Below are 57671 nucleotides of genomic sequence, written 5' to 3' on the forward strand. Positions count from 1 at the left end.
ACCCAGAAAGAGATCGCTGCGATCATCACCCATGTGGCATTCTACGTCGGCTGGCCGAAGGGCTGGGCCGTCTTCAACCTTGCAAAAGAAGTATGGCAGATGAATGAAGGCGATCTTCCTTACAAGGACGAGGCCATGAGAGCCCATGCAAAGTCCATGATCTTCCCGATCGGCGCCCCGAATGACGCCTTCGCAAAATACTTCGTCGGTCAGAGCTATCTCGCACCGGTATCCACCAAACAGGTCGGTGTGTTCAATGTGACCTTCGAACCCGGCTGCCGCAACAACTGGCATATCCACCACGCAAAGAGCGGCGGCGGACAGATCCTTGTATGCGTGGCCGGACGCGGCTACTATCAGGAGGAAGGCAAAGAAGCCATCGAGATGAAGCCGGGCGACTGCATCAATATTCCGGCGGAAGTCAAACACTGGCACGGTGCCGCTCCGGATTCCTGGTTCTCCCATCTCGCCATCGAAGTTCCGGGCGAAGAGAACTCCAACGAATGGTGTGAGACCGTTTCTGATGAGGAGTACGGGAAACTGAAATAGGATGATCCCGCACTTTGCCGCATACAAGCGCTCACACTGCAAAGCGCCTGTTTGACAATCCGCTCTTTTTTCTCTATGATTTACACGCAGACAGTGTCTCCTGTTTTTGGAAACTCTGCAAAAATCTGACAGAAAAAGGACGTACAGTATGTTCGAAAAACTAAAATATTTCTCCACGATCTTCTTCGGTACTTTCATCATCGCCGTGGGAGTCTATTTTTTCATGAATCCGAACCACATTATCAGCGGGAGCATCACCGGACTCGCAGTAGTCCTCGTAAATTTCATTCCGCTGTCGCTCTCCGTCATGACTCTGATCTTAAACATCATCTGCATCATCCTGGCGTTTCTCTTTATCGATAAGACTTTCGGGACAAAGATCATCTTTATCTCCATCCTGCTCCCGGTACTTCTCTTCGTATTTGAAACCGCCTTCCCGGATCCGGGATCTCCGACGGGGAACATCGCCCTGGATGTAGTTGGTATGATCGTTGTGATCTGTTTCGGACAGGCGATCCTCTTCAACGCCAACGCGGCATCCGGCGGTCTCGATATTATCGCGAAGATCATGAACAAATATCTCCATCTGGATCTCGGACAGGCGATCATCATCGCCGGCATGGTGACGGTCGCGAGCTCCTATTTCGCCTACGATCTTCAGACCGTGATCATCGGTGCTCTGGCGACCTACTTCAGCGGTCTCGTGCTGGACTACTTTATCGATGAGTTCACCGGAAAGATCCGGGTGTGCGTGATCTCCGAACACAACGATGAATTCCGCCGCTATGTGATCGAGAATCTCCAGCGCGGCATCACTGTCTACACGGCCACCGGCGGCTACAGCGATGCCCAGAAGAGCGAGATCCTGGCGATCCTCACAAAGAAGGAATATGGTCAGTTTATGGACTATGTCCAGTCGAAAGATCCTAACGCGTTTGTCACGATCTCCAACGTAAAGCGCGTTGTCGGAAGCTGGAATACGCCGAAGAGACGGACGTACTTCTAAAAAAACCAATATTTCCCTTATTATCACGACAGTCGCCAAGTTCTCGCGCAAGCGCAGACTTTGGCTCGTTGTTCGCGTAAATCAAACAGGTCCGCACCGGTGATCTTCACCTGCGGACCTGTTTTTTATCAATCTGGATTTGTACGAAATCTTTCTATATAAAATTCCCGTCTTCAGCTTCCCGTTTAATTCAGGAAATTCTCGATGATCACGTTCTCCGCTTCTTCCTCGGTAAGTCCCAGAGTCCGGAGCTTTAATAACTGCTCATCGTTGATCCTTCCGATCGCCGCCTCATGGATGATTGCCGCGTTGAGATCACGCGCGCGGATCTCCGGGATCGAGCCGATCTCCGCATGGTCCATGATGATCGAGTCACACTGGATATGCGCCTGGCACTTGTTGTTGCCGACCGCCTTCGGGTGGAACGTCTGGACGGAATTTCCCTTTCCGACGGATCTGGAGATGATCTGTGCGGAGCTCTCCTCCCCGTTTAAGCGGACCTCGATGTTGGACTCCGCCGTCTGCTCTCCCTCGGTCATCAGGCGTTCAGTCACATACAGTCTGGAGTTTTTCTCCATCTCGACAAGCGTCTCGCGGACTGTGGAGTCAACGCCCTTGATCTGCGCCGTATCCAGCGTAAATACGGAGTTTTCTCCCACATAGATATTCGTCACCGGATTCAGCACACGACCGCCGGTCCCGTTTCCCTCTCCGTAATGCTTTTCCTGATAACAGACATTCGCGTTCTTTCCGACATGGAAGGTATGGATCCCGTCATGACGGCTCTCATTGCAGCCGCTATTGTGGATCCCGCATCCCGCAACGATCGTCACGTCCGCGCCATCTGCGATGTAAAAATCATTATATACAAGATCCGTCATGCCGGAAACGCTGACAACGACCGGAATATAGACCTTCTCGCCCTTTGTCTCGCCGTCGATATAGATATCGATCCCCGGCTTGTCCGTCTTCTTTTTGATCTTGATGTGCTCACTGTCCCCGTGGCAGATGGAAGTTCCGTTCTGACGCAGGTTGAAAGCGCCTTTCTGGGAAAATCCATTGTCATTGATGACTTTCAATACTTCTTCTACTACATGATCCAGCTCTACCATTACGCTCTCACCCCCGCTTTTCCTGCACATGTATGACATTTATCGAGACCGTTCAGGCACGGAAGGACATCTTCTCTGAGACCTTCCGCCTTGATCTTTCCATCATCGATCACCATGATCCGGTCCGCCATGCTGATGATCTTCTCCTGGTGGGAGATCACGATCAGACTCTGTTTTTTCTCTTTGTGGATCTCCTCGAATTTATGGATCAGCATGGAAAAGCTCCAGAGGTCGATCCCGGCTTCCGGCTCATCAAAAATACATAAGGTATGTTCCTTCGCAAGAACTGTCGCGATCTCGATCCGTTTCATCTCGCCGCCGGAGAGCGTTCCATCGATCTGGCGGTTTAAATATTCCTCCGCGCAGAGTCCGACATCCGATAATAACTTACAGCACTCGACGTCTGACATTTCTCTTCCTGCTGCCAGTGCGAGAAGTCTCTGCACCGTCATTCCCTTAAATCTCGGCGGCTGCTGGAACGCGTAGCCGATCCCGGCATTCGCACGGTGGTTGATATCGTAATCCGTGATATCCTCCCCGTTTAAAAAGATCTTTCCGCTCTCCGCCTTCTCGATCCCGATCAGGACCTTCGCCAGCGTAGACTTACCGCCGCCGTTCGGTCCCGTGATCACCAGCATTTCTCCATCGTCCACCTGGAAAGAAATATGATCCAGGAGACATTTTTTCGTCCCGTTATCCTCCACATGGAGGACTAAATTTTCTGCTTTTAACACAATTTCACCTCTCTGTATCTATGCCCCCGTACTCTGACAATCTCTCATTTTTCTCCAGTCACGAATACCGCTGAGTTTTGTTAAATTCTATTTTCCGGTAGGTATGAGTGTATTATAGCGCAAAATTATCAATTTCGCCATCAAATTATAGGATTCTCCGGATGTTCCTCTTTTTATACATGTTCTGTTTCACGGAATTTTTTCATTCCAGATTCCAAAATTTGTTATCCCGACCTTCCTCTGATATTTGCCACATCCGCTGTCATTCCATGTGCTGAAACTATGACAGGCGGCCTCTCTATTCCATTTTCACCCTCTCCCGCAGATCAAATTGCTTTTTCGCATGTTCTATGATAGACTGTCTCTTACACGCACAAATGTATTTGTGAAAAAAACACGAGGAGACTATATTATGAATCATAAACGCAGTTCGTTCTCCGGAAAACTCGGTTTCGTCTTATCGGCGGCGGGCGCATCCGTGGGACTGGGAAACATCTGGCGTTTCCCGTATCTCGCCGCGAAATACGGAGGCGGGATCTTCTTACTGATCTATATCATCCTGGCGCTGACCTTCGGCTACACGATGATCATGGCGGAGACCTCCTTAGGGCGCATGACGAAAAAAAGCCCGGTCGGAGCCTACGAATCCTTTGGAAAGTCAAAACTCCTGTCCGCCGGCGGCTGGATCAACGCCGTGATCCCGATCCTGATCGTGCCGTACTATTCCGTGATCGGCGGCTGGGTCATCAAATACCTGTTTGAGTATCTTCTGGGACACGGACAGGCACTCGCGGCTGACGACTATTTCTCCGGCTTTATCTCCAACGGATTTTCCGCGGAGATCTGCTTCCTGATCTTCACCATGTTCACAGTTGTGATCATCTACATGGGTGTCCGGAACGGGATCGAGCGAGTCTCAAAATTTATGATGCCGATCCTCGTGATCCTCTCCGTGATCATCGCGGTCTACTCCGTGACAAGACCGGGCGCGATGGCAGGCGTGAAATATTTCCTGGTTCCAAACCTCGAAAACTTCTCCTGGATGACCGTCGTCTCCGCGATGGGGCAGATGTTCTACTCCCTGTCGATCGCGATGGGAATCCTCGTCACGTTCGGCTCCTATATGAAAAAGGACACCTCGATCGAGGATTCGACGAAAAATGTTGAGATCTTTGACACTGCGATCGCGATCATGGCCGGACTCATGATCATTCCGGCCGTCTTTGCCTTCTCCGGCGGCGACCCGGATACTCTCCAGGCTGGACCTTCCCTCATGTTCATCACACTTCCGAAGGTATTTGCGGGCATGGGATTCGGAACAGGCACAGGGATCCTGTTCTTTCTCCTCGTCCTGTTTGCGGCGGTCACAAGCTCCATCGCCCTGACCGAGAGCGCCGTATCCACCTTCGAGGATGAGCTGCACTGGAGCCGGAAAAAAGCGACCGTCTTTATGACCGTTGTCATGATCTTTCTCGGAACACTCTCCTGCCTCGGATATGGTCCGCTGGCGGACATTACCGTGATCGGAATGCAGTTCCTTGATTTCTTCGATTTTCTGACCAACTCCGTCATGATGCCGATCGCGGCGATCGCGACCTGCCTGCTCGTATCGAGAGTCATCGGTGTGGAAAAAATCGAGAACGAAGTTACCGAGGGCGGCCACCCGTTCAAGCGGAAAGCCATCTTCCAGTTCATGATCAAATACCTCTGCCCGATCTTTGCCGCGATCATTCTTGTGAGCTCCGTGGCGAATGCGTTTGGGTGGATCTCGATGTAACCGTAAAAAGAAAGAGCCGTGCCATTCTCGTCGGATGACATGACTCTTTCTTTTTCTATATTTTTCTGACATTCCGCGAAATTCTTTTTCCGTGAATTTTTTGCGAAACTGCATTTCATCGCCTTCCAATGAATTTCCTGAACATGATGTACAGATTTCCGGACTATCCGTTTTCCCTACTCTTCCGGCTCCTTACATACATCCACCCAGCCTTTCGCACCGGCGACTTTCTCCAGCTCCGGGATCGTGAGTTTTACCGCGCTGTGGTCGTTTCCGGCTGCCGGGTAAACGGTCGTAAACTGCTTTAAGCTCTCGTCCAGATACACCGCGATCCCGTCATTGATCCCGAACGGGCACACGCCGCCCGGCGCATGGCCGATCTTTTCTTCCACTTCATCAAACGGGATCATCTTCGCCTTTACATGAAAGGTTTCTTTGTATTTATGGTTATCAATCTTTGCGGTTCCTTCCGTCAGGATCAGGACCGGCGCGTCTCCCTGTAAAAATGACATCGTCTTCGCGATCATTCCCGGTTCTACGCCAAGCGCCTCCGCCGCCTCTGCGACCGTTGCTGTCGAATCTGCAAGTTCGATCACATGATCCAGAAAACCTTTTTTATCAAGATCTGCTTTTGCTTTTTCTAATGACATGATGTGTTTCCTCCTTTGCAAGCTGTCCCTATTCTACCACGTTTCACCGAAAATGGTGAAAAAAAACTGCCGTCGATGGCAGCATATGATCTGTCACCAACAGCAGTCTTTCTTACATACACATCGATCAGATATCAAACACCCCGAGCATCACGATCCCGACCACAACCAGTGCGATCATCGCATAGTGTTTCCAGGAAAGCTTCTCTTTCAGGAAGATCCGGCTCCATACGACTGACGCGACGCAATATGCGGAGATGATCGGCGCGGAGATCGCTGCGTGGACCGTGTCGGAGAGTGCGAAGATATACGCGAACTGACCGGCTGTCTCGCAGAGAGCTCCGAGATATTTCGGACCTTCCTGGGCAGCTGTGAACTTCTGTTTCTTAATGAAACCGACGTAGATGATGCAGCAGAAAGCCGCAAACAGGAATGTCAGCTCGTAGGCGCTGTTTGCCGCGGACGCAGCGTAGGAAGAGCATTCCTCTGCCGTTGCGAACATTCCGGCCGCCTCCGCCTCTCCTGCGAGCTTGTCGAGCACCATGGTGTCCGCGAAGGTACCGGCCGCATCGAGCAGACAGTACGCCACCGGCAGAAACAGCGCCAGCCAGGACTTCGCATACTTATAATTGGACGCAGCCTGGCGCTCCCGGCGCAGTTCATCATCTTCCCTCGACTCAACAATACCAAGCCCGATCACGCCGATGCACACGAGAGCCACCGCTCCGATCACCGCAAGACGCATGTTCCCCTCGATCGCATCGTCCAGGGTACCCGTTAAGAAGCAGAGCACCGCAACGAGAGCGCCTGAGGAGTTGCAGATCGGTGAGGAGATCGAAAGCTCAATGTACCTCAGACCGATGTAACCAAGCGTCATAGACGAGATATAGAGCAGGGATACCGGCAGATACACCATGGCGATATGCCATGTTACCACCGTACCTCCTACAAAGATCGTATAAAGTGCATGTACTCCCATCACAATTCCGACGGCAATAACCATCTTTAAGTGGGCGTACTTATCATTTCCGCGGCAACCGATCTTTGAAAACAGATCCGAGCCACTCCAGCACAACAGTGCTGTCAGTGCAAGCCAAAACCACATATGCTTTTTCTTCCCTCTTTTCGTATTTGCCCGAAATGGACCTGCTTATTATATATCCGATTCCCGGTTCGCGCAAGGGAATTACCTGAGAGGTTTTGTCAACACTTAACACCCAAATAACTTCGCAGTCTTCTCCATCCGCTCCGCGATCGGAACTCCGAACGGACAGCGGGATTCGCAGGCATGACAGCCGATGCACTCAGATGCCTTATGGTCCAGGAGTTCATAGTGGGACTGGATCGTCGCCGGGACCTCCGGCTGCATGGTCGCCAGATCATAAAATTTGTTGATCATGGCAATGTCCAGATTTGCGACACACGGCTTGCAGTGTCCGCAGTAGGTGCACTCCCCGCGGTAGGAGTGAAACGGCGCGTTCGCAAGCACGGACGCATAGTCTTTCTCTTCCTCAGAAGCCGTCTCGTATCCTGCTGCCGCATCCACCTGTTCCTTCGTGTCATACCCGCACATGATGGAACAGACACCCGGTCTTGTGAGCGCATAGTGAACACACTGCACCGGAGTCAGACAGACGCCGAACGGGGAACGTTTCGCATCGAAGAGTCTTCCGCCCGCAAATCCTTTCATGACCGTGATCCCTACATCGTGCTCCTCACATGTCTTGTAGAGTTTTGCACGGTCCGGATCTGTCCCTTTCAGCCCTGCATCAAACTCATCCGCGAACATTGTGTCGATATTTTCACTCGCCGGCAGCATGTCAAACGCCGGATTGATGCTGAAGAGAATCATCTCCACATAGCCGGATTCCGCCGCTTTCATCGCAACCTTCGGGTTGTGGGAGCTCATTCCGATATGGCGGATGATGCCTTTTTCCTTTAATTCCATCACATAGTCCAGGTAGTCAGAATGCTGGATCTTCTCCCATTCTTCCTCAGAGTCCACGTAGTGGATCATGCCGAGATCGATGTAATCGGTCTGCAGTCTCTTTAAAAGGTCCTCAAAAGCCGGGCGAACGTATTTCATGTCTCTCGTGCGGAAATACTGGTTGTCCTTCCAGGTTGATCCGATATGTCCCTGAATGAACCACTGGCTGCGGTTCTCTTTAATCCCTTCACCGATGATATTTCTTGATTTCGGGTCCGCCATCCAGCAGTCCAGGATGTTGATCCCCTTTTTCGATGCATATTTGATCAGCTCGATGCTCTCTTCCTCCGGATGGCGCTCAAGCCACTCGCCGCCAAAGCCGATCTCGCTCACCATCAGACCTGTTTTCCCCAATCTCCTTGTTCTCATCTGTCTCTCTCCTTTTTCATATCCCATAATTTTTTTCTGACTCATTTCCTTCGTTTTCACATTCCTGTCCGGCAAAATTTCCTGCAATAACGCAGTGGGATTTGCAGATATTCCCCCACAGGATCTTACCTGCATCCTTGTATGGCGAGTTTTATTGAAACGCCCCCGGCCCATCGCTCTCCGACACGAATCTGGCGAGTTTTACGGCTCCGTTTCCTTTTTTGTCGACCGCATAAAAGGTATAAGTTCCTTTTTCCGTGATCTGAAATGCCGCGGTATCTTTGTCATTCACCGTAAACGGCGTTCCTTCCACCGTCCCGTTCGCAAATTCCTCCGCCGTGTGCTCTCCCTTTGCATAGAGAAGTTTGTCGAGATCCCCATCGATGTCGATAACGCGCACGGTCAGATAATTTCCTCCATTCCTGCTCGAGGTCTGCATCTCGATATGAGGTGCCGTCCCATTTTCCGGTCTCGTTCCGCCGTTCTGGAATCCCTTTCTTGAGAGCGTGCTGATATCGTAGGATAATGCCGCTCCGACATTCAGCATTCCGCCGGAAACCGTCACGTCTTTCAGGCTCTCCATCGGCGTCACCGTGGACATCAGGATCTCCTTCACGTCTGCGACTCCGATCCCGTCAAAATAGGAATAGACCATCGCCGCTGCACCGGATACCATCGGCGCCGCCATGGAAGTACCGCTCATGTAACCATATGTATTTCCCGGCGTTGTGCTCAGGATATAGCTTCCCGGAGCCGCGAGATCCACCGTTTTCTTTCCATAGTTCGAACTTGCGGAGAGCGTTCCGTCGATACTTAGATTCGCGACAGAAATGATATTGTCGAGATCATAAGCCGCCGGATAAAACGGGATCGCATCCGTGTCAACTCCCTTTCCGGTCTTCGGATTTCCGTTTCCTGTCGCCACAACAAAGAGCATACTGGAATTCTTCATCGCCTCATACAGCGCCTTGTCATCCACCGTCGATGTCAGGCTCAGGTTGCAGATCACGGCTCCATTGTCCTCCGCATACCTGATCGCCTTGATGACTGCTGCCGTGCTCCCTCCGCCGTCCGTGCCTCCTAGTGCCTTCAGCGCCATCACGCGCACCCGGTTTCCGGGAACGATCCCGGCAATTCCGATCCCGTTTCCCGTCCCGGCACTGATCGTCCCGGCTCCGTGGGTCCCGTGGCTGTCCTCTTCCCCGGTGAAGATCTGGTTGTTGTTATTATAAAAATTCCATCCGTAGACATCGTCCACATATCCGTTCCCATCGTCATCGATCCCATTTCCCGGGATCTCATCCGTGTTCACCCACAGGGTATCCTTCAGATCTTCATGCGTGTAGTCGATGCCCGTATCGATCATCGCGACGATCGTATCATGATTTCCGTTTCCGTACGTCTTCCATGCCTGCTCCAGGTTGATATCCACGCCGGATACCGCCTGGCGCTTTTTCACCTCCACAAGAGTTCCCAGAAGCTCCGCATTCTCCGTCGGCTGTCCGAACGGATCCGAATACACCGGATACTTCCTCATCTCCTCCGCTGCAAAGGAACCGTCATTGAAAAAAGCCCACTGTTCCAAGGCGGACGGGTCATTCGTCTGAATCTTTTCCGAGGCGAAAGCCATAAGCGGCTGCCCCGATGAGGCGAGCAGGGCTGTCGCCAGGATTCCCGCCGCGATTTTAGAAATTTCTCTTTTCTTTTTCAAATATTTCTGCTGCATATCCACTCTCTTTTCTGGTCACAGTACACAGACACTCCATGCCCGCACACTGTAACAGGATCTTGCCGTTGCTTCGCTTCCCATTCCGGCTCAGCAACATCCGCGGTCACAACGTTATCATACTCAAACCAATGTTTATTCTACCAGATATTCTTGTATTTTCTATGAACTTTTTTGTTTTTAGGTAAATGCAGCGCCAAATACGGTCTAAAAAGAAAAGGCAGAACAACATCTTCCGATATCATTCTACCTCTGTATTTCATTTTCCGGTTGTCTCGATCCACCGACTGCAATTTCGCGGAATCCTGTCGATCCGGATCAGGCTGTTACAGCTCCGCCGGTCCCTGACCATTGTCTGATCCCTGCTGACCGTTCTGAGTTTCTGCTGTCTTCTGCTCCGGATCCTGCGGCATCACGCTGTTTCCATCCTGCACCGGATTCTGAACCTGCTCAGCTGCCGGCTGTTCAGATCCCGCTGCCATCTCCGGCTGCCTGTTCCCGTTCTCTGCAAACTCAACAGTCTCAGCGCTCTCGCCGCCCATCCGGCTGTGATCGTCCTTCTGGCCTTCCTCCGGCTCCGGGATTCCCTTGACCTCACGGAAGATCTTCATGAATTCCTTGCCGGTGATCGTCTCTTTCTCGATCAGGAATGCTGCGATCTTATCCATCACATCCCTGTTTTCAGAGAGAAGACGTTTCGCCTCCGCATAGGCCTCTTTTAACATCTTCATGACTTCCGTATCAATCTCGGCAGCTGTCGCATCACCGCAGTTCATCACGGTGCGTCCGGTCAGATACTGGTTTTCCTGCGTCTCAAGACCCATCAGACCGAATTTATCCGACATTCCGTACTGGGTAACCATCGCTCTTGCGACTCTTGTCGCCTGTTCAATATCATTTGCCGCTCCGGTCGTCACGGTATCAAAGACGATCTCCTCCGCCGCACGTCCGGCAAGAGAGACAACGAGCATTGCCTTGAGCTCTTTCTTCGTATTTAAGAATTTCTCTTCTTCCGGAACCTGCATCACATATCCCAGCGCGCCCATTGTTCGCGGAACGATCGTGATCTTCTGGACCGGCTCTGCATCCTTCTGGAGAGCAGTTACAAGCGCGTGTCCGACCTCATGGTAGGAGACGATCCGGCGCTCCTCTTTGCTCAGGATCCGGTCTTTCTTCTCTTTACCGACAAGGACAAGTTCCACTGCCTCGAAGAGATCTTTCTGGGAGACAGCCTGACGACCGTTCTTGACCGCATTGATCGCTGCCTCGTTCATCATATTCGCAAGGTCCGCACCGACGGCGCCGGAAGTCGCAAGGGCGATCTCCTCGAAGTCTACCGTCTCATCCAGACGCACATCCTTCGAATGTACTTTCAGGATGCTCACACGACCTTTCAGGTCCGGCTTATCGACGATGACACGCCGGTCAAAACGACCCGGTCTTAAAAGCGCCGGATCCAGGATCTCCGGACGGTTTGTCGCTCCGAGGACGAGAAGTCCCTTGGAGGAATCAAATCCATCCATCTCGGAGAGGAGCTGGTTTAAGGTCTGTTCTCTCTCATCATTTCCGCCGAAACGGCTGTCACGGCTGCGTCCGATCGCATCGATCTCATCGATAAAGATGATACACGGGGCGGACTGCTGTGCCTGTTTGAAGAGGTCGCGGACACGGGACGCACCCACGCCGACGAACATTTCAACGAAATCGGAACCGGAGAGGGAGTAGAACGGAACGTGCGCCTCACCGGCTACCGCCTTTGCGAGCAGTGTTTTACCGGTTCCAGGAGGACCCACGAGGAGCGCTCCCTTCGGCAGTTTTGCACCGATCTTTGTATATTTCTGCGGGTTGTGCAGGAAATCGACGATCTCCACAAGGGATTCCTTCGCCTCATCCTCACCTGCAACATCCGCGAACGTGACTCCGGTCTCCTTCTGGACGTAGACCTTGGCGTTGCTCTTTCCGACGCCCATCATTCCTCCGCCGCCCATTCGGCTGTACATCATATAGAGAAGTCCGATCATCAGTGCCGACGGAAGTACCCATCCCATCAGGAAATTCAGGATGCTGGCACTCGTACTCGTATCTTCTGCCACCACATGGACTCCGTTGGAGTCTAAAAGACGCTCCGCAAGTTCAGAGTCCGGAATTCTCACTGTATAATACTGGATAAAACGTGAAAGCTTTGTGGAAGTAGTCTTTGGCGTTAAATAGATCCTGTTGCCGGAGATCTTCGCCGTATCGATCTCTCCCTCTTTCAAGTATTCCACAAACTCCTCATACCCGAGTTCCTGGGTCTGGTTTTTGCGGACCATGTTGTTCATGACGGTCACAGCGATCAGCGTGATCACGAGGATCAGGGCGAGAACCCCGATATTCTGTCCGCTGGGCCGCTTTCTGTTCTGATTGTTGTTGTCCATTTATCTTCTCCACTTCTTTAGCGCATATATCACCTTTTGGGGACATTGCCCGCATTCTGTGATATAAAATTATAACTATTGTAACTGTTCAAATAGTTATACCTAATCATTATAATTTGAGTTTCCCCATAAGGCAATAAAAAAAGTATGAAATTTACGTGTTTACAAGAATTTTCAGAAAGGCTACAATACAAGATGTACGTTCCGTCCGAAAGTTTTATCATATCTGAAAGGCAAATGATCATGAACACTGTGATTCATCCGATCCCGCCCGTATTTGACCGGAATTCAAAGATCCTGATCCTCGGATCTTTCCCGTCCGTCAAATCCAGGGAAGGACATTTTTTCTACCATCATCCGCAGAACCGCTTCTGGAAAACCCTGGCCGGAGTCCTGGACGTTCCGGTTCCGGACACGATCGATGAGAAAAAGGCTTTTCTCCTCTCCCACCGCATCGCGCTCTGGGATGTGATTGCCTCCTGCTCGATCGAAGGTTCCAGCGACAGTTCGATCCGCGATGTCGTGCCGAACGACCTCTCCGTGATCCTGTCCACCGCCGATATCCGGGCGATCTTCTGCAACGGAAAGACTTCCTGGAATTATTACAGGAAATATCAGGAAGCCGTGACCGGGATCCCCGCCGTCTCCCTGCCGTCCACGAGTCCGGCGAATGCGGCGTGGTCGCTCGAAAAATTAAAGGGTGCATGGAATGTGATCCTTCCGTATATCAGATAATGCACGCTGCCCCGGTATGAATGTTTACAGGACACGCGCCATGCCCGCGCACTGTAACAGAAGGTTCCTGCACTCATTTGCTCCAGCATCGTCTGTTCTGCCGGCATTTTTCATGATAAAATTTTTTATGAATTACTTTCCTGCATGTTTTCCCTCTCACCATCGAAAACTATCAGCCAGGAGGTGATCGTATGAAAGAACCATCAAAAAATAAGTCAGCTGATACCGACTGGGAGATCGACATCCAGTCCTGCTCCGCCACCGACTGTACCGGTCTGATCCCGGCGCTCCCGGAAAGTGACGCAGAGCTTGAGCATTATCAGGATCTCTACCATTATCTGCCTGACGAAAAAAAATGAGTCCGACTTTCACGGACCATATCTGCAAAATATGCATTCACAACTGCATCATACGGGATTTTTCGTTTAGATATTTTCGCTCTGTGGTGCAGGAACCATTTTTTCTACTCATCCGTGCATCCGGAAACTTCTCTCGATGCACCGGAAACTTGCAAGCCAAATATGATCAAATAAAGAAAGAAGTACAACGATTATGTTAAATGAATCCATCTACCGGTCATGCACCCTCTGTCCGAGGGAATGTCATGTTGACCGGACAGTATCCACAGGCTTCTGCGGCGCCGGACATGAACTGCGCGCCGCCAGAGCCGCCTTACATATGTGGGAAGAACCATGCATCAGCGGTACGACCGGAAGCGGGACCGTCTTTTTCTCCGGCTGTACACTGCGCTGTGTGTTCTGCCAGAATTTCCAGTTAAGCCATGAAAACTACGGAAAGACGATCTCCGCTTCCCGGCTCTCTGATATCTTCCTGGAGCTTCAGGAAAAAGGCGCCGCAAACATCAATCTCGTGACCGGGACGCAGTTCGCTCCGTCGATCATCCGTGCCCTGGATCTCGCAAAGCCAAAGCTTCAGATCCCGGTTGTTTTCAACTGCGGGGGATATGAAAAGATCGAGACGATCCGGGATCTCGCCGACTACGTCGATATCTGGCTTCCGGACCTCAAATACATGGACAGCGGTCTCTCAAAAAAATACTCTGCCGCTCCGGACTATTTTGAGAAAGCTTCCGCCGCGATAAAAGAAATGATCCGCCTCACCGGCGGACTTACCTGGAGTCAAAAGAGCCCGTCCATGCTGGACCGCGGCGTCGTCATCCGCCATATGGTCCTTCCGGGGGCAAAGGATGATTCGATCCGGCTCCTGCACTGGATCAAAGAGAACCTCCCGGAGCACCAATATCTCATCAGTATCATGAGCCAGTACACGCCGTTTTACAGGAGCGCAGACTACCCAGAAATCAACCGCCGGATCACCTCATACGAGTATAACAAGGTCGTTGATACCGCCATCGATCTCGGTCTCACCGAGGGCTTCATGCAGGAAAGAAGCAGCGCCAAAGAAGAATATACGCCGCCGTTTGACTGTGAGGGGATCTGAGAGCCGGTAGAAGTTCAGACCGACAGGATTGATGATGACAGAGTCAGCACCGGCAGCTTCCTGGATACAAACATCATAAAAGGTGGGTACCGAATCAATTTTTCTGTTTCGATACCCACCTTAATGTTCTGCGTTATCCAATGGATCTTACCTCGTTTTCATTAGATTTTGTTTCTATATGAAGTTTTTCTTGTTCACTCCGCCGGCTTTTTCCGAAAGTTTATATTTTTTGTTCTCATATCGATCATTGTATTTCTCTTTTCGATACTTTCTCGTCATATCTCGAAGGATTTCAAATAATCTTTTTTTCGATCAATTACCCGGTTTTGTGTGTTTCCTTTGTTCCGGATTTTTCAGATTTGAAAAATGGAACGAGACTTATGTGTTCGGTGGACTGTACCTCCTTTACTTAGAATCTTTTAAGTACGAACCTTTTCGTCTTCTTTGCTTTGTTCTCTCTTTCTTTTTGATGTCTTTATTATATGCGATAAGTCCCATTTTGTCAACATGTTTTTAGAAATATTTTTATTTATTTTATTATTGTTAGTTAATTGTTGCATTGTATATAATTATTCAAATAATTTTATCTGTCAGTATTCTCTGTATATTACTGGATTTCTCCGCCCCGGATTTTTACTCTGCAAGAATACCGCATCTACCAGCTTGCGCTGACTAAGAGGATGCACCAACGTTCATCTGCATTCGTCTTAAATCCTCTGGGTTATCCCCTTCTTTTTCTCTCCCCGCATCCCCGGAACAATACTGCAAATGTGACAGAAATCCCCGCCACCATCAGAAAGAGATCTGAGTACACCCCGAACGCAGCTGACACCTTCTCCCAGGAATCTCCGGCGATCCTGCCTGCATAGACAAGAACCGTATTCCACAGAAAACTCCCCGCCGCCGTGAAAGCAAGAAACGGGACGACCGGCATCCTGGCGATCCCTGCGGGAATGGAGATCAGGCTCCGGACGATCGGGACCAGTCTGCACAAAAAGACTGCAGACTTCCCGCGATCCCGGAACCAGTCTTTCGCGAGGTCGACATCCTCCGGTCTGAAATGGAGCAGCTGTCCGGCCTTTCCACAGAGCAGTTTCCGAAATATCTCATCCGGAAGGAATCTCCCGGCTCCGTAAAGAATGACTGCTCCCGCCATGGACCCGGCCGTTGAGAAGAGGATCACCCCGCCGGGCGTCATGTCCGTGCAGGTCGTCATGACACCTCCAAATGTCAGGATCACCTCCGAAGGGATCGGAGGAAACAGATTTTCCACTAAAATAAGGAGGAATACGGCAAGATTTCCGTATTCCCCCATCAGTTCCAGTACCAGCTCCCGCATACACGCACCCCCGCTTTGCCATGGGTACAATATATGTGGAGCTGATCTGCATTATTCATTTCCTTTTTCTCCGATCAGCCATTATATTTCTGGCTCTGCTCCGCGATCAGCGCCGCATCATCGAAGTAGTTGATCTTCATCGCCTCGCGCATCTCTTTTAAGGTCTGGGCAGCCACGCGCTCTGCCTTCTCGCTTCCGCTCTTTAAGATCTCGTATACAGCCGGGATGTCCTGCTCCCATTTCTTTCTTCTCTCACGGATCGGGCGAAGCTCTTCCTCAAGCACACGGTTTAAGAACTTTTTCACCTTTACATCGCCTAGTCCGCCGCGGGAGTAGTGTTCCTTCACCTCGTCGAGATTCTTGTAATCCGGCCAGAACTCTGCAAAGTACTCGTCCTTGCAGAATGCATCGAGATATGTGAAGACGGTATTTCCTTCCACCTGTCCCGGATCGCTGACTTTTAAGTGATTCGGATCTGTGTACATGGACATGACTTTCTTCTTTACTTCCTCCTCCGGATCGGAAAGATAGATGCAGTTTCCTAAGGATTTGCTCATCTTCGCCTTTCCATCGATTCCCGGAAGACGGCGGCATGCGTCATTGCTCGGAAGAAGAATCTCCGGCATCACGAGTGCGTCTGTATTGTATACCGTATTGAATTTGTGAACGATCTCTCTTGTCTGCTCAACCATCGGCATCTGGTCCTCACCGGCCGGGACCACGTTTGCCTTAAATGCGGTGATATCGGCAGCCTGGCTGATCGGGTAGGTGAAGAAACCAACCGGGATGCTCGCCTCGAAGTTTCTCATCTGGATCTCGCTCTTTACAGTTGGGTTTCTCTGTAATCTGGAAACGGTAACGATATCCATATAGTAAGCGGTCATCTCATAGAGCTCCGGCACCATGGACTGGATAAAGATCGTGGATTTCTCCGGATCAAGACCTGCGGACAGGTAATCCAGGGCAACCTCCAGAATATTCTGGCGGACCTTCTCCGGGTTATCCGCGTTGTCTGTAAGTGCCTGGGAATCAGCGATCATGATATAGATATCGCTGTACTCTCCGGAGTTCTGAAGCTCCACTCTTCTTCTCAAAGATCCTACATAATGTCCTACATGAAGACGTCCGGTCGGGCGGTCTCCTGTTAAAATTACTTTTCCCACAACAATATTCCTTTCTGTTCTGTGTTAGCAGGCAGCCATTCCGGTCATTTAGACCTTCCTGCGGCCTGGATCTTTCTCTTTTATTCCAAAGCGCCCTGATCCATCTGATCGTGGTCACGGCACCTGGAGGCGTTATGATAGAATTATAAAGCGGATTCGCCTCTTTTGCAAGCATAACCGCTCTTTTTGCAGGATTCTACGGACTTTGGCTCGTTGTTCGCGCAACAAGTAAAGATCCGGTCACGATGAGTTTTCTCACCATGACCGGATCTTTTTATCATTTTCAGTATTATGAGATCACAGACCGTTTTCCGTTTTTATCCGTACACATCGGGCCTGTAAATCTGTTTTCATCCTTTGATCACGCGGACTTTATACATTCCGCTGATCTTCTCCAGATGGCTCACCGCCTCTGCCTTTGCCGGGTCCTCAAGATCCAGAAGTGTGTAGGCGTATTTGTCGCGGCTCTTGTTTGTCATGTTCGCGATGTTGATCCCCTCAGCCGCAAGGATCGAGGTGATCTGGCCGATCATGTTCGGAACATTTGCGTGGAGCAGGGCGATTCTTCCTGCAACCTGGCATACCCCCATGTCGCATGCCGGGTAGTTTACGGAATTCTTGATATTTCCGTTTTCCAGGTAATCCTTTAACTCATCCGCAGCCATCACCGCACAGTTGTCCTCAGATTCCTCTGTGGAAGCGCCGAGATGCGGAGTTGCGATCACGCCTTCCATCGCGGATGTCTTTGCGTTCGGGAAGTCTGTGATATATTTCTTTACTTTTCCTGCCTTTAATGCTGCTTCCATGTCATCGTCATTGACAAGAAGATCTCTCGCGTAGTTTAAGATCACAACGCCGTCCTTCATCTGATCGAAAGCGTCCTTGTTGATCATATATTTCGTGGAATCCAGAAGCGGAACATGAACAGTGATGTAATCGCACTCCTGGTAGATCGTGTTGACGTCCATGATGTGCTTTACGGAGCGGGACAGCATCCATGCCGCGTTGACGGAGATGAACGGGTCGTATCCGTATACTTCCATTCCGAGAGCTGCAGCCGCATTCGCTACCTCGCAGCCGATCGCGCCGAGTCCGATGACACCGAGCTTTTTGCCCTTGATCTCATTTCCTGCAAAGGCTTTCTTGCTCTTTTCCATCTTCTTTGCGATATCTTCCTCACCTGCATGCTCTCTGCACCATTCCACGCCGCCGATGACGTCTCTGGATGTCAGGAACAGGCCTGCAAGTACAAGCTCTTTTACACCGTTCTTATTTGCACCCGGTGTGTTGAATACGACGATTCCCTTTTTCGCGCACTCATCGAGCGGGATGTTGTTGACTCCGGCTCCGGCTCTCGCGATCGCCTGAAGTCTCTCCGGGAATTCTGTCTCATGAAGGGATGCGCTGCGGACCATGACTCCTTCCGCATCTTTGATGTCATCTACAAATGTATAATCTCCTGTGAGGCGGTCTGTACCGTAGTGGGAGATCTGATTTAAACAGCAAATCTTTCTCATAATGTCTCTCCTGTAATCTTTTCGATCCGGCAGCCTTACGCGTTCGCGTGCTCCGCCTCAAATTTTTTCATGAATTCTACAAGCTTTACAACGCCCTCTTCCGGCATTGCATTGTAGATGCTGGCTCTCATACCGCCGACGGTGCGGTGACCTTTTAAGTTCACGAATCCGGCCTTTTCTGCCTCTTTTACGAACAGGGCATCGAGGTCTTTGTCACCTGTCACGAACGGTACGTTCATGATCGAGCGATCCTCTTTTCTTACTGTTCCATGGAACATTTTGCTCTGATCCAGGTAATCGTAGAGGATCTTTGCCTTTCTTTCATTTCTCACTTTCATGGCTTCCAGACCGCCCTGTTTCTTCAGCCATTTGAATACCTTGCCGCAGATATAGATTCCGTAGCACGGCGGAGTATTGAAGAGAGAGCCTGCCTTCGCCTGTACATCGTAGCGCATGATCGTCGGTGTCTCCGGAAGAACGTCCTCGCGGATCAGGTCTTCCCGGATGATCACGATGACAACGCCGGCCGGTCCGATATTTTTCTGGACGCCTCCGTAGATCACGCCGTATTTTGTGACATCCATCGGTTCTGAGAGGAAACATGAGGAGACATCAGAGACAAGTGTTTTTCCTTTTGTATTCGGGAGTGTGTGGAATTTTGTTCCGTAAATCGTATTGTTCTCGCAGATGTAGACATAGTCAGCATTCTCGTCGATCGGAAGATCGGAGCAGTCCGGAATATAGCTGAATGTCTTGTCTTCGCTGGATGCGATGGCATTTGCGGTTCCGTAAAGCTTTGCTTCCTTCCATGCTTTCTTTGCCCACTGTCCAGTGATGATGTAATCGCCGACACGGTTCTTAAACAGGTTTAACGGAACTGCAGCGAACTGCTGGTGTGCGCCGCCCTGTAAGAACAGGACTTTGTAATTGTCCGGGATCTTTAAAAGATCACGGATATCCTGCTCTGCCGTCTGGATGATCTCCTCGAACGCTTTTGAGCGGTGGCTCATCTCCATAACGGACATTCCGGTTCCGTTATAATCCAGCATTTCTGCTGCTGCTTCTTTTAATACTTCTTCCGGCAACACAGCCGGACCTGCGGAAAAGTTGTAAACTCTGCTCATAAATTTTGTTCCCCTCTCTGATTGCTCTATGGTCTCTCCTCTCAGGGGCGGCCACGAATCCAGCCCAGTCGCATGATCCGTTGTATTACTTCACCTTGTCTCTTCTCTACCAATGTGAAGTCTCGAATCGGGCTGATTTGTCATATATCCTAGCACAAGTCACCCGGCAAATCAATGATAAAATTTTTTATTTTCGGGAATTATGTAAACTTTCTTCTTTTTTTAGTCTCTTTTTTTACAATTTCGATGAGACAGTTCCGAATTTTATTAGATTTCTCTGGGAAAATCGGATTTTATCTCAAGCAGATAAACCATGTTAGATTTTCATTTCCCTATCGTGTAAAATTATGGTACGTCAGTTATATCTTTACTCAATAGAAGCAGCGGACTTCCCTGATTCGGTAACAAGTGAAAACACGCTTCGCGAGTTTCCCCTTGTTATCGCGACAGTCGCCAAGGTCTCGCGCAAGCAGCGGACTTTGGCGTAAAAAAAAGAAAGACAGACTGCATATGTTTTATATGTACTCTGTCTTTCTGTATTCGTAACTGCTCAGTACCCTCACAGTTACGAGCAAAAATCCATTTCAAATCGGCTTCGCCGATGGGATTTTTGCCTTCAAGCCTGTGTTTTATTACGGTCAGCGCAGCAAGTGCCCAGACCTACTGAACAGTTACCTGTATTCTTTCTATTTTACTTTCTGTATCTGCGTGATCTCTCCCTTTTTTCTCTCACTGAGAAATCCGGGCCCGGTCATTCTCAGATCCTCTCGCAGATCAAGTTGCCCATCTCGGTCGTTCCAACCTGCTTCATGCCCTCATCCATGATATCCACAGTGCGGTAACCGTCCGCAAGGACTTTTCTCACTGCGTCTTCGATCGCATCTGCTTCCTTATCAAGGTCGAAGGAGAAGCGGAGCATCATCGCTGCAGAGAGGATCGTCGCGATCGGGTTTGCGATGTCCTTGCCTGCGATATCCGGTGCGGAACCGTGGCTCGGCTCGTAGAGACCGAATTTGCTCTCGTTTAAGCTTGCGGAGGACAGCATTCCGATGGAACCTGTGATCATGCTCGCCTCGTCGGATAAGATATCGCCGAACATGTTCTCAGTTAAAATGACGTCGAACTGGCGCGGATTCATGACAAGCTGCATTGCGCAGTTATCGACTAACATGTTCTCAAGTGTAACTTCCGGATAGTCCTTTGCGACTTCCGCTACAACTTTTCTCCAGAGTCTGGAGGAATCAAGAACGTTTGCCTTATCGACACTCGTCACTTTCTTTTTTCTCTTCATTGCGATCTCGAAGGCCTTGATCGCTACGCGGCGGATCTCCTTCTCACTGTATACAAGAGTATCTGTTGCCTGCTCCACACCGTCTACCGTCTCTGTGTGGCGCTCGCCGAAATACAGACCACCTGTAAGCTCGCGGACGATGACCATGTCAAAGCCGTCCCCGATGATCTCTTTCTTTAACGGGCATGCACCGGCAAGGTCATTGTAGAGGTACGCCGGGCGGATGTTTGCAAACAGATTTAAGCCTTTGCGGATCGCAAGAAGACCTGCCTCCGGTCTCAGGTTCGGAGCCACATCATACCAGCGGGAGTTTCCGACATTTCCGCCGACTGCGCCTAAAAGAACGGCGTCGCTCTTCTTTGCAGTCTCAAGCGCCTCATCTGTCAGCGGCACCCCGTAGGTGTCGATGGAGATTCCGCCCATGAGGACGTCCTCGTAGTTGAATTTATGGCCGTATTTCTGTCCAATTTTATCTAAAACTTTTTTTGCCTCTCTTACAATTTCCGGACCGATCCCGTCGCCGGAGATCGCTGCGATCGTGTATTCCATCTCTTTTACCCTCCATGATCCCATGGACTTGAATCCAGGGATCTTCTTTTTATATTCTGGATCCATCCCGACCCATTCTTTTCCATGTAATCATACTCTAAATTTTCTTATTTTTCAAGAAATCGGGAGAAATTACCGGCATACATGTTTTCTATCTGTTGTATGAATCAGGGTTATATTCTGATTGTTCCTCAAAAATGATTCGACATCTTTAAAAAAGTTAGTCCTATCCGGCCAAGATAAAGAAAGGCAGATCCCCCGGAAAAATCCATCGGTATCTGCCTTTGTTCTCTTTTTCTTTATTCGTGGTACATCTCCGGTCTGCGGTCACGGAAAAGTCCCCAGGAGAAGCGCTCGCGCTCCAGCTCGTCCAGGTCGAACTCCGCTGTGATCACGCCCTCGCTGTCGCGGTCCATGGACTCGATCACCTCTCCGGCTCCGTCCGTGATGAAGGAGGAACCGTAAAACTTCAAGGCAGATTTCTGGTTTCCGTTTGCCTCACATGGTGTTACCTCTTCCAGTCCCACACGGTTTGCCGCGATCACCGGCATCAGGTTCGAGGCGGAATGTCCCTGCATGCAGCGTCTCCAGTGCGGCATGCTGTCCACGGAGAGGATCGGCTCGCTTCCGATCGCGGTCGGGTAGAATAAGAGCTCCGCGCCCTTTACCGCCATGAATCGTGCGGTCTCCGGAAACCACTGGTCCCAGCAGATGCCGACGCCGATCGTCCCGTAGCGGGTCTTAAATGCTTTAAATCCGGTATCTCCCGGTGTGAAATAGAATTTTTCCTGATAATAGTGGTCGTCCGGGATGTGGGTCTTTCTGTAGATCCCTAGGTTCGTTCCGTCCGCATCAAGGATCGCCACCGTGTTGAACAGGCGTTTCCCGTCCTTTTCATAGAAGCTGATCGGAAGGACGACAGAAAGCTCCTCTGCGACTTTCGCAAAGTGCTTTACCGCATCATTCTCCTCCACCGGCTTCGCAAACTCATAGTATTCGTACTGGCGCTCCTGGCAGAAATACTGGCGTTCAAAGAGCTCCGGCAGCAGGATGATCTGCGCACCGTCTGCCGCCGCTTTTCTTACAAGCCGTTCCGCGTTCGCGATATTTTCATTTACATCTCTCGTGCAGCGCATCTGTACCGCCGCAACTTTCACCTTTCGCATTCTTCTTCCTCCTGCCAGTGATCTTATTTTTCCTCTGCGCATCTGCTCTTTTTTTGTCTGCGCAGACTTTGTTTTGGGTTTCTGAAACTCAGCTGTACCCTCATGACTCCAGATTTCAGTTTCAGATATTTAAAAATTTTCCGGACATAGAAATCTCATTTTCCCATTTCCGGTACTCTGATGTTATTCAGGCTTGTGACTCTCTGCTCTTTCCTTCCGGGATCTGCTGCGTGATGCAGTGGATGTTTCCGCCTCCGAGCAGGATATCCCGCGCCGGCACCGGATAGACAGTCCGCTCCGGGAATGCCGCTTTTAAGATCTCCACTGCCGCCTCATCATGCTCATCCCCAAACTGCGGGACGATCACTCCGCCGTTTGAAATATAGAAGTTTACATAACTTGCCGCCAGCCGCTCTCCGACTTCTCTCGTGTCCTCTCCGTCCTCGAACTCATAGCCGCCGAGATCCTCCTCTGTGACGCAGATCGGTGTTTTCGGAATCGGAAGCTTATGAACCTTGATCTTTCGTCCCATCGCGTCCGTCTCGCGCTCCAGGATCTCCAGACAGCTCTTTGACATCGCATACTGCGGGTCCGTCTCGTCATCCGTCCAGGCGAGGACGACCTCCCCCGGTCTCACGAAAGCGCAGATATTGTCCACATGCTCGTTCGTCTCATCGTTGTAGATCCCGCGCTCCAGCCAGATCACTTTCTGCGCTCCGAGATAATCGCAGAGCTTCTGTTCGATCTCCTGCTTTGAAAGCTTTGGATTTCTTCCCGCACTCAAAAGGCAGGCTGCTGTCACGAGGACCGTTCCCTCACCGTCCGAATGGATCGAGCCGCCTTCCAGAACAAACGGATGCGCCTCATAGCAGTCATAATGGAGTTCCTCGCAGACCTTCTCCGCAACCTGATCATCCTTTTCCCAGTGTGCGTAGAGTCCGTCCACATCGCCTCCCCAGGCATTGAACTCCCAATCGATCCCGCGGACATTTTTTTCATCGTTCACCACAAACGTCGGAGCTACATCTCTCGCCCAGGCGTCATCAGACTCCATCCGGATCACATGGATCTCATGTCCCGGATTTCCGGTCAGCATTTCTCTCGCGTTCTCTTCCACATCCGCTTCCGCCAGCATAAAGACTTCCTCGCTCTCGGCGATCGCCCATGCCACACGCTTAAATGCCTCTCTGGCCTTCTTTGCGCCGTAGTTCCAGCTTCCCGGACGCTTCGGCCAGATCATGATGCAGCCCCGGTGAGGTTCAAATTCCCCGGGCATGCGGAATCCATCCGCGGCCGGGAGTGTGTGAAGTTTCTTCATGTTCTGTTTCCTCTTTCTGTCTTTATTAGTAACTGTTCAGTACCCTCACACCTGCAGGAACCTCCCCCGGAGCTTCCCTTCGGATGCATGGCAAATTACGGGCAAAAATTCATTCCAATTCAGCTTCGCCGATGGGATTTTTGTTTTATTCTCTCACCAGAATTTTTCTCTCCCGCACCGCCCGTTTTCCCATTTCTTTGGGTCGCCGCAGCCGCATTCCGGTTCGCATGGCGGCGGACACGGGCACGGTCGGCAGGGCGGTCCCGGCGGTGGTCCCGGTTTTGGCGGCTTCGGAGGTTTTTCTTTCTTTTCTTCCAGACGGACCAGGATGATATCGTCCCCGATCTGACAGATATCGTCAAACGGGATCACAAAATCTTTCTCGCGCCCTAAAAATCCGCAGACGCAGCCCGGTCCCGGCACAATGATCGCAAGGATCTTTCCCGAACACGGGTCAATATCGAGATCGCCCACAAATCCCAGTCTCCTGCAGTCACAGACGTTAATCACTTCGCGCTTTTTCAGCTCGCTCATCCGCATCCGATCATCTCCCGGACAGTTTTTATGTAATCAGTCTATGATATGCAGAACACGCCATATTTGATTCGTTTTCATCCAAAACCGGTATTTTCACAAGTTCTGACATATTCCCCCAGAAATGCTCTCTAAAAATTCTCCGGCAGTTTCCTCACCGACTTTAATATTTTCGCAGCGTTTTTCCACAGCATCTCCTCTTTCTCGCTGTCGGAAAAGCTGCTGTCCCTGATCCTTGCGATCGCGGCTTTCTGGCTCCCGTACGGGAAATCGCAGCCGTACATGGTCCGCTCCGGCCCGAATTTCCGGATGATCTCCTCGAACTCCCCGGAATCCTCGAGCTCCGCGCTCATCGCCGTGTCGATAAAGACATTTTCTGGAAGATCATCCAGCGTCTCCTCCGGATTTTTCATCATGCAGAAGCTCCCCATATGTGCCATGATGATCGGGATATCCGGGGCATATTTTAAGATTTTCCGGACTCCGGACGGATAGAGGTCATACGGGCGCGCGATCTTCGCAGTTCCGCAGTGGATCAGCACCGGAAATCCCAGCGCATTGATCCGCCGCCACATTTCCTCATATTTCGGATCTTCGAGATGGACTTTCTGGAACGGCGGATGAAACTTGATCCCCGCCATTCCCATGTCCTTCAGTTTTTCCAGCTCCTCCACCACATTTTCACAGTCCGGATGAAGTCCGCCGAACGGAATGATGTTTTTCCGGGCAGACTCCTTCGCAAACCTGTTTACCTCCGCCTGATTCTGCGGTTTTGAGACGACCGGCAGATTGACGGAGAGTGTCACCCCGGCATCCTGCATCCGTGTCAGGAGATTCTCCCGGATCGGGAGATTTTTGAAATCATCATGCTCCTGTCCGGTGACTTCCATTGCCCGCCTCGCCAGCGCGACCGGATAAATATGGGTGTGGATATCGATGATCTTACAGTTCATCCGTATCCTGTCCTTTCTTTCACATGATCATGTATCTTCCGGTCAGCTGCAGAGATCCACGATCACCTGTGCAAAGATCTTCGCGCTCATCAAGAGCTCGTCGACCACCGCGAACTCATTCGGACCATGCATGTGATTTTCGGTCTCCGGAAGGCAGGCACCGAATGCGACACCGTTCTTTAAGTGGTGGACATATGTTCCGCCTCCGATCGCGATGCACTCGCCCTTTCTTCCGGAATAGGACTCGTAAGCAGAAAGAAGAGTCTTTACGAAGTCGGAATCTGCCGGCACATGGTGCGGCGGTTCCAGTTCCTCGGTATTGAAGGAAATCCCCTCTGCCTCCATATTTTTCCGGATCACGTCGATCGTGTTCTCCTTTGTCGCACAGATCGGGCAGCGGCTGTCAAATTCGCCTTCCAGGCTCTTTTCGGAGATGTCCAGCATGCTGAATGCGAGTGTCAGTTCTCCGGACTCCTCATCGCTCATCTGGATCCCCAGTCCGGCGCCAAACCAGTCACCGTGCGGTATCAGATGATTTAACGCACGGACAGCTTTGAGTTGTCCGCACTCTGCGAGCGGCAGACGCTCGATCAGCGCCAGAAGACCTGTCAGGGCATTTTTTCCCTTCCACGGAGTTGATGCATGTCCATTTTCTCCGGACGCTGCGATCTTTAAGCATCCGTCTTCGGAAGAAACGGTAAATGTAATCCCGAGTTCTTCCTCCATGCTCTTTGCAAGAGCTTCCGTCTCATCCCCGTCAAGTCCCTCAAAGAGAGCTTCCGCTGCCGCCGGAACGACGTTGACCTTTGTCCCGCACTTGAAGGAGACCATCTTCGGGAGCTTGTCGGACGGCTCAAATTCTGCCGTAAAATTGCCTTCGATCCGGCCTTTTTCGATGTTGATGACCGGGAAGGATGCATCCGGTGAGAAGGTCATCGGTGCTTCCTTCTCCACACTGTAGTAGTGGGTGATATCGGAGCTTCCGCACTCCTCATCCGTTCCGAGGATCAGCCGGACATTCTTTTTCAGTGGGATCCCGAGCTCGTTGACCGCACGCATCGCATAGAGAGCCGCGACTGCCGGTCCCTTATCGTCCGCAGTTCCGCGCCCGTAGATCTTTCCGTCCTTCACGACCGGCTCAAACGGCTTTGTGACCGTCCATCCATCTCCGGCCGGAACGACATCGAGGTGCGCTAAAATATCCAGCTGGGCGTCCTTGTTGTTCATGTCCACGGTGCCGACATAATTGTCATAATTGTTGATGGAAAAGTCGTAACATTCCGCGATATGCAGCGCTGTGCGCAGTGCCTCGGAACATCCCTCCCCATACGGTTTTCCGATCCGGTAAGAGCCTTTCACGCTGTTGATCCGGCAAAGCTCCTCGATATCTTCCAGCATCTCTTTCTTATGTGCATCAATATACCGGCTGATCTTCTCTTTGTACATAATTTCTGCCTCCATTATTCTCTATATACCATTTTCCCAACAAGTGAAAACACGCTTCGCGTAAAGAAAGACAGACGGGGCCGCCTCGTCCCGGGCGTTTCCAGGATATAAAGCCAGCCCCGCTGATAATTTTGTTTAGACGCACGGATCCGCGCTCATTACTTCATGAATCCTGCCAGGATCTCGTTTACGATCTTACCGTCTGCCTTTCCCTTTACAAGCGGCATTAGGGATTTCATGATCTTTCCTTTGTCCTTTGCGGTCGGAGCTTCGATTCCGAGCTCTGCGAGAACTTTCTGGATCGTCTCTCTGATCTGGTCCTCGGTCATATCTGCCGGAGCGAACTCCTGATATACAGCCAGTCTCTTCTTTGCCTCTTCGATGATATCAGCGCGGTCTGCCGGAGCGGTATCGATCGTCTCTTTGACCTGCTTGATCTCTTTCTTTACGATCGCGTTCTCCTCATCCTCGGTGAGCGGAGCTTCGCGCTTATCGATCTGCGCGTTCTTTAATGCGGAGAGAAGCATGGAAAGGGAATCCTTTCTCTCTTTATCTTTTGCTTTCATCGCCTCGACCATAGCTGCTCTTACAACATCGATCTTACTCATCTTATATTCCTCCTGTCTATGCAGTATTCCCAGTCAAAACGACTGGTTCCACATGTTCCTGTGATGATATATTTTGTAAACTTGATTAGTTCTTTCCGAACTCACTGAGCTTTAAGTTCGGATTTCTCTCCTCGACCATGCCGACACTCCAGCTGTTGATGAATAACAATAACGGATTGCCCTTGAGGTCGCAGATACGCTTCATATCGGATGTACCCTGGATCTTCGCCACATCCACTTCCTCCGGGTTCTCAACCCAGCGGATATACTCGAACGGAAGCTGTTCCAGACGGACATCGACATTGTACTCGTTCTTTAAGCGGTAAGTCAGGACCTCAAACTGCAGGACACCGACAACGCCGACGATGATCTCCTCCATACCGGTATTGAACTCCTGGAAGATCTGGATCGCACCTTCCTGAGCGATCTGGTTGACACCCTTTAAGAACTGTTTTCTCTTCATGGTATCGATCTGGCGGACTCTCGCGAAATGCTCCGGTGCAAAGGTCGGGATACCCTCAAACTGGAACTTCTCGTTGGACGTACAGAGCGTGTCACCGATGGAGAAAATACCCGGATCGAAAACGCCGATGATATCTCCGGCATAAGCCTCCTCAATGATTTTACGGCTCTCGGCCATCAGCTGCTGCGGCTGGGTCAGACGGATCTTTTTGCCTCCCTGGACATGGTTGACTTCCATTCCGGCCTCGAACTTACCGGAGCAGATGCGCATGAACGCGATACGGTCACGGTGTGCCTTGTTCATGTTTGCCTGGATCTTAAATACGAACGCGGAGAAATCTTCCCGGAACGGGTCGATCACGCCTGTCGTTGTCTTTCTCGGAAGCGGAGAAGTCGTCATATTTAAGAAATGCTCCAGAAATGTCTCAACACCGAAGTTTGTGAGAGCAGATCCGAAGAACACCGGTGAAAGCTTTCCGGCACTTACAAGCTCCTGATCAAACTCATCGCTTGCCCCGTCGAGAAGCTCAATATCGTCCCTTAACTGAGCGTGGAAATCGGAACCGATGACGGAATCCACGTCTGTTCCCTCCACGTCGAAAGTCTCTGTGGCAACTTCCTTCTGTCCGCCCATGGCAGCCGTGAAGGTCGTGATCTTCTTTGTCTGGCGGTCATAAACGCCCTTGAAGCTCTTTCCGCAGCCGATCGGCCAGTTGATCGGACATGTATGGATTCCGAGAACCTCCTCGATCTCGCTCATGAGCTCGAACGGGTCTCTCGCCTCACGGTCCATCTTGTTTACAAAGGTAAAAATCGGGATATGGCGCATCACACAGACCTTGAACAGTTTGATGGTCTGCGCCTCAACACCCTTTGATCCGTCGATGACCATGACTGCGGAGTCCGCTGCCATCAGGGTACGGTAGGTATCCTCGGAGAAGTCCTGATGTCCTGGGGTATCAAGAATATTGATGCAGTATCCCTCGTAATTGAACTGGAGTACGGAAGATGTTACGGAGATACCTCTCTCCTTCTCGATCTCCATCCAGTCGGAAACTGCGTGCTTTGTCGCTTTGCGTCCCTTTACGGTTCCGGCAAGGTTGATCGCGCCTCCGTATAACAGGAATTTCTCGGTCAGTGTCGTTTTACCGGCATCCGGGTGAGAAATGATCGCGAATGTCCGTCGTCTCTTTATTTCATCATTTAATGAAGCCAAAAAATTTTCCTCCAAATCTATCTTGTGTTTCGTCTAACAATATTTTCCTGCTGACAGCACAAAAGAACCGCGGTCCTTCATTGACTGCCGTTTTTTTCTGCTGCTCTTATTCCAATTAATTTTTACCAGTATTTAAGAGTTTCGTCAAGAAGAAAGCCCTAAAATTCGTTATATTTATAGCAATCTTCACCACTCTGTGCCTGCTTTGCGTTTTTCACCTGTAAAGGCATCTGAGTAGTCGAATCTTCTATTTTCTGGTAAAGATTGGAATTTTCTATCTTTTAATTTCAAAGATCTCGTCTAAGATCGCCCCTGCAACCTCTTCCTTCGACATAATCGGAAGCTCGGTCTCCTTATTCTCGCGGATCATCGTCACTACATTCGTGTCCGTTCCGAAACCGGCACCGGCAACCTTCAGATTGTTGGCAACGATCATATCGAGGTTCTTCTTCTTTAATTTTGCCCTGGAATTCTCCAGCATATGTTCCGTCTCCATAGAAAATCCGCAGAGGAACTGGCTGTCTTTTTTATGTTCTCCGAGCCATTTTAAGATATCGTCGGTGCGCTCCAGTTCGATCGCCATATCTCCGTCTTTCTTCTTTGTCTTCTCGGTATTCACGAACTTCGGGCGGTAGTCAGCGACAGCCGCGGCCTTGATCACCGCGTCCATCTCATCACTGCGGCCTGTCACGGCCTCAAACATATCTTTGGCGGTAACCACCGGAACAAAATTTACGAACATCGGCGGCTCCACCTCTGCCGGTCCTGAAACAAGAGTCACGTCAGCGCCGCGGAGAGCTGCCGTCTTCGCGATGGCATATCCCATCTTTCCGGTACTGTGGTTTGTAATATAGCGGACCGGGTCGATGGCCTCTCTCGTCGGGCCTGCGGTCACGAGGATCTTCTTTCCTTTTAAGTCTTTCTCGTACTGGACTTCCTTTAAGATATACTGGAGCAGCACCTCCGGCTCCGGCATCTTTCCCGCTCCGGTATCGCCGCAGGCGAGGTATCCACTTGCCGGACTGATCACTTCCATTCCGTAGTGTTCGCAAATCTTTAAGTTATCCTGTGTGATCGGATTCTCGAACATTCTCGTATTCATCGCCGGGCTGATGATCTTCTTGCAGGTACATGCGAGAACTGTGGTCGTCAGCATATCGTCCGCAAGGCCATGGGCCAGCTTCGCGATCACATTCGCGGAAGCCGGGGCAACGAGGACAACATCCGCTGCCTTCGCAAGGGAAACATGTTCAACGGAAAATTCAAAGTTCCGGTCAAATGTATCCACCAGGCATTTATTTCCGGTCAGTGTCTCGAATGTAATCGGGTTGATGAAATTTGTCGCATTCCGGGTCATAAGCACATGGACATCTGCCTTCAGTTTTTTCAGTGCGCTGGCGAGATATGCGATTTTATATGCAGCGATACTGCCGCTCACGCATAAAAGTACGGTTTTTCCTGCTAACATTTGGAATCCTCCGTTGTAATTTTAGTCAATTTATGGTAAGATAATTCGAACTTTAAAATTATGAGGAACCCGTCTCACACGTTTCTCATATTCACGGTGAAGATTGACAAGTCCCGCAAATACGGAACCTTTGATCAACTGCACACGTAAAAACAGTATAACACGTTACTTAGATTTGTGGAAGGAGTTTTCTCAATGATTTTAGCGATCGACATGGGAAACAGTAATATCGTTGTCGGAGGTCTTGACGACAATAAAACATATTTTGAGGAGCGCATCACCACCGATGACCGGAAAACGAGTCTCGAATACGCGATCCTTTTAAAGAATATTCTGGAGATCCATAAAGTAAAGAAAAATGATATCGAAGGTTCCATTATGGCGTCCGTTGTCCCGCCACTGAACGCGCCGATCTCTTCCGCCGTGAAGAAGATCACCGGAAAGAAACCGTTTCTTGTCGGTTCCGGCATGAAGACAGGCTTAAACATCAAGATGGATAACCCTAAGACCGTCGGCGGTGACCGGATCGTGGCCGCTGTCGCTGCAAATGCCAAATACAAAGGACCGATCATCATCGCGGACATGGGAACCGCGACAACGCTCGATGTGGTGGACCACGATGGAAATTACATCGGCGGTGTGATTCTCCCCGGTGTAAAGGTTGCCTTAAACTCCCTCGTTTCCAATACAGCCCAGCTTCCGAGGATCAGCTTCGATGTTCCGAAACGTACGATTGGAAAGAACACCATCGAATGTATGAGAAACGGTATCATGCTCGGCAATGCCGCAATGCTTGACGGTCTTATCGACCGCATGACCGCAGAACTCGGCGAACCGGCAACTCTCATCGCTACCGGCGGTATGGCAAGATTCATCACACCGCTCTGCACCCACAAGATCACCTATGACCCGGATCTTCTGCTCCGCGGACTGATGATCCTGTACAGACAGAATACGGAAACAAAAGACGCGTAAAGCTTCACTGCCGAATGAAATTAACGTTCATTCGGCTTTTTTATTCAGAATTGTCCTCCCGACTGTTGCTGTCTATACATTTCGTTTTAAACGAAATATAAACGAAATGCAGAGTTGTAATATTTCGTTTCATAGGATATACTTATGATAGAATTACGTTTGGAGGTGTTCTATGAACTATTTATCCAGCATGGAAGCGGCAAAAGCAATGGGAATCACAGTGCGCAGAGTCCAGCAGATGTGCAAGCAGGGCGAAATTTCCGGAGCTGTGAAAAAGGGACATTCCTGGCTGATTCCAGAAAATGCAGTTTGGCCAGATTCAGGCGAAAAGAAAAAGCCGATGCCCATTGGGATTTCTGACTTCAAGACGGCGACCACAAGCTATTATTATGTAGATAAAACCTTGCTGATCCGTGATTTTCTGGATACGAAACCTATGGTATCGTTGTTTACCCGTCCGAGACGTTTCGGTAAAACATTGAATATGGATATGCTTCGGGTCTTTTTTGAAAAAACGCAGGAGGACACCTCCATTTATTTCAAGGATAAGCAGATATGGCAGTGTGGTTCTGATTATACCCGGCATCAGGGAAAGTATCCGGTCATATTCCTGACATTTAAGGATGTAAAATGTCTGACATGGCAGGAGACATTTCAGAAAATCCGTAAGCTGATTTCACTGGAATTTATACGGCACAGTGAACTTGAGGAAAGTACTGCACTTGGAATCTATGAAAAAGAACAGTACCATCGCCTTGCCAGTGACAATGCGAATGAAGTAGACTGCCAGATGGGATTACAAATCTTATCTCTGTTGCTGCACAAGCATTATGGACAAGAATGTATTATCATTATTGATGAATACGATACACCGATCCAGCAGGGACATCATTGCAATTTTTATCCTGAAATCGTGAATTTCATGCGTAATTTCTTTTCCGGCGGCCTGAAGGATAATCCACATCTGGCTTTTGGCTTTCTCACGGGAATTCTCCGCGTGGCGAAAGAAAGCATTTTCAGCGGCATGAATAATTTGAAAACCAATTCAATTTTGGACGACAGTTACAGTGAATATTTCGGCTTTACGACTGAGGAAGTAAAAGAAATTCTGCACTACTATGGGAAAGAGGACAAATATCAGGAGATCTGCAGCTGGTATGACGGATACCGATTTGGTCATACAGAAATCTTTAATCCATGGTCTGTCATCAATTACATTACCGATCAGTGCTTCCCAAAGGCGTTCTGGCAGTCTACCGGCAGCAACGAAATCATTGGTGAGATTATCGCAACAGCTACACCCGAGATAATGGAAGGACTTCATAAACTGCTCTGCGGTGAAAAAATCACTACTTATATAGATACCAGCGTGATCTATCCGGAGATCCAGAATAATCCATACACGATCTATAGTTTTCTTCTTGTTGCGGGTTACTTAAAAGTTGCAGAAGTTTATCCACAAAATGATGGGAATTTCATGTGTGATGTTGCAATTCCAAATAAAGAGATTGCCTGTGTCTATGAAAAAGAAATTTTAAATCGGACAAATCAGAACAGCGTCGCGATTTCTATCAATCAGGCGATATTCTCCGGAAATGCAAAAAAGCTTCAGTCTTTGCTGGAGAATTTTATGCTGCAGAGTATTTCTTCTATGGATGGGGCAAATGAAAGTTTTTATCATGGCATGATGCTTGGATTATGTGCGATCCTTGGAAACAGGTACCAGATTCATTCCAATCGAGAATCGGGGCTTGGCCGATTTGATATTCAACTGAATCCATTAGTAAAAGGAATTCCGGGATTTCTGTTTGAATTCAAACACACGAATGATGATCATGTGGATCTGGATGCGCTGGCAGATCGCGCCCTCCAACAAATAGATGCGAAAAAATATGACACGGAATTACGGGATGCGGGTGTCCGGCCGATCATAAAAATCGGGATTGCTTTTCGTGGAAAAACAGCCGTTGTAAAACGAAAATAAGAAGAAGGGGCTGCCGCACCAATTTTGGTATGCGGCAGCCCCGGTTTCTATAATCATGTTTCTATTTTATCCCAGTCTTCTCACAAATTCCTCATACCCAAAGGTTTTCACCACACTGCACTCCCCACTCTCATCCATTCGCGCGATGGACGGCAGGCACATGCCGTTGAAGGTGTTGTTTTTTACCATGGAGTAGATCGCCATGTCCTCGAAATAGAGTTTATCGCCGATCTGAATCTCGTGGTCAAAGGAATAGTCGCCGATCACGTCACCCGCAAGGCAGGTCATTGATGAGAGACGGTAGGTGTACTGCTTTTCGTCCGCTTCTCCGGAGTCTTTTAACGGCGGACGGTAGGGCATTTCCAGCACGTCCGGCATATGGCAGGCGGCGGAAGCGTCCAAGATCAGTGTCCTGATGCCGTTATCCACAATGTCCATGACTTCCGTCACAAGATATCCCGCATTTAACGCCACGGCTTCCCCCGGTTCCACATAGACAGTGACATCATATGTCTCCTGCATATGGCGGATGCAGCGCTCTAAGCGGTCGATGTCGTAATCGTTTCTCGTGATATGGTGTCCGCCGCCCATATTGAGCCATTTGATATTCGGAAGCTTCAGGTATTTCCCGAATTTTTCTTCCATAGCCTTTAAGGTTGTCTCCAGGTCATCCGAATTCTGCTCGCAGAGGGTATGGAAGTGGATCCCGTCAAGCTTTTCCACAAGATCTTCCCGGAAATTGGCCAGGGTCACGCCGAGTCTGGAGCCCGGCGCACAGGGATCGTAGATCGCGTGGTCACCCTGAGTGGAGCACTCCGGGTTTACGCGGATGCCGATGCTGACGCCCTTTTCCTTACAGAAGTCCGCGTATTTTTCAAGTTGGGAAAAGGAGTTGAATACCAGATGTTCGCAGATATCGGTGAGTTCCCCGATCTCCGATTCCTTGAAGGCCGGAGCGAATACGTGATTTTCTTTTCCCATTTTTTCATATCCAAGCTTTGCCTCGAAAAGACCGCTGGCTGTGGTACCGTCCAGATACTGCCCGATCAGCGGGTACTCAAAGAAGTTCGAGAATGCCTTCTGGGCAAGGAGGATCTTGCAGCCGGTGTCGTCTTTGACTTTCTTTAAGATTTCCAGATTTTCTCTAAGTTTTTTTTCATCGATCACATAACATGGAGTGGGTAATTCATTAATCTTCATTTTATTCTCCAATTACTGACTCGTTTCCGATACACATTTCAGTCCTACCAGAAAACGAAGTTCATTTTTACTGCCGCATCACAATACAACAACACCTCTGACAACTCGTTCCTGCCAGAGGTGTTTTCTGTACTTGAAACTGTTCCACATTCCGCATTTTTCCCACGGACAGCACGAATCTGCCGAACAGTCATCATTTTCAAATTTTTATTCCACGATCTGAGGATTCTCATCCACAACCCACGGAAGTCCCCACTTGTTCAGCGCTTCCATATACGGATCCGGATCGAACTCCTCGACGTTGAATACGCCTGCGCCCTTCCAGGTTCCGTCAACGACCATCATGGAACCGATCATAGCCGGTACGCCTGTCGTGTAGGAGATGGCCTGGGAGCCGACTTCCTTGTAACACTCCTGATGGTCACATACGTTATAAATATAGATCGTCTTCTCTTTTCCGTCCTTCACACCGGTAAAGATACAGCCGATATTTGTCTTTCCGACGGTTCTCGGACCTAAGGATGCCGGATCCGGAAGAAGAGCCTTTAAGAACTGGATCGGAACGATCTCCTGTCCGTTAAAGTTTACCGGGGAGGTGGAAAGCATTCCAACGTTCTCTAAGCATTTCATATGGGTCAGGTAGCTCTGTCCGAAGGTCATGAAGAAACGGATGCGCTTTACGCCCGGAATGTTCTTTGCGAGAGACTCGATCTCCTCATGATGTAAAAGGTACATGTCCTTCTCGCCGACCTGCGGGAAGTTGTACTCACGCTTGATCTCCATCGGCTTTGTCTCTACCCAGTGGCCGTTCTCCCAGTAGGAGCCGTTTGCGGATACCTCACGGAGGTTGATCTCCGGGTTGAAGTTTGTAGCGAACGGATAACCATGGTCGCCGCCGTTGCAGTCTAAGATGTCGATGGTGTGGATCTCATCGAAATAGTGCTTTAACGCATACGCGGAGAAGACGCTTGTGACGCCCGGGTCAAAACCTGTTCCTAAGAGTGCCATAAGTCCAGCCTCTTTGAATTTCTCCTGATATGCCCACTGCCAGGAATAATCGAAGTATGCGGTGAAGCCCTCTTCCTTGCAGCGTTTCTCATAGATCGCGCGCCATGTCGGATCGTCGGTGTCCTCCGGCTCGTAGTTTGCGGTATCTATATAGTTCACGCCAGCCTTTAAGCATGCATCCATGATCGTCAGGTCCTGATACGGGAGTGCAACGTTTAACACTGCATCCGGCTTGTAGCTTTCCATTAAAGCCACCAGCTCGTCCACGTTGTCAGCATCCACTTTCGCGGTCGTGATCTTCGTCTTTGTCGTTCCCTGAAGTTTCTCCTTTAAAGCATCGCACTTGGATACGGTACGGCTTGCGATCATAATTTCTGTGAATACATCACTGTTCTGACAGCACTTGTGGATCGCTACGGACGCAACACCTCCGCAGCCGATGATCATTAATCTGCTCATGTTTATTTTTCCTCCTCTTTTAAAAGATCCTCAACATACTTCGGCAGCATGAACGCTCCCATGTGAAGATGTGTCGTGTAATACCAGGTTTCGATATTTAATGCATCCCATTCCCGGGGCTTGAAATCCTTGATGGGATGATATTTCTTTGAAGCGAAGCCGAAGAGCCAGTATCCGGACGGACAGGTTGGAATATGCGCCTGATACACACGGCTGATCGGGAAGGAGCGGAATGCCTTTCGGTGCATACTGCGGCAGGCCAGCTCGTCCTCATCGTAGAATGGGCTTCCGTGCTGGTAGACCATGATCCCATCCTCCTTTAAGGCGCTGTAACAGCTTCCGTAGAATTCCTTCGTGAACAGTCCCTCAGTATGGCCGAAGGGGTCTGTGGAATCGTTGATGATGAGGTCATACTTTGCCTTCTTGTTTCTTAAAAATCTCAGACCGTCATCATAGTGGACCTCGACACGCGGATCATCTAAGGCACAGGCTACCTCCGGGAAAAATTTTCTTGAAACCTCCACAAACATCTCATCCGTCTCCACGACATCGATATGTTCCACGCAGTCATACTGCAAAAGCTCTTTCGCGACACCGCCGTCGCCGCCGCCGATGATCAGTACGTCCTTCACACACGGATGGACCGCCATCGGCACATGGGTCACCATCTCGTCATAAATAAACTCGTCCTTCTCGGAGAATACGATCTCCCCGTCCAGAGAAATAAATTTTCCAAATTCCTCGGAATCGAACACGTCGATCCGCTGATATTCACTCTCCCCGGAAAACAGCTGCTTTTCGATCTTGATGGACAGCTTGACGTTTCCGGTGTGCAGTTCTGAAAACCAGAATTCCATATCTCGTGACTCCTTGTATCGTATTGGCCAAAGCCTATATGTTTGCCAGCACCATCAGATGATCCACCGCCGGATCTTCTGTTCCCTGCATGGAGCATCCCTTTTTCTTCGCATACAGGATATACTGGACCACGTCGTCCGTGATCATCTCCCCCGGCGCCAGGATCGGGATTCCCGGCGGATAACACATAACGAACTCCGCACAGACTCTTCCTGAAGACGCTTCCACCGGAACGGAGACCTTCTCGGAGTAGAACGCTTTCTGCGGGGACATAACAACCTTTGGAGAAATGTACTCGCCAGAGAGCAGTCCGGAGCTGTCTTTTTTGTAGAGACGCTCGATATCATCCAGAGCACCAACAAGGCGCTCGATGTCCTGGATACGATCTCCGATGGAGATGTAAGCCAGAATGTTGCTGATGTCACCGAATTCGATCTGGATATCATACTCGTCGCGCAGAAGATCATAGACCTCGATTCCCGCAAGTCCGATGTCTCTTGTATATACGGAGAGCTTCGTCACATCGTAATCGAAAATGCTGTCACCGTTCACCAGTTCTTTTCCGTAGGCATAATAACCGCCGATGGAGTTGATCTCCCGTCTCGCGTATTCTGCCATCTCAACGACCTTCGCGAAGGATTCCTCACCGCGGAGAGCCAGATTTCGTCTTGAGATATCAAGGCTGGAAAGAAGCAGGTAGGATGCGCTTGTGGTCTGGGTCAGGTTGATGATCTGGCGCACATAATCGGTGTTCACTCCCTTATTTAAAAGAAGAAGCGAACTCTGGGTCAGGCTTCCGCCGGACTTGTGCATGGATACCGCCGCCATATCAGCTCCCGCTGCCATTGCGGAGATCGGAAGATTCTTTCCGAAATACAGGTGGGTTCCATGAGCCTCGTCCGCGAGAACCTTCATGCCCCTCGCATGGGCAAGCTGTACGATCGTTTTTATATCAGAGCAGATGCCGTAATAGGTCGGGTTGTTGACGAACACCGCAACCGCGTCCGGATTGTCCTCGATGGCCTGTTTTACTTTTTCGACCTGCATTCCCAGCGAAATACCGAGTCTCTGGTTCATCTCCGGATTTACGTAGATCGGGATTCCGCCGCAGAGCACCAGCGCGTTGATGACGCTCTTATGTACGTTTCGCGGCAGGATGATCTTATCTCCGGCTTTTACCACCGAGAGGATCATGCTCTGGACCGCAGATGTCGTTCCGCCTACCATCAGATAGGCGCTGGCCGCTCCGAATGCCTCCGCCGCAAGCTCTTCCGCCTCACGGATCACGGAGACCGGATGACAGAGGTTGTCAAGCGGCTTCATGGAGTTTACGTCCAAAGATACACATTTTTCGCCTAAAAGCTGTACAAGTTCCGGATTTCCGCGTCCTCTCTTATGTCCCGGTACATCAAACGGGACAACTCTCTTCTTTTTAAATTCCTCGAGCGCTTCATAGATCGGGGCTTTCTTTTGTCTCTCTCTGTCCATGGTTTTGTTCCTCACGCATTTTATTGATTGCGCATCATCTGAATAATAAAAAAAGCAGATGACGCCAAAACCATCATCTGCTCAAAACGATTCTATTCCATTGGGGTCTGGGGCGCGTCACTCCGCTCCCGTCTGCCTCTGAGCTTTATCGTTTTTTCTTCCAAGTCTGCAATCGCAAATATATTGTCCCTGCACTTATTGACCGATTCACAAGATGATGTGTTTTTCAAACACTGATTATAAAGTAATCAACTTATAAATTTGAGCTTTTAACTCAATCAATAATGTGGGCTTAACCCCACGCGGCGCTTGACCCGCCTGTCCGATGGGCTTAACTTCCGTAGTCTGTTCTGCGGGAGTGGTCATTACATACATTTGCATGAAAACGATAAATGTCTCTTCACACTATTTCTATCATACATGAAAAAACATAGAACTGTCAAGTAAAAATTTCCATTTGTCCTATGAGAAGATAAAAGCAGGGATCCATCAACCATAAAAGTTGATGGATCCCCATGAAACAGAATCACACGCTATCATTCTGTATGTTTCCGGTCACCATTGCACCGGTCTTTGGATCCAGATAATAGAGATGTCCATCCTGCGGATCTGTAAACCAGCCGGTCTTCATCGCTCCCTTGGTACCGTCAGATACCGGGTTCAGATAATACCAGTTTCCATCCACATCCTTAAACCAGCCGGTCTTCATCGCTCCCCGCGTACCGTCAGATACCGGATTCAGATAATACCAGTTCCCGTCTGTGTCCTTAAACCAGCCGATCTTCATGGTTCCCTGCGCGCCGTCAGATACCGGATCCAGGTAATACCAGTTTCCATCCGCATCTTTAAACCAGCCGGTATCCATGTACCCGTCCGCACCAAAGTGATACCAGTTCATCATTCCATTGTCCGTTATCTGCTTCCATGCATTGGATACACGACGTCCATCGCTATCATAGTATCTCCATCTGACTACGCCATTGACTTTCTTTGTTTCCCATGCATTTCTGGTCACATTCCAGTCAGTATCCTCTCTGTCACTGCCGGAACCGGTGTTCCTGTCACCTTTCGGATTATCAGGAGTTGCAGAACCAGGTTTATTGTCTTCCTTCGGATTATCAGGAGTTTCAGGACTGCTGCTTTCCAGAACTGCCTGCGCCGTCACACGGTGTCCTTCTGCCTGATCCAGCGCATCCAGGAGTGCTTCGTTCACAGTTGTATACAACGTGCCGTTGATCTTCCAACCCTTGAACACAGCTCCATCCTTGCTGACTGTCGGAAGCGCTTCATCCATCTGCTCCAGGCTATAGCTCCGTTCTCCGACTCCATGATCAAATGCAACCGTTCCCTTTCGGCTGTCTGAGAGCAGCTCAAAGGTACTAAAGCCATCCTTGTTTACAAACTCTGCCATCACACTTCCCTGCGTTTTCTTTACTGTTACCGGATAATAAGCAATTTTTCCGCTATGTAACAGATGCCGGATAAAGAGATCTTCGGTCGGATAATCTGCCGGGAGCGGCAGGGTGATCGTAACCGGGGTTCCAACCTTCTGCGGGATTGCTGTGCCGATCAGAATGGTATTTCTACCGGTTCCTTCCTCCTGCATGGTCTCATTCTTTCCGGCTGTTGTGGCTTTTACATTGTATAATGCGGTGATTTCAAAAGTGATCACATTCACTCCCTGTTTTTCGGTCACACCCTTTACTTCCACCGACATATACGGCTCAACCACCAGTCTTACCTTCTTTCCTGCGGTATTGACTCCTTCCTTCTGAAGTTTTTCCTTCGCTTCCACTCCGGAAATCGTCTGATCTTCTCCTGTTTTTACGATCACATCCCCGTTTTCTGTTTCCCGGATCAGATCTGCTGCCACAGTATCCAGTCCGGTAATCTCCGGGGTCTTCTCTTCCAAGAGGTTAGCAATCTCTTTTACCTCCTCCGGTGCATCTGCCGGAACCGGTGCAATCTTCGGCGCTGCCACCGAAACCTCCGGGGTCTGTGCCTTTCCAATGGTAATCTCTCTTGTTACCGTTGTTCCATTGTAGCCAGTATCCCCGGCAACCTCAGCTGTCACGAGGACCGTTCCGGCTCCGATGATCTTCGCCTCTGTTTTTCCGTTCACTTCGGATAACTCCAGAACTCCATTGTCAGCAGGAACGGAGAATTTCACAGCTCCGGTTCCCTTCTGTCCGGTAAGTTCCAGTTCGAATGGATCATCACCGTAAAGCTTCCCGTCCACTTCTTTGATCTGAATCTGATCCTCATCTGCTTTTTCGACCTCGAAGCTGCAGCTTACCTGTGCAGGATCATTGTAATTTTCCTTCTCTGGTCCATCGGCCGGAAGCATATATTCTGCCGAAATTTCATGCGTACCGGCAGAAGGAACCGAATATTCCATGGACGCGGTTCCATTGGTCAATGGGATCGGCGTCTGATTGAGTTGCTGTCCATTTTCATAAAATATTACCGTTCCGGCCAGCACATCCTGATAAGCTCCCTTCGCTTCCAGAGTCAGAACATAAGTATCTTCCACATTTCCAAGAACTGCCAGGAGTCCCTGCATCAGACCGGTTTTCTTTCCGGCTTTCAGATTCAGGGAAATGGTTCCCTTCTGAACGGTGATCGGTCTGGAATTATTACCTGCCGTGTAATTGGTGCCACTTGCCACACTTATCGTTACCGTTGCCGTACCTGCGCCATGGATCGTTGCCCGGCCATCTGCATCGACCGTCAGTACATTCGCAGAGTCGCTTGTCTTGGTCACCGCTCCATCTCCAACGGTGGTAACTCCAGTCAATGAAAAATCAGGATCGCCATATGTTTTCGTTCCCGGCCACTCTGCATCATTGATCGTGATCGAAGATGCTGCTTTTTCGATCGTTGCGGTTGCACTGGAAGGAATGTTGACCTGGTAGTTATCCGGATCGGCTGTTGCTCCGCCACTGATCACTGCTCCTGTTATCACTGCATTCGAAGCATCGATCACAACCTTTTTATTGGTTCCGGCATTTACATCCAAAAAAGCTGCTGTTAAGCCTGTGATCTGCAGCTGCTCCTCTCCTGAACCTGTATACACGCCAGTCTTTACAATCAGCGGTTCATGCACAGTTGCTGTTTTCGTGCCATCATAGGTCTTATCTTCTACCGCAACTGATAATTGCAGTGTGTACTTAGAGATTTCCGGTACCACGGAAGCTGTTAATGTCCCATCGTATGAAGCACTTGAATCTGTCGGTGTAAATTTCACGGTATAAGCCTTGTTACCTTTTACATTCGGATAAATACCAGATGCTGAACTACTATTTTCCGGTTCCCAGCTCCAGTTTCCGGCTACCAGTTGATTTGCACCATTATACACACCATAACCAGAAGCCAGGGAAACCGGAATCTGAGCAAGTAAAACCCCATAAGTCCCCTTCGCATCCCACTTTTGTGTTCCATTTCCTACAATTCTCAGTGTATCCTTGGTAGACACATTAAGCGGTTCCGTTCTCTCAGAAGCAAATGCATTCTCTTTCGCCTTTATTCTGCTGGTTACCTGATATCCATGTGCCGGATATAATCCCTGAATTTCCGTACCGTCAATCCATGTAAATGCTCCGTCTGAATCTACATCACGGTATCCATACTCAATGCCATTTTCCGGATTCGTTCTGTTTATGGTAATCGCCGTACCGGTTATATCCACCTCATCCTCAGTTATTGCAGCCGGTGCTGCCGTTCTTTTAGGAATCGTGATACTTTCAGGTTTTCCGGCAAATTTCTTATCCGTGTTGCTTGCAGCATACCGATAATAAACCGTACTCTCATGATCGGAAGAAATGATGTCTGTAATCGAAATTCCTGATCCACTGCCCATTTTTGCAGATGTCCAGTTTGGAGAGGTATTGGTTCCGTTTACAATCACATACTGTAAAGATGAGGAAATTGAGATTTCTTCCTTCCGATAATCAATATTCGGCTTGTTCGATTCTTCCGGAATCGCCTGTGTTTGCAAATCCGCCACCAAAACCGCTTCACTGGCTGACATGAACGAGGATGCTTTCTTGCGAATATAGACTGGTACAGACCCACCATTTTCACGAATGTTATTCAGCAGCCCTGTCAGACGAACCTTACCACCCTGTCTTATAATTGTCCATGACTGTGCATCCTTAGAAGCAGCATACTCCAGATCGCAGGAAGCTTTATTCTCTAAAGTCTCCTGTTCGTAATTGATAGAAACATCAGCAGCATTAGGTGCCTCCTGCCGCATTTTTTCTGTCTGGAAATTTACATAGGTTACATCAAGAGATAATTTACCATCCTTTTTAATCATCAGTCTGACATGATATTCTGTATCCGGAGTTAAATTCTCAATAGTACACTCATAGTTTCCGGAAGAACTTTCCCTAAGTGGCGTTCCATTCGAGAACATATCATCTAATGTCCCTGTCTGCTCATCCTCGTCGGAGGTTAAGAAAAACTTAACCTCTGCTCCGGGAGTTCCTGTTGCCTTAAGTGTAGCAGTCGCTTTTGTGTCAGAAATCGTCTTAATATCCGTGACAGCTGCGGAAGTGATACTTGCCGCCTTATTATTAGAATATGTACCAGCAGCTGGATCATAATATACCGTCTTACTGTACTTGCGGAAATGCGGGTAATCCTCCGTTCCGATCACCTGTCCCCACGTACCATCTGATTTTTCACCGTTTAATTTATAGGCAATTTCGCCGGATTTCAGTTTTTCTTCGCTTATAGTAGTAATTCCACCCCAAGAACTAAAATCACCCTGTGTTGTCTCATAACAGTTCGTAAAAGTAGTCCTACGATCATTCGGGCGCTTAGTTCCTTCCAGTTTTCCTGATACAGCCAAGCAATTAGTCACCGTTCCTTTAGTCGCCGCTCCGTTTGAAGAACTATATAAAAAATCTGTTCCTACTACAAAACAATTCTGAATTTTGACATCATACATAGCGGTACGACACAATCCACAAGTCCAATCACCTTCAAACACCAGCCCTATATTTTGTACACTCCCATGTTGAATCCTTCCCACCAGTCCCCACTTATAACTTTCACCGTCATTAGCAGGTCGCAGTCCGGAAATTACATGGTAATTTCCCTCAATAGTCCCCTCGAAAGACCTAGTACCAGATTTGTCTCTAATGCTTGTCCAGTCATATCCGGCCGGGATCTTAATATCCTTCATCAGCTTCAGATTGCTCTTCTTATTAAAGTTTTTATCATCATTAAACTGCTTTGCAAACCAGAAAAGCTGACCGGCATTATAAATCTCATAATATTCCCCCGACTTTATTGCCTTCTGATATGCATCACATGCTTCACAAAATCCATCTGCATTATAGTACTCATGACTACAAACGGTATCATCATGAAACATCTCGATTTCATTTGGTGTTGTTGTCGAAATCGTCTTACCTGATACTGTGATCGGATTGCCGCCATTTAAGCCTGGTACCGTCACCGAAATCTCTGTGTTTCCCTCATTTTCCGGCAGATATACCGTCAGATGTCCCGTGTTCGCTTCATCATACGAAATCTGCATGGAAGGAATGACCATAGCTGCACTTTGACCTTCTTGATTGATCAACGGTTCACCATCCTGCTTGATCGTGATATCGGTTGCCTGTAATATCTGATCGTTCGTGATCGCCGTGGAAACAAATTTTAATCTTGTCTCATAAAGAGGAATTCCGGTCTTCAAAGTAATCGTTGCATTCTCATCATCAACGTCAGCTTCCATCTGATAAACATAGTTTTCTCCAAGCGTCACATCTACCGTTACCTGTGTCTCTGACGTTAATGGTTTCAGATAATTGGATGCCGTAAGTGTGCCTTGATAAGCGCTCACCTTCATCGTCCCTGCATCCCAGGTAATCTCTCCCACGCTGATCGTCACCGGATAAGAGCTTTCGGTTAATCGTCCATCCGCAATCGTGCCCTGAATGGTATACTTTTTCAGTCCAAACTCATCGCTCTTTGGAAAATAATCACCACCATTTAAGTTGACTACTGCCTGATCACTGATGGAAATAGAGCCATCCAAGGTACTGCCCTCCGGCAGCACATAATCCGGTTTCACTGCGATACCGATCGCATATACTTCATTCTGATATGCAATGGCTAAAACCGTTCCACCTTTGATCGCAATATCACCATACTTGTATCCGCCTTCTACCGCTTTTGCTCCACCACCGCCACAGCCGATTGCGGCTCCGGGGTGTCTTCCTGCATTCGTAGCATATCCTCCACAGGCCGTCACATTGCCGCCATTGATCTCAATCTTATCCACGCAGCCGTTCGCTCCACCGCCAATTCCTGCTCCACCGTATACATTATTAATATCCTGGTAGTAGCTTCCATGTCCGCCCTTGGCATACACAGTTCCGCCGTTGATGATAATGGTACCGCTGTCGCCCTCTGCACTGCCGCCAATACCTGCCGCCAGCGCGCCGCCATAAGCTTCGATATCGCCTTCTTCGATCACAATCGTTCCCAAGGAACCATTTCTCCTGCTTGACGCACCAATTCCTGCTCCTTCTCCACCGGTTGCTTTTAAGCTTCCCTCTCCGCTGATCGTCAGGGTGCAGCCTTCCGGCACCTCAATAGCCGCACACATATCACCGCCCTTGAGCGTGTTTTTCCCCTCCAGAATCAGATTCAGGTTTGCACCATTTCCCAGTCGGATTGCCGGTACCCAGGTACTCGCTGTCTCATCGTTCTTAACAAGCGGTATCTGGATATCCAGATTCGAAATCGTGATTGTAGCCTCCACACCATTAACCAGAATAACATTGGTCGTACTGCTTCCCGTGATAGTCGCATGATTATACTGTTCCAATGTGTTGCTGTTGATGTTGATACCGCCATTCGCAATATTATAAGTATCTGTTGATGCCAGCAAAGCGATTCCGCCGTCCATGCTGACCTCGATCTCCGGAAGCTCCACGCCCGCTGCCAAAATATACTCTCTCGGAAGAACCGGAAGATAATAATAGAAACCACTTTCATCTTCCCGGTTCTCATCCGGCTCCCAAGTAACGCTGATATCCGTCAGCACCGGGATATCTTCTGAGATTTCCTCATCTTCAAACTCATAATCCTTAAGAAAATCCCCGGCATTGCTGTCGGTCGCGATCAGAAACGTACCCTGCTGGTCTTTCTCCTGAACTTCCTGTTTATCTGCTTCCTCCTCATCATTGCTATCCGGCACGTTTTCTGAATTTTCTGTTTCCGGAGTTTCCTCCTCATTCAGATTTTCTTTCTTTGCATTACTGCCGGTAGCAATTCCAAAGTCTTCTTTCTTATCACGGTCGTCTGCTGCCGCTTTCTCATCTTCCGCGCCCTTATCGCGATCCGCATTATTTTTCTGATGATTCACGTTCTTATATTCCACCACCGAAGCCTCGATCGTCTCCGGGAAATTCAGATAATCCTCAAAGTTTTCTCCGGCATCCGCAGGGATCTGAATATGCGCGACCTCCTCCGGTAATTCCGTAAATCCCGTGATCACTTTCAACTTTTTTGTAGGAACTGCAGCAAACGTTGCAGACGGTATGCATAACTGCATCGCCATCACTACCGCCAATGCTGCAGATACGATCTGCCGTTTCTTCTTTTTATACCTCATATCCATTTCCTCCTGTTGTCATTATTTTCTATATAGCGTGACGGTTTTGTTCTCTCCGGTAATATTTTTTATTCATACTTTTCTTTCTCACCTGATTCATTACTTCCCCTTCTTCCCTGAAGAAGCCGGAAGACTGCTTCCCCCTTCTGACTATAGCTGCATAGCGCAATTCGCATTTCCATACCTCCGTTTCCTGATGGACTCCATCGCCTCATATAGCTCCTGATCACTACAATCTATGGAGAGGAATGCCGGGATACGAAGCTGATACGCGATCAGGGCGAAGTTTTCATCATCGCTCCACCAGACAAGCGGTACTTCCGGTGCCAGCCGCTTCGCCTGTATGGCCGCCTCCAGTCCCTTTGCTCCGGTCATGGCGATGACAACCGCATGATATCGGCTCCGCCGCAGTGCCTGAGATAGCTGCTTTTCATTCCATAGCTCGTCGATGACAAGCTGACCATCCCCATCAAAAAGGGAGCGCAGCCTGCTCTCAAACCATTCTGCATTCCTTAATTCCGTACAAAGTGCGATTTTCATGCCGGGCCTCCTTTCCCGAAAAGAAAAAATGAAAAAGAATCCTGCTTGCAGGATTCTCCGCCTGCGGCGGGGCGCGACAGCGGCACTCTTCCTTTCCGCCGCAGTGCGATCCTCGCGGACCTTCTCACCTAAAAGGCTGGTAATATAATTAGCGTAGCATCTTGTCAAGAGAAATGCAACCGACTTTGTTTAAGACGCAGGTTTCCTGTTTAAGACGCAAGTTTTTTCCTGCGGTTTTATGTTATACTAATATTGGATTATTGTGCAAAGGAGATGGCACGATGCAGATTGCGATTGTGGATGACAGAGCAGAGGACAGAGCAGAACTGTCTGAAAGCTGGCGCCCAGGTCAATTTTCAGCTTGTCTTTATGGACATCTATATGGAGAACATGGATGGAATGGGGATGCCAAATTTAAAAAAGCAATCGAATCCTTTCAATTCGATTGCTTTTCTGTTTCCGATGCCGATTAATGCTTTTTTATTATAGCGTTCACCGAAACGCCTAACAAGCTTAATTTTAGCAGATTTTTTCCTGCGCAGTGATTCTGGCAGGAATATGTCAGCTTCTCTTACCAGAATCACGCGCCAAGTCTCACGGAAGTTCGGCTTGAAACTCGCTTTACTGCTTGTTTCTTCCGTCCCAGACACCGTTTTTATCTACATAGTATCCGTCCGGTGTCCTTTGTCCGGCGTACATAATCCCTCTCTTTCCATCGGAAATCGGGTTAAAATAGTACCAGACTCCATTGAGAAGCATCCAGCCGGTCTGCATGCCGTGTTCCGGATCCATATAGAACCAGCCGCCGTAATTCTCATCCCTTAACCAGCCTGTTTTAGCATAACCCATTTCATCAAAGGCCCACCATTTTCCGTTGATCTTCTCCCAGTGATATGCACCAGTACGATCGGCCATTGGCCATGTACCGTCACTAAAGCGGAGCCACCAGCCTTTGGCGTCCTTCATCCAATGGCTGTAGCCATCGTTCACGGTCTGATTGGCTGTGCCGGTGATGATGCCCTGTTCCACATTTCTGTAGCCCTTCTGACTGTCTTTCGTAACCTTGTTGGACGGATTCGGGGTTACTTTAACACTACTTTCGTTCGGATCATCATAATCGGAGCTGTCCCCGTCTGAACCGGAGCTGCCATTATTGGAGCCGCCGCCTCCGGACGTGTTATTTCCAGAATTATTTCCGGAATTACCGCCGGATGAACTTTCTTTCGGTTTCACCGTCACCGTGACGTTTTTTACCACATCATTGAAATTCGCCATGGACGCTTTCACATATACCAGATACGTTCCCGCATCGGTAAAGCCCGGGATCTCACTCTGATAATCCACACCATCCATAGAATAGGTAAATACCGCATCCGGGCTAACATTTTCAAGTCCGGTTTCCACAGAAGCATTGATCTTCGGCTGCTGCTCGGTGCCGTTGTAGGTGAGCGGGTCTGCCGATACCGTCATGGACGCGAAATCACGGGACTTGATCGTTCCTTTCTGTGATACCGTCTGTTCTGTCAGCTTATAATTCTTTGCCTGATCACCTGCTAACGAGATGATCGTCGCATCTATATCGTGCTCTCCAACATCTGCACTCTGATATGCCCAATCAATCTGGTCTGCACGAACATCCTGAAGCTCAGGAGTTTTATGATTGTCGTCGCAAAGCTGAATTGCCAGCCTCTGCTCCTCTGTAATATCCGTAGTCCCATCATAGACTTTATCGAAGGAATCTCCTGTTATCTGTGCTTTTAATTTACACTTGTTGATTGTAAAAGCAGCCGTTTTCAGGGAACCATCGTAATTTCCCTTTCCCAACAGATAAACGATATACGTTCCAGCGTCCTCTAATTTTGTAACTGATTGATTATTATCTTCCTTTTTCCAAAAAGAAATTTCATAATCAATACCTTCTTTTAATTCACTTCCTAATGTGCCTTTCCAATTTTCAAGCACCTTAATCTTCGGATTCTGTGGTTTATTATTATAAACACTTGAATCAATCGCTACTTCTACGCTTTCCGTAAAACTTCGCCGAGTAATATGCGTTGTATTATTGGAACAAAATACTTTCGACTTATAATTATCTGTTATCACCTTTACAAATACATACTGGCCAGACTCATTTACATTTACAATCTTAGGGCACTCTGACTTCCACTGATCTGGTAAATTACTGCTTTTCGATGTTGCGGCCAGTTGATATTTATACTCCGCATCCTTTGGTATACGAGTCGATGTAATTGTAGCTGCCGGATATCCCTCAGTGCCATTATATACACCACTAACAGCATCTACATTCACTGTCCATATATTAGGAAAATCTGCTTTATCAACAGTCAATCTTATCTCAACCGGAGTACCTTCTTGATAAATTCCACTTGCCAGTGTCTTAACCTTAATTTTAAAAACACCAGCCTTTTTTACCGTCAGCAGACCTCTTGACCCGTCAATCGTTCCTTCGCCCTTAGATTCACTTCCTGTATATTCAACAAGTTCATATTGCAAATCTCCGGCTTTAGCCGGTTTAGTAATCTGTGCACACTGTGGAACATCGATCGACATATTCTCGCTATATTCTTTGTTTATGTTTGCGAAATACCCCGTAATTGTATCCGGCGTCTGCTTTGCAGAATCCGGCACACTTCCACTTCCACTAATTGTACCAGTATTTTCAATTGTTCCATTTCCTTCAAAATTACCATTTGCAATAAGCTTTCCTTTATTTATCAGCTTACCATTATCTCCAATCTTTATTCCTCCAGTTTCTAATATTCCTCCTTTTACTGTCATTGTAGTATCTTTTACTATTTCAAGAATATTTACATCCATTTTTCCACCTGTAATCGTCAGGTTGCCTTTTGTGCTAAGTCCTGTATGACCAGTTGGGGAGGTGATGTTAATTGTACCACCAGAAAGTGTAAAATTAGAACTTGGCTCATGATCCACTGCTATCTTACCGTCTCCAACAATATTAAACACACCACCCGACATATTAATCGTTCCAAGTGCAGCCAAGGCCCATCGGCCATGTCCTGTTGCAGTAATTGATCCACCATTAATATTTAAAGTTCCACCTCTTGTTACATAAATTGCTCCTGATGCATCATTATGTCTACCTTTTTTTGACACAGTCGCATTAATAATTCCACTTTTTATTGTCAAACTCGTCTTAACTTGTATACCACTAGATCCGTCCGTTGTGGATTTTGGATAACCATTAACTGTCAAAGATGCTGATTCATCTGGTGCAATAATTGTTGCACTTCCTCCTGAAATATAAAGACCTATTCCAGCAGCACCCTTTCCACTTCCAATCAACTCATTATTACCATGTAATTCTATGATCCAACTTCCAGATGTTATTTCGATATTATATATCGTAGTATTATTTAAGATTAATTTAAAATTATCATTACCTAAAGATTTATAAGATATATTATTTTGGCTTGCCAAGCCTTCTACAGCATTCTGATAACTAGAAAATGTACTTCCATTAAACTTAAGGTCTTTAGGATCTTCAGTTGCACTAAAGCTTAGATGCATAACCACCCGTTCATTATTGATCATCGCCGCCTGATCCCCCGCCACAGACACTTCCACCACCAGCGCATCCACGCCCTCTGCCAGCTCATACCTCTCCGGCAGCTCTGCTTTAAACTCATAGGTGCCTTCCAATGGCCAGCGGCCTTCTTCATCCTGCACATACTCCGCACACGTCCAATTGGTGATCAGCAGATTCTTTTCTTCCCCATCTTCAACGTTTTCGCCGTCTTTGCCTTCTTCCACCCGGGCAATAATGGCCGTTGGTAAATATTCGGTAATCTCTGTAAAGGATGGCTGAGCTTCCTCAGTGATTCCGGTCAGCTCCAGTCTGCCATCAAGCAGATTTTCCTCCGGATCAAACCATGACCATGACAGGATCTTCGTCTGTGAAACCGGTGTGATGGTTCCACCTGTGGTTGTGGTATCTTCCGCATTGGATGGCGTGCTGGCAGAAAGTGCTGCCCCGTTCTGAGCAGGCACATCATTTAAGTTTTTATTTTCATCTGCATTACCAGAAGAATCCTTCCGGTCTGCGGCTTTTTCTCCAGCTTGCTCTTTCTTAGAATCATTCTTGCCTGTATTGGAAGCAACAGCATCCAACGTGTCGGCATTCTCATTATTTTCATTCTCTGTATCCCGTATACAGCCACTTTCTACGCTGCAAATGTGGGTACATTCCGTAGGTTCCTTTCCGATCTGGGATGGAGTTGCTGTTTTGTCTGCATCTTTGTAGCACTCTGCCGTATGCACATGGACACACCGGTTATTCTCTGTATTCGGCCGGATCTCTCCCCATGCTGTATTCCCAAAAGCTGTCGATATTGCCAACGACATGGCCAGCCAGATTGCCGTTGCTTTACGTGTATTTCTCATTAACACAACGCCCCTTTCTGATTCCTTTTCACACTTAATGTACGCTCATATAGTCAGCCTATTGCTCTGCTTTCATTATTTAATAATCCGCGCGACATGTCAAGCAAATGCACACGAATTGTTGTTTTTGGGCACGAAAATAAGTAAATAAATAGAAATCCGGAAGGATTCCCAAAGCCTGCGGATCCATTCCGGATTATTCTATACTTAGTGCAAGAGCATCTCTCCGCGAAGATGCGCAGTGATTCTGATAGAAGCATGTCAGCTTCGCTGACCAGAATCACGCGCCAAGTCCCACGGAGGTTCGGCTTGAAGCTCGCTTTACTGCTTGCTTCTTCCGTCCCAGACACCGTTTTTATCTACATAGTATCCGTCCGGCGTCCTTTGTTCGGCGTACATAATCCCTCTCTTTCCATCGGAAATCGGGTTAAAATAGTACCAGACTCCGTCGAGAAGCACCCAGCCGGTCTGCATGCCGTGTTCCAGATCCATATAGAACCAGCCGCCGTAATCCTCATCTCTTAACCAGCCTGTCTTAGCATAACCCGTTTCATCAAAGGCCCACCATTTTCCGTTGATCTGCTCCCAGCAATGCGAAACACCACCGGAATCACGCACGCTTCCCTTCGGGTAGGTATTATCTGCAAAGCGTAACCACCAGCCATGCTCATCCATCATCCAATGGCTCTTTCCGTCATTGACAAAGCTGTTTGTTTCTCCTGTGATAATTCCTGCCATACTGTCGATCGTTCCTTTGACTGAATCGTGGCTGACTACACCGCTGCCGGAGGTTTTATCCTTACCGGAGGACGGGTTGTTGCGACTCGGTCTTTCCGGCTCATCCGAATCATCTGAATCATCCGTTCTATTCGATTCGTTCGGCTTGCCTGTTTCTCCCGGCTTTTCCGTTTCACCCGGCTTTTCCGTTTCACCCGGCTTTTCCGTTTCGCCCGGTTTTTCCGTTTCGTCCGGCTTTTCCGTTTCGTCCGGCTTATCTTCCGTTGCTGTCACTTCTGCCGTACCGGTCATTGCTGCAATCTCATAACGAGCGGATGCCCATTCATTCGGTGTAAATATCACCTCGTAACTATGGGTGCCCGCCTGTGCCGTCTGGGCCGGATTCTTCCAGGCAAAGCTTCCGTATTCGGTGCTTCCTCCTGATAAGGCAGAGTCACTTAGAGGACTTCCCGCCTTCACCGACGCTGCCGTTGGCCAGGTGATCTGCGGTGCAGCCACCTTTCCGATCGTAAATGTAAATGCAGCCGAAGCAGGCGTGTTGTATTTGGCCGCCCACTCATCATAAGTGTCAAAATCAAACTCGGCTGTCATCCGGTGCGTTCCTACGGATGCGACTCCCGGCTTCGTCAGGTTGAGAACCGCAGTTCCGGCTTCCCCTACAGGGATCGTATCCGGATTCTGAATTCCATTATCATAGAAGCGGATCATACCCTGCGGCTTGTCATCATACGCTCCCTGAATACTTGCAATGATATCAAAATCATCCTCGTAGGTTCCGAGAATCCCTTCCGGCTGCTGCGCTCCGGTATTCCGGTTTACAGCGGTTAAGGTAAGGATGAGTGTCCCTTTTTCAATGGTTATCGTTCTCTTTACCGGTGTGCTTGTGCCAAGGTAATTCGTTCCCTCTGCCATGGTGATGCTTACATCGGCGGCACCGACACCTTTAATGGTCACCTGTCCCTGTGCGTCCACGGTGAGAACATTTTCATTGGAGCTTTCATACTTCAGAGCTCCATCTCCCACTTTATTCACACCTGTCAAGGAAAATCTGTCATCTCCATAGGTTTTTTCTCCAATCCATGCTTCCGGATCGATCGAAATTAAACCCTGTATCCGATGGATCGTTCCGGTCTGGGCTGGATATGTGATCAGGTAATTCTGCAGATTCACTGCACTCTCACCCGTCTCAACCCTTGCCTCTGAGGAATCAACGGTTATCGTCTTACCGGTTCCGGCATTGGCATCTGCAAAGCTTCCTTTCAGGCCACTGATGGTATAGCTCTGACCCAAAGCTCCTATTTTTACCGTCGCCTCTAATGCGATATCGGTATTTCCATCATAGTCTTTTTCAATAGGTGTCGAAAGAACTGCGGTCAACTCTTTCGGTGATATCTCCGGAACCACATCTCTTTCCAAACTATTTCCATACTGCCCTTCTGACGCTCCATCCGGGATAAATTCTACCTGATATGCAGTTGTTCCCTTTACCTCCGGATAAATGGATGAAGCGAGCGTTCCTTTCTGATCCTTACTGAAGCTCCATGTTCCAGAAACCGGTGATCTACTATAATTAACAACCTGAAATCCTTCTGCCAGTTGTACCGAAATCTGATCAAGTGTCTGTCCATAGGTTCCCGTCGTTTCAAAGGATACTTTACCGGCGGGACCGTCGATCAGTAATGCATCCGGTGTTGTCACCGACAAGCGTTCAGCCGGCTTCGATGCAAAACTGCTGTCTGTTGCTTTCACACGAAGGGTTATATAATAGGTGTTAGCCGGAGTCAGACCATTAAACCAATTACTAAACTGAGTCCCTGGCTGCCACTGAAGCTCACCATCCACGGATTTAGCAATTCCGTACTCACAACTGGAATCAGCCGTCCCTGCTACCTTGATATAGTAGCTGCCTTTCGTTACATTTGTTATCTGTATCGGATCCGGTTTTTTCGGTCTTACCGGAAGCTTTATCTCGGTTGCTTCGCCTGCTGCTTCGGAACCTGCGGCCGCCTTTCGCACATACAAAGTAATCTCGGTCGCACTCTCCGGCTGTTTATCCAGAATTTCTGTCAGAGAAACCTCGCCGCCTGCCGGGATCTTTGTCCAATCTATAACCTTCATGGATCTCGCATATTCGAGATCATACAGAGCCATATTTTTCAGGACTTCCCTTTGATAATCAATGGAGGTCTGTTCACGCTCCAATACATTCTCATCCTTACCTGCCTCAACCTTCCCGGTAAATTCCACACCGCCAAAGGAGGCTTTCACTGCCTCCGAAGCCGGAAGGTACATATAGAGCTTTCCGCTGGAATCTGTCCGGACATCCTTAAAGCCGTAGGAGCTTCCTTCAATACCCGCTTTTTCAACCAGTGTATTATTCTCATTGATACCGGTCAGATCCGCTGTGGTATAATAAACCGGGTTACCGTTCCCATCTTTTGGTGTATTCTTCTGCCATGTTCTTCCATCTGCAGCCTTTTCCCAGCCATAAATCATAGGGCGTTTTATATATGCACCCGCATTGATCAGATGGATCGTTCCACCCATAATCTTCACATCGGTTGATGCCTTTGTAGAACTCTCCGCCCCCTTTCCAATATGAGCAGCGTCCCTACTCTGTACGCCTTTATTATCTAAGCATATTGTACCACCGTCAATCAGCACCTTCGATGAACTGTCTCTACCACTTCCGATGCAAGCTCCAGAATAAGAATAGGCTGTAATCATTCCGCCATGAATCTCAATCTCAGCAATTATCGCTGGGCTTCCAGCGGCATATCCAGAACCGCTTCCAATTCCGGCACCCTTCCACGAGCTTGCATTCACCGTTCCGCCTTCTATCACGATTTTACCGGTTCTATCCTTCGTAGCACTTCCTGTTCCGATTCCGGCACCATCACTACTTTTTGCAGTTACAACTCCTCCGCTGATCCGTATTTCTTTTACATTTTTTTCTGACGAAGCACCGATAGCAGCTCCGTCAGAACCAGAAGCGGAAGTTGCAGTTACAGTTCCCCCCTTGATGTGAATAATTCCTGCATCCTGCTCTCCATTTCCTCCAATTGCTGCACCAGTCTTGTCTACCGTTGTATTATTGAGCACCTCTATGGAGCCCGGCTGTCCCGGCTCACTGTCAATCGTAAGCTTTGCATCCTTCGCCACACTGATGCCGGCAGGTGAAACAATGAACCTTGATGAAGATGCTGATTTATTAATCGAAATCTTGTTTTCCCCTTCCAGATAGGTAGTCACATGGGATTTTCCGTTTATCTGAATCGGTGCGATAGCCTCTGCCGGTGTAATCGTAAGGTTTTTTAATACGAGCTTTAATTCCTCGGAAGCTGGGGTATTCACAGAGAGATGATAATTCTTTACCAACTCAGATGAAGTGATCCGATAGCATTTATCATAGGACTGGTCTATTAGCTTATCTGTAACCACTTGGCCGGAACCATCTGTTTTAGAATATAAAATTGTCAGCTTACCATCTGCCTCGGAAAAAGATATATTTCCAAGGGAAAGATCCAGCTCTCCCTCCAGCGCCTCTGCCTCATTTAATATGGTAATATCCGTTCCGGCAGCCTCTGCCTTTACCGTTTCGCTGTCCAGAGTAAAGCTTCCGTCGGAGCTGCCTAAACCTGCAATACCTGTATTTATCACAAACCGGTAATTTCCGGCCGGAAGATATGCCAGGGCATATGCATGATTGCCTGCTTCTGCATCGATTGTCAGCTTCCCGTCAAAGGCAAACTGGCCTTTGTCCTGCTTTAATTCCACCGGAGCTTCTGAAGCAGCTCCAGCCAGCCGTCCGGCTGTCAGGGATACATTTTCTACCGCCTGCACCTTTGATGAATAGAAGTGGAACCGGACAGGGTACAGGGGTTCTCCGATGGTGAGGGAAAGATTCGTTTCCTCCTCTGACTTCATCGTGAGGGTTCCTGTTACTTTAAAGCTATTATTTTCTCCTTCCCCTCCTTCTTCCTGTACCAGAACCGATACCGGAACCTCTCCGGACAGGGGCGTATACCAGCTGACTTTACCGGTCTTTATCTGATAACCGGAAGCTTTTTTAGATGAATAGGTTACTACATCCGGTGCAGTACCGCCTTCACTTGCTTCTTCCCCCAACCGAGCCGTCAGTGTATAATTCTTATCATTCTTCAAACGGCCATCATGGATAGTCAGATCCATTGTCTTCTGGTAGGCAGTTTCTCCAAGCGTGACGGAGATGGTTTCATCCATTCCTTTATTTAGAACAACCTTTCCCTCCATCATCTTACCTCCCCCGCCACCGGAAGGCTTCAGCTCTACAACCATCTGCATATTTCCAGAATAGCCTATCCACTGGGTTATATCCGGTATCGTTCCCCTGAATTTGGAGACAGTCATCTGAGTGCTTGTTTTATAAACCGGATTTGCTTTTTCTGTATCATTCTCCCGATACAGGGATATGTCAGCCTGATAGGTTCCATCTGGTAGCTGGTTATCATAAGCGGTGATCCGGAATGTTTTCTTCCCGTAGGTACAGTCTCCCCGGGGCTTAATGTTGCTTCCAACCGGCAGCTCCAGCTTCACCGCCTCGGAAATAGTGACACTGCCGCCTTCCATGCTATTTCCATCAACAACCTTTAACACTCCATAACCAATATTTCCGCCCTTTACCGTAACAGATCCACTTAATATCCGGATATCGCCACAGGATAATTTTAAATCACTCACTCCATTCCATCCGGTGCCGATGGCAGCTCCCTGATATCCTGATGTTTTATTATTATAAGAAGATACGGTTATATTGGGAGCTTCGCCATTCTCTCCGCCGATTACGATCGTGTCTACACCTCCACCAGCTCCGCCTCCGATTCCGGCTCCTGTCTCCCTTCCTCCTTCTGCGGTTATCGTTCCACCCAGTATTTTAATGGTTCCGCCGATTCCATACAGACCGGTTCCGATTCCGGCTCCTCCATGATAATTATCCGCACGAACCCACCAATCTCCACCTACAGCTTCGATGGTTCCGCCCTTAATTATAATTTTTCCTGTTCCGTATTCCTCATTTTCACCTTCGTAACCTGTTGATCCGGCTCTTCCTCCGATACCAGCGGCACCATAGGCACCTCCCACTGCCCTCAGGCTTCCTTTACTCTGCTCTGTAATAACCAGCGTTGCATTTTTCTCAACCTCGATTCCGGCTCCCTCATCCAGTCCCAAAAGAGTATTTTTTCCTTCTAAGGTCAGATTCAGCTGGGCATTACCTTTCAGGTAAATACCAGCCAGATTCCATCCTCTGGCTCCATCAGATTTGATCGTTACATCTTTAATGGTCAGATCGACCGTAACATTATCAATTATGATACCGCCCTTGATGTCTGTATATGTAAGCTCTGGTCGATTGGTAGGACAATAGATGCCGGTAATGGTTTTTCCATTAAAATCATTTTGATTAGTGCTATTAATGAGCAGCGGCTGATTATTCAGGTTATGCTCCCCGCCTGCCAGAGTCATCAGCTGTATCTCCCCTACGAGAACACAGATTTCCGGCAGCTCTGCCTCCTCTCCCACCGGATATTCCTCCGGCAGAACCGGTGTGTAGACATAGGCACAGCCGTTGTAGTCCTGGTTTGCCTCATGATAGCCTGCCCAGGTCTTATCGGAGGTTTCGATAGGCTCTCCGTCCTCGTCAAATTCT

Annotated in this window: 37 protein-coding genes (2 of these 37 cut by a window edge); 9 read left to right on the forward strand and 28 right to left on the reverse strand. The window is 48.9% G+C overall.

What is annotated here, in order from left to right; all coding sequences use genetic code 11:
• Positions 1-549, forward strand: the 3' portion of a protein-coding gene (locus tag ACXMYH_RS11765; RefSeq protein ID WP_215703287.1) for a carboxymuconolactone decarboxylase family protein. It extends 219 nt beyond the left edge of the window; 549 of the gene's 768 nt are visible here — the last part of the coding sequence; its start codon lies beyond the left edge, outside the window; it ends in the stop codon at positions 547-549.
• Between the two features lie 148 nt (positions 550-697).
• Positions 698-1555, forward strand: a complete 858-nt coding sequence (locus tag ACXMYH_RS11770; RefSeq protein WP_142412160.1) for a YitT family protein — start codon at positions 698-700, stop codon at positions 1553-1555.
• Positions 1556-1740: 185 nt separating this feature from the next.
• On the opposite strand, the gene ACXMYH_RS11775 is transcribed toward ACXMYH_RS11770, so the two are convergent.
• Positions 1741-2658: a SufB/SufD family protein gene (locus ACXMYH_RS11775; RefSeq protein WP_486463523.1), complete on the reverse strand. Its 918-nt coding sequence runs from the start codon at positions 2656-2658 to the stop codon at positions 1741-1743.
• An 8-nt stretch (positions 2659-2666) separates the two neighbouring features.
• Entirely contained in the window at positions 2667-3401 is a 735-nt protein-coding gene (locus ACXMYH_RS11780; RefSeq protein WP_118321263.1) for an ABC transporter ATP-binding protein, read from the reverse strand.
• Between the two features lie 412 nt (positions 3402-3813).
• On the opposite strand from ACXMYH_RS11780, the gene ACXMYH_RS11785 reads away from it, so the two are divergent.
• Positions 3814-5178 carry a sodium-dependent transporter gene (locus ACXMYH_RS11785; RefSeq protein WP_118530625.1) on the forward strand — a complete coding sequence of 455 codons (1365 nt, stop codon included), beginning with the start codon at positions 3814-3816 and terminating at the stop codon, positions 5176-5178.
• Between the two features lie 176 nt (positions 5179-5354).
• Here ACXMYH_RS11785 and ACXMYH_RS11790 read toward each other — a convergent pair whose 3' ends face one another.
• The 5 genes from ACXMYH_RS11790 to ftsH form a co-directional block, all read right to left on the reverse strand.
• Entirely contained in the window at positions 5355-5828 is a 474-nt protein-coding gene (locus ACXMYH_RS11790) for a YbaK/EbsC family protein (protein WP_329751643.1), read from the reverse strand.
• 127 nt (positions 5829-5955) lie between these two features.
• A complete protein-coding gene (locus ACXMYH_RS11795; RefSeq protein ID WP_118530621.1) occupies positions 5956-6933 on the reverse strand; it encodes an EamA family transporter in 978 nt (325 codons plus the stop codon).
• A gap of 105 nt (positions 6934-7038) precedes the next feature.
• Entirely contained in the window at positions 7039-8184 is a 1146-nt protein-coding gene (locus ACXMYH_RS11800; protein WP_486554947.1) for an aldo/keto reductase, read from the reverse strand.
• Between the two features lie 151 nt (positions 8185-8335).
• A complete protein-coding gene (locus ACXMYH_RS11805) occupies positions 8336-9910 on the reverse strand; it encodes a S8 family peptidase (RefSeq protein ID WP_486554948.1) in 1575 nt (524 codons plus the stop codon).
• Positions 9911-10236: 326 nt separating this feature from the next.
• A complete protein-coding gene (ftsH, locus tag ACXMYH_RS11810) occupies positions 10237-12327 on the reverse strand; it encodes an ATP-dependent zinc metalloprotease FtsH (protein ID WP_486554949.1) in 2091 nt (696 codons plus the stop codon).
• Between the two features lie 243 nt (positions 12328-12570).
• On the opposite strand from ftsH, the gene ACXMYH_RS11815 reads away from it, so the two are divergent.
• The 3 genes from ACXMYH_RS11815 to ACXMYH_RS11825 all read left to right on the forward strand — a co-directional run bounded on the left by ACXMYH_RS11815 (position 12571) and on the right by ACXMYH_RS11825 (position 14523).
• The gene (locus tag ACXMYH_RS11815) at positions 12571-13062 is read left to right on the forward strand and encodes a DNA-deoxyinosine glycosylase (RefSeq protein ID WP_118321267.1); all 492 of its coding nucleotides are present in this window, start codon (positions 12571-12573) and stop codon (positions 13060-13062) included.
• Positions 13063-13253: 191 nt separating this feature from the next.
• Positions 13254-13421, forward strand: coding sequence for a hypothetical protein (locus tag ACXMYH_RS11820; RefSeq protein ID WP_182426555.1), 168 nt, complete (start codon positions 13254-13256; stop codon positions 13419-13421).
• A gap of 193 nt (positions 13422-13614) precedes the next feature.
• Entirely contained in the window at positions 13615-14523 is a 909-nt protein-coding gene (locus ACXMYH_RS11825) for a radical SAM protein (protein ID WP_486554950.1), read from the forward strand.
• A 721-nt stretch (positions 14524-15244) separates the two neighbouring features.
• Here ACXMYH_RS11825 and ACXMYH_RS11830 read toward each other — a convergent pair.
• From ACXMYH_RS11830 to coaBC, 13 genes are all read right to left on the reverse strand, one after another.
• Entirely contained in the window at positions 15245-15862 is a 618-nt protein-coding gene (locus ACXMYH_RS11830) for a DedA family protein (RefSeq protein ID WP_486554951.1), read from the reverse strand.
• A gap of 74 nt (positions 15863-15936) precedes the next feature.
• Positions 15937-17025 carry a tryptophan--tRNA ligase gene (gene trpS / locus ACXMYH_RS11835; protein WP_118298647.1) on the reverse strand — a complete coding sequence of 363 codons (1089 nt, stop codon included), beginning with the start codon at positions 17023-17025 and terminating at the stop codon, positions 15937-15939.
• Positions 17026-17375: 350 nt separating this feature from the next.
• The gene (locus ACXMYH_RS11840) at positions 17376-18542 is read right to left on the reverse strand and encodes a phosphoglycerate dehydrogenase (RefSeq protein ID WP_215703280.1); all 1167 of its coding nucleotides are present in this window, start codon (positions 18540-18542) and stop codon (positions 17376-17378) included.
• Positions 18543-18577: 35 nt separating this feature from the next.
• A complete protein-coding gene (serC, locus tag ACXMYH_RS11845) occupies positions 18578-19666 on the reverse strand; it encodes a 3-phosphoserine/phosphohydroxythreonine transaminase (RefSeq protein ID WP_118298645.1) in 1089 nt (362 codons plus the stop codon).
• 757 nt (positions 19667-20423) lie between these two features.
• Positions 20424-21506 carry a 3-isopropylmalate dehydrogenase gene (leuB, locus tag ACXMYH_RS11850; RefSeq protein WP_329751632.1) on the reverse strand — a complete coding sequence of 361 codons (1083 nt, stop codon included), beginning with the start codon at positions 21504-21506 and terminating at the stop codon, positions 20424-20426.
• A 299-nt stretch (positions 21507-21805) separates the two neighbouring features.
• Positions 21806-22672 (reverse strand): N-carbamoylputrescine amidase, encoded by an 867-nt coding sequence (aguB, locus tag ACXMYH_RS11855; RefSeq protein ID WP_486554952.1) that lies wholly within the window; start codon positions 22670-22672, stop codon positions 21806-21808.
• A gap of 187 nt (positions 22673-22859) precedes the next feature.
• A complete protein-coding gene (gene aguA / locus ACXMYH_RS11860) occupies positions 22860-23990 on the reverse strand; it encodes an agmatine deiminase (protein WP_215703278.1) in 1131 nt (376 codons plus the stop codon).
• A gap of 153 nt (positions 23991-24143) precedes the next feature.
• A complete protein-coding gene (locus ACXMYH_RS11865; RefSeq protein WP_486463559.1) occupies positions 24144-24524 on the reverse strand; it encodes a YlmC/YmxH family sporulation protein in 381 nt (126 codons plus the stop codon).
• Between the two features lie 131 nt (positions 24525-24655).
• Positions 24656-25477, reverse strand: a complete 822-nt coding sequence (locus tag ACXMYH_RS11870; RefSeq protein WP_405581227.1) for an amidohydrolase family protein — start codon at positions 25475-25477, stop codon at positions 24656-24658.
• 42 nt (positions 25478-25519) lie between these two features.
• On the reverse strand, positions 25520-26923 hold the full coding sequence (pepV, locus tag ACXMYH_RS11875) for a dipeptidase PepV (RefSeq protein ID WP_486554953.1): 1404 nt from the start codon (positions 26921-26923) through the stop codon (positions 25520-25522).
• A gap of 158 nt (positions 26924-27081) precedes the next feature.
• Positions 27082-27531, reverse strand: coding sequence for a GatB/YqeY domain-containing protein (locus ACXMYH_RS11880; RefSeq protein ID WP_118530602.1), 450 nt, complete (start codon positions 27529-27531; stop codon positions 27082-27084).
• 85 nt (positions 27532-27616) lie between these two features.
• Entirely contained in the window at positions 27617-29209 is a 1593-nt protein-coding gene (locus ACXMYH_RS11885) for a peptide chain release factor 3 (protein ID WP_118530600.1), read from the reverse strand.
• Positions 29210-29483: 274 nt separating this feature from the next.
• Positions 29484-30677: a bifunctional phosphopantothenoylcysteine decarboxylase/phosphopantothenate--cysteine ligase CoaBC gene (gene coaBC / locus ACXMYH_RS11890; RefSeq protein ID WP_015553672.1), complete on the reverse strand. Its 1194-nt coding sequence runs from the start codon at positions 30675-30677 to the stop codon at positions 29484-29486.
• A 195-nt stretch (positions 30678-30872) separates the two neighbouring features.
• Between coaBC and ACXMYH_RS11895 the strand changes: the two genes are divergently transcribed.
• Positions 30873-31652, forward strand: a complete 780-nt coding sequence (locus tag ACXMYH_RS11895) for a type III pantothenate kinase (RefSeq protein WP_117552135.1) — start codon at positions 30873-30875, stop codon at positions 31650-31652.
• Positions 31653-31920: 268 nt separating this feature from the next.
• Positions 31921-33636, forward strand: coding sequence for an AAA family ATPase (locus tag ACXMYH_RS11900; protein ID WP_486554954.1), 1716 nt, complete (start codon positions 31921-31923; stop codon positions 33634-33636).
• Positions 33637-33702: 66 nt separating this feature from the next.
• Here the strand turns inward: ACXMYH_RS11900 and nspC are convergent, their stop codons facing one another.
• The 6 genes from nspC to ACXMYH_RS11930 all read right to left on the reverse strand — a co-directional run bounded on the left by nspC (position 33703) and on the right by ACXMYH_RS11930 (position 46822).
• Positions 33703-34836: a carboxynorspermidine decarboxylase gene (gene nspC / locus ACXMYH_RS11905; RefSeq protein ID WP_486554955.1), complete on the reverse strand. Its 1134-nt coding sequence runs from the start codon at positions 34834-34836 to the stop codon at positions 33703-33705.
• A gap of 207 nt (positions 34837-35043) precedes the next feature.
• On the reverse strand, positions 35044-36303 hold the full coding sequence (locus ACXMYH_RS11910) for a saccharopine dehydrogenase family protein (RefSeq protein ID WP_436973072.1): 1260 nt from the start codon (positions 36301-36303) through the stop codon (positions 35044-35046).
• A 2-nt stretch (positions 36304-36305) separates the two neighbouring features.
• Positions 36306-37160 (reverse strand): polyamine aminopropyltransferase, encoded by an 855-nt coding sequence (gene speE, locus ACXMYH_RS11915; RefSeq protein WP_015553676.1) that lies wholly within the window; start codon positions 37158-37160, stop codon positions 36306-36308.
• Between the two features lie 34 nt (positions 37161-37194).
• On the reverse strand, positions 37195-38649 hold the full coding sequence (locus ACXMYH_RS11920; protein WP_486554956.1) for an aminotransferase class I/II-fold pyridoxal phosphate-dependent enzyme: 1455 nt from the start codon (positions 38647-38649) through the stop codon (positions 37195-37197).
• A 526-nt stretch (positions 38650-39175) separates the two neighbouring features.
• Complete coding sequence (locus ACXMYH_RS11925; RefSeq protein WP_486554957.1) at positions 39176-46282, reverse strand: hypothetical protein; 7107 nt, start codon at positions 46280-46282, stop codon at positions 39176-39178.
• 150 nt (positions 46283-46432) lie between these two features.
• Complete coding sequence (locus tag ACXMYH_RS11930; protein WP_215703991.1) at positions 46433-46822, reverse strand: hypothetical protein; 390 nt, start codon at positions 46820-46822, stop codon at positions 46433-46435.
• A gap of 281 nt (positions 46823-47103) precedes the next feature.
• On the opposite strand from ACXMYH_RS11930, the gene ACXMYH_RS11935 reads away from it, so the two are divergent.
• Positions 47104-47295, forward strand: coding sequence for a hypothetical protein (locus ACXMYH_RS11935; RefSeq protein ID WP_486554958.1), 192 nt, complete (start codon positions 47104-47106; stop codon positions 47293-47295).
• Positions 47296-47443: 148 nt separating this feature from the next.
• On the opposite strand, the gene ACXMYH_RS11940 is transcribed toward ACXMYH_RS11935, so the two are convergent.
• Together ACXMYH_RS11940 and ACXMYH_RS11945 are read right to left on the reverse strand one after the other, a co-directional pair.
• Positions 47444-51247 (reverse strand): YDG domain-containing protein, encoded by a 3804-nt coding sequence (locus ACXMYH_RS11940; RefSeq protein WP_486554959.1) that lies wholly within the window; start codon positions 51245-51247, stop codon positions 47444-47446.
• A gap of 321 nt (positions 51248-51568) precedes the next feature.
• Positions 51569-57671, reverse strand: the 3' portion of a protein-coding gene (locus tag ACXMYH_RS11945) for a YDG domain-containing protein (protein WP_486554960.1). The gene runs 752 nt beyond the window's last position; 6103 of the gene's 6855 nt are visible here — the last part of the coding sequence; its start codon lies off the right edge, out of view; its stop codon occupies positions 51569-51571.

The sequence above is a fragment of the Pilosibacter sp. NGB245 genome, from assembly GCF_057397225.1.

Coding starts and splice junctions, on each gene's coding strand:
- aguA (WP_215703278.1), bottom strand. CDS start 23,990: ATGAAGAAACTTCACACACTCCCGGCCGCGGATGGATTCCGCATGCCC.
- ACXMYH_RS11920 (WP_486554956.1), bottom strand. CDS start 38,649: ATGGACAGAGAGAGACAAAAGAAAGCCCCGATCTATGAAGCGCTCGAG.
- ACXMYH_RS11830 (WP_486554951.1), bottom strand. CDS start 15,862: ATGCGGGAGCTGGTACTGGAACTGATGGGGGAATACGGAAATCTTGCC.
- ACXMYH_RS11820 (WP_182426555.1), top strand. CDS start 13,254: ATGAAAGAACCATCAAAAAATAAGTCAGCTGATACCGACTGGGAGATC.
- ACXMYH_RS11870 (WP_405581227.1), bottom strand. CDS start 25,477: ATGAACTGTAAGATCATCGATATCCACACCCATATTTATCCGGTCGCG.
- ACXMYH_RS11940 (WP_486554959.1), bottom strand. CDS start 51,247: ATGAGAAATACACGTAAAGCAACGGCAATCTGGCTGGCCATGTCGTTG.
- ACXMYH_RS11910 (WP_436973072.1), bottom strand. CDS start 36,303: ATGAGCAGATTAATGATCATCGGCTGCGGAGGTGTTGCGTCCGTAGCG.
- speE (WP_015553676.1), bottom strand. CDS start 37,160: ATGGAATTCTGGTTTTCAGAACTGCACACCGGAAACGTCAAGCTGTCC.
- ACXMYH_RS11840 (WP_215703280.1), bottom strand. CDS start 18,542: ATGAGAAAGATTTGCTGTTTAAATCAGATCTCCCACTACGGTACAGAC.
- nspC (WP_486554955.1), bottom strand. CDS start 34,836: ATGAAGATTAATGAATTACCCACTCCATGTTATGTGATCGATGAAAAA.
- ACXMYH_RS11935 (WP_486554958.1), top strand. CDS start 47,104: ATGCAGATTGCGATTGTGGATGACAGAGCAGAGGACAGAGCAGAACTG.
- ACXMYH_RS11795 (WP_118530621.1), bottom strand. CDS start 6,933: ATGTGGTTTTGGCTTGCACTGACAGCACTGTTGTGCTGGAGTGGCTCG.
- ACXMYH_RS11805 (WP_486554948.1), bottom strand. CDS start 9,910: ATGCAGCAGAAATATTTGAAAAAGAAAAGAGAAATTTCTAAAATCGCG.
- ACXMYH_RS11880 (WP_118530602.1), bottom strand. CDS start 27,531: ATGAGTAAGATCGATGTTGTAAGAGCAGCTATGGTCGAGGCGATGAAA.
- coaBC (WP_015553672.1), bottom strand. CDS start 30,677: ATGTTAGCAGGAAAAACCGTACTTTTATGCGTGAGCGGCAGTATCGCT.
- ACXMYH_RS11770 (WP_142412160.1), top strand. CDS start 698: ATGTTCGAAAAACTAAAATATTTCTCCACGATCTTCTTCGGTACTTTC.
- aguB (WP_486554952.1), bottom strand. CDS start 22,672: ATGCGAAAGGTGAAAGTTGCGGCGGTACAGATGCGCTGCACGAGAGAT.
- ACXMYH_RS11895 (WP_117552135.1), top strand. CDS start 30,873: ATGATTTTAGCGATCGACATGGGAAACAGTAATATCGTTGTCGGAGGT.
- ACXMYH_RS11865 (WP_486463559.1), bottom strand. CDS start 24,524: ATGAGCGAGCTGAAAAAGCGCGAAGTGATTAACGTCTGTGACTGCAGG.
- ACXMYH_RS11825 (WP_486554950.1), top strand. CDS start 13,615: ATGTTAAATGAATCCATCTACCGGTCATGCACCCTCTGTCCGAGGGAA.
- ACXMYH_RS11785 (WP_118530625.1), top strand. CDS start 3,814: ATGAATCATAAACGCAGTTCGTTCTCCGGAAAACTCGGTTTCGTCTTA.
- ACXMYH_RS11925 (WP_486554957.1), bottom strand. CDS start 46,282: ATGAGGTATAAAAAGAAGAAACGGCAGATCGTATCTGCAGCATTGGCG.
- ACXMYH_RS11930 (WP_215703991.1), bottom strand. CDS start 46,822: ATGAAAATCGCACTTTGTACGGAATTAAGGAATGCAGAATGGTTTGAG.
- pepV (WP_486554953.1), bottom strand. CDS start 26,923: ATGTACAAAGAGAAGATCAGCCGGTATATTGATGCACATAAGAAAGAG.
- ftsH (WP_486554949.1), bottom strand. CDS start 12,327: ATGGACAACAACAATCAGAACAGAAAGCGGCCCAGCGGACAGAATATC.
- ACXMYH_RS11790 (WP_329751643.1), bottom strand. CDS start 5,828: ATGTCATTAGAAAAAGCAAAAGCAGATCTTGATAAAAAAGGTTTTCTG.
- ACXMYH_RS11800 (WP_486554947.1), bottom strand. CDS start 8,184: ATGAGAACAAGGAGATTGGGGAAAACAGGTCTGATGGTGAGCGAGATC.
- ACXMYH_RS11815 (WP_118321267.1), top strand. CDS start 12,571: ATGAACACTGTGATTCATCCGATCCCGCCCGTATTTGACCGGAATTCA.
- serC (WP_118298645.1), bottom strand. CDS start 19,666: ATGAGCAGAGTTTACAACTTTTCCGCAGGTCCGGCTGTGTTGCCGGAA.
- leuB (WP_329751632.1), bottom strand. CDS start 21,506: ATGGAATACACGATCGCAGCGATCTCCGGCGACGGGATCGGTCCGGAA.